A 57,671-nucleotide genomic window follows, 5' to 3' on the forward strand; every position below is an offset into this window, starting at 1 on the left:
ATCGGGGAGAACTCGGGTCCCGGCGCCGGGAGCGAAGCGAGCGGGCCGAATCGACCCGGCGCCGGGAGCGAAGCGAGCGGGCCGAATCTAACCGGTCACTGCCCGTAGGGCTGCCTCGCCGTCTCCGGGCTGCCGTAGGTGATGGCGCGCTCCCGCCGAGTGTCGGTGAGCAGCGTTGCGCCCCACGTCATGACGGTCCCCATCCGGTTGCGGACACCCGCCAGGAAGGCGATGTGGATGACGCCCCAGGCCACCCAGCCGAGGAACCCCGACAGCTGGAGCGGGCCGGACTGGACGATCGCGTGGCGGCGGGCGATGTAGGCCGCGGTACCCAGATCGCGGTATCTGAACGGACTTCTTTCCTGTTGCCCTGCAACGGTTTCCGCGATCACCGCCCCGGCGTGCCGGCCGCCCTGCATCGCCACCTCGGCGACCCCGGGCAGGTCTCGGTAGGAACTCATGTCGCCGCAGACGAAGATGTCGGGATGGCCCGGGACCGAGAGATCGTCCTCGACCGGTATCCGCCCGCCGTGGTCCTGTTCGACACCCAGCGACCGGGCGAGTGTGGTGGCGAAGGGGACGGCCTCGACGCCCGTCGTCCACAGCGTCGTGCGCGCCGGGTAGACGTTCTTGGTCCCGTCGGCCTTGCGGGTCGTCTCGACGTGGTCCTCTCCGACCCCGGTGACGTGCACGCCGAGGTGGGTCTCGACGCCGAGGTTGTCGAGCGTGCGCTGGGCGCTGGCCGAGAGCCGCGTCGAGAACGACGGCAGCACGCGGTCGCCGCCGTGGAGCAGCAGCACCCGCGCCTGCGCCGGATCGATCGCGTCGAACTCGCGCTCGAGCGCCAGGGTCGCGACCTCCCGGATCTGTCCGGCGAGCTCGACGCCGGTCGGGCCGCCGCCCGCCACCGCGAAGGTGAGCCACGACCGCTGCTCCTCCGGGTCGGTGATCGTCTCGGCCATCTCGAACGCGGCCATGATCTTGCGGCGGATCGACAGCGCGTCATCGAGCGTCTTCATCCCGGGCGCGAACTCCGCGAACGTCTCGTTGCCGCGGTAGGCGGTGCGCATGCCGGCGCCGACCACGAGGTAGTCGTAGCCGAGACGGAACGACGACCCGTCGATGCGGTCGACCGTCAGCTCGTGACCCTCGACGTCGATGGCCGACGCCTCGCCGAGGACGACGTCGAGGTTCTTGTGCCGACGGGTCAGATGCCGAACCGGGCTGGAGATCGCGCCCTCGGACAACAGACCGGTGGCGCACTGGTACAGCAGCGGCTGGAACAGATGGCTGGTCCCGCGGTCGACGATGGTGACGTCGACCGGCTCGTTCTTGAGCCTGCGGGCGCAGTGCATACCCGCGAATCCGGCACCGATCACAACAACTCTGGGTCTCGAGGGGGCCATTCGACCGATTGTTCCAGACATTTCGCGGTTCTCGGCGGGTGTTTACCGCCTCTACGGACGGGTATGCCTCGCGACGTGGAAGCCAAAGTCTCCTTGACCGTGAACGGTGCCGAACACGACGTCGTCGTGGACACGCGAACAACACTGCTCGACGGTCTGCGTGACCGGCTGGGCATCTTCTCGCCCAAGAAGGGATGCGATCACGGCCAGTGCGGTTCGTGCACCGTGCTGGTCGACGGCAGGCGCATCGTCAGTTGCCTGTCCTTCGCCGTCTCCTACGAGGGCAGCGACATCGTCACCGCCGAGGGCCTGGGCGACGGTGACGAGCTACACGACATGCAGCAGGCGTTCATCGACGAGGACGCCTTCCAGTGCGGCTACTGCACCCCCGGCCAGTTGTGCTCGGCCATCGGGATGCTCGACGAGGCGAAACAGGGGTATCCCAGCCACGTCACCGAGGACCTCGACCCGTCGTCGAGCGGCGACGCGAGTCCGCTGGCCGACGACGAGATCCGGGAACGGATGAGCGGCAACCTCTGCCGATGCGCGGCGTACCCGAACATCCTCGCGGCGATCCGACAGGCGGCCGATCGATGATCCCGTTCACCTACGAGCGTGCGACCGACGTCCTCGCCGCCGTGGACTTCCTGCGGGATCACGACGGCGCGAAGCTGATCGCCGGCGGCACCAACCTGGTCGACCACATGAAGCTGGGCGTCGCCGACCCGCCGGCACTGCTCGACATCTCCCGCCTGCCGCTCGACGACATCACCGAACGCCCCGACGGCTCGCTCCGGCTCGGCGCCACCGCCCGCAACGCCGACACCGCCGCCCATCCCCTTGTCCGGCGCCGCTACCCCGTCCTGGCCCGCGCCCTGCTCTCGGGCGCCTCGCCGCAGTTGCGCAACCTCGCGACCAATGCGGGAAACCTGTTGCAGCGCACCAGATGCGTCTACTTCCAGGACGTCACGACCCCGTGCAACAAGCGGACGCCGGGCTCGGGCTGCTCGGCCGTCGGCGGATACACGCGGTATCACGCCATCCTGGGTGCATCCGAGACCTGCGTCGCGACCCACCCCTCCGACATGGCGGTGGCCCTCACCGCCCTCGACGCGCGCATCGTCGTGCAAGGCCCCGACGGCGAGCGCGTGGTGGACATCGGTGACTTCTACCGGCTCCCGGGTGAGCATCCCGAGCGCGACACGGTGCTCGAGCCGCACGATGTCATCGTGGCCATCGACGTGCCACCGCCCCTGCCGGACTCGTCGTCGACCTACCGCAAGGTGCGCGACCGTGCGTCGTACGCCTTCGCGCTCGTGTCCGTCGGGGCCGAGGTGAGCATGGACGGTGACGCCATCGGCGCAACGCGGATCGCGTTCGGCGGTGTCGCGCACAAGCCCTGGCGGGCCGCGCGGGCCGAAGAGGTGCTGCGTGGTCAGCGACCGTCGACCGAATTGTTCGCCGCGGCAGCCGATGCCGAACTCGGCGAGGCCCGTGCACTCGAGGGCAACGAGTTCAAGGTGCACCTCGCCCGCCGCACCCTGATCGCCACCCTGCGGGAGCTGAGCACTCGATGACCGCGATCGGTACCTCCCACGCCCGCATCGACGGCGCCGACAAGGTGCGCGGCACCGCGCCGTATGCCTACGAGCACCTCACCGAGGCCGCGTACCTGTGGCCGATCACCGCGACCATCGCGCGCGGACGCATCGCCGGATTTGACACGGCCGCAGCCGAATCGACGCCCGGTGTGCTGTACGTACTCACACCCGAGAATGCACCGGAACTGGCCGACACCTCGAGCGGCGACCTCACGATCCTGCAGTCGCCCGAAATCGCCTACCGCGGGCAGCTGATCGGCGCCGTCGTCGCGGAGAGTCCCGAGACGGCACGCGAAGCCGCCTCGGCGGTGACCGTCACCTACGACGAGGACGCCCACGACACCGAGTTCCGCGTCGATCACCCCGACAGCTACCGGCCCGAACAGGTCAACGGCGGGTTCGAGCCCACCTCACAGGACGGCGACCCCGATCGAATCCTGGACGAGGCGGCCAGTACCACCGGCGGGGACACGGTCACGGTCGACCAGTGGTACTCCACCCCGGAGGAGCACAACAACCCGATGGAGCCGCACACCGTGGTGGCCACCTGGGATGCGGATGCCGCTGTCCTCACGCTCTACGATTCGACCCAGTCGACTCAGGGCGTGGTGTCCTCGCTGGCGCCGGTGCTGGGTCTCGAACCCGAGCAGATGAGGGTGATGGCGCCGCACGTCGGCGGTGGATTCGGGTCGAAGGGCTCGCCGCACTCGCACGACGTGCTCGCGGCCATGGCGGCCATGCGCCTGCCCGGTCGTCCGGTGAAGTTCGCGGTGACCCGGCAGCACATGTTCGTCTTCGTCGGACACCGCGCGCCCACCCGATCCCGTCTGCGGCTGGCCGCCGATCGGGACGGCCACATCACCGCGATGGTGCACGAGGCATTCACCCACAGCGCACATGCCGGGGAGTTCGCCGAGCAGGCCGCGGTCACCTCACGATCGATGTACTCGGCCGACCATCGGCGGACCGATCACCACGTCGTCCCCCTCGATGTCCCGGTCCCGTTCTGGATGCGTGCGCCCGGCGAGGCTCCGGGGATGTTCGCCGGCGAGGTCGCCATGGACGAACTGGCACATGCCCTCGACCTCGATCCGATCGAGTTGCGAGTGCGCAACGAACCGCCCGAGGACCCCGAGACGGGCAACCCGTGGTCGTCGCGGCGGCTACTCGACTGTTTCCGCGAGGGAGCCCGACGATTCGGCTGGGAGCGGCGTGTGGCGGAGCCGGCGGCCCGCCGGAACGGTCGGCAGCTGGTCGGCCTGGGGGTCGCGTCGTCGACCTATCCCCACATGGTGCAGCCGGGCAACGCGGCGTCGATCACCCATCGCGACGGGCGGTACACGGTCCGGATCGCCGCCACCGACATCGGCACCGGTGCGTGGACGACCCTGAAGATCATCGCCGCCGACGCGCTCGACGTACCCACCGACGTCGTCGACATCGAGATCGGCGACAGCGCGCTGCCCAGCGCGACCGTCGCCGGCGGTTCGTCGGGCACCTCGTCCTGGGGATCGGCCATCGTCACCGCCGCGCATCAGTTCCGTGCACGTTTCGGCGACGATCCGCCTCCGGACGCCGAACTCAGCGCGGAGGCGGCGGACAACCCCGATCTCGAGAAGTTCACCGTGGCCTCGTTCGGCGCGCACTTCGTCGAGGTCGGCGTCGACATCGACACCGGGGAGATCCGCATCCCGCGCATGCTCGGGGTGTTCTCCATCGGCCGCGCCATCAACCCGCGCACCGTCCGTTCGCAACTCATCGGCGGCATGACCTTCGGTATCTCGATGGCGTTGCATGAGGAGAGCGTCCGCGATCACCGGTTCGGACACGTGGTCACGCAGGATCTCGCCGAGTACCACATTCCCGTGCACGCCGACATCGCCGACGTCGACGCGATCTGCCTCGACGACCGCGACGAGCACGCCACCCCGATGGGTTCGCGCGGTGCGGGCGAGATCGGGATCGTCGGCAGTGCCGCCGCGGTGGTCAACGCGATCTACAACGCCACCGGGGTACGGGTCCGGGACCTGCCGGCGCACCTCGACGATCTGCTCGGCGGACTGCCTTACCAGTAGTCGCTGCCCTGCGGTGCGGAGTCAGGCCGCGCCCGGATAGCTCGACCACCCCGGTACCGGCTGCTGGGCCGGCCACGGCTCGGTGTCGGCCATCGGCAGCCACTGCGGCATACCGTCCGGAGTCATTGCGGCGCACGCCTTCTGATCCGGGGTCGGCGTCGGATACAGGGCCGCGAAGTCGTAGCGGGAGGTGTACCAGCCGCCGAACACGTCGGCGCCGGGGGTCCGCTCGCCCCCGCGTGGTGCGGCCGCGGGATCGGTTCCCACGCGGCGGATGTCGATCTCAACCGGCCGCGGGGTGTCGTATCCGACGGTCCACTCGCCGTTCTGCTGCACCGACCGATACCCGTGACGGCACATCACGATTCGCGCCCAGCCGTTGTCGTCGACGCGGCGCAACCCCTGATAGAAGGCGGTGCCGACCTCGCGGCCCGAGGTCGACTGGATCGGGGGGTACGCCGTCACCATCTGGTCGATGTTCGACGGCGCGGCGTCGGCGAAACCGGGGTAGCCCCACCGCGCCGACCGTCCGGCGTTGGCGAGTTCGAAGGACTCGGTGAAGGCTCGGACGAAGGTGCCCTCGGCGGACTGTGGATCGAGGACACCGGTCGCGGTCCAGCGGAAGGTGGTGTCGAATCCGGGCGGCAGATGCGCGTCCTGCGCGGCGTGGGCCGGCGGTGTCCGCTCCGGTCCGTCGGGCCCGGTGGCGCATGCCGCGAGGCCGGCTCCCACGACGAGCGCGGCGAGAATCGCGGTGAGGCGTCGACGACGATCGTGCGCCACGGTGATCACCCGCTTCGACGAATAGCGCTCCGTTACCCGGCTATGTCTGCACCCTAGACATGGACGTCGTCCCACGTGGGATCACCGTGCACCGGAACGGCGACGAGAAGGTCTCGAAATGGGCACGCTGATCCCCGGTCAGGGCCGCTCGTCGATGTCCACGCCGGGCGCCAGATCCCCGCACTCGACGCGGGTCACCGCCCGGGACCGGAGATACACCTGAGCACCCACGTCACCATCGACCACACGCAGAGCCGGTCCGAAATGGTCGGCACCGATGTACACCGGGTGCCCCGGACTGCCGTCGAAGACCGCTCGCGCGAGAAGTGCGCGGTCACCCGATGCCGCGCCCAGAACGCGGGCTACGACGTCGGCGCCCGTGGCCGGGGTGTCGACCACGTGCACCGTCAGCCCCGCCGCGTCCGGTCGTGCCATCGCCCACCGCAGGGCCGCCGCCACCGTGGCGCCGACGCCGTCGGCCCAGTCCTCGACGATCAGCGTCTCGGCACCGGCCGGTGGTTCGACGACCGCGGCGCCCATGGCGACCGTCACCTCGGAACAACCGCCGTCGCGCAACGCCGCGACCGCCCGCTCGAGCCACTGGCCGTCGTGCGCGAGGATCTTCGGCATCCCGTACCTGGTCCCGGCTCCGGCGGCGAGTACCACACCGAGCACCCGTCCCGCGGGGTCGTCCGGGGGCGCTGTCCCGGTGACGTCGTCCATCGCCCCATCTTCCACGCGCCGTCAGCGACCACGCCTCCTAGGCTGGTCATCATGCGGCTCAACGAGATGGACGACGACGAAGCCCGTGCAGCACTGCGCAGCTGTTGCGCATCGACGGCCTGGGTCGAGCGCATGATGCTCGCGCGGCCCTTCGGCGATGTACCCGCTGTGCTCGATGCCGCCGATCGAGCACTGGCCGAGATCAGCGAGGACGACCTCGACGAGGCGCTCGCCGGGCATCCGCGGATCGGCGACCGGCCCGACAACGCCTCGTCGGCGCGCGAACAGTCCGGGGTGGCGGGCTCGTCGGCCTCGGTGCTCGCCGAGCTGAGAGACGCCAATGTCGCCTACGAGGCGCGGTTCGGGCACGTCTACCTGGTCTTCGCGAACGAGCGGCCCGCCGACGAGCTGCTCGCCATCCTCCGGACACGGATGACCAACGACGCCTCCACCGAACGCCGGGTACTGCGTGCGGAACTGGCGAAGATCAACCGCGCCCGCCTGCTCCGTATGCTGTCGACCGAGCACGCCGCCGACGAAGGGATTTCGAGATGACCGGTCTGTCCACGCACGTCCTCGACGCGGTGTCGGGTTCACCCGCCGTCGGCCTCGAGGTGTCCCTGCAGGATGCGTCGGGGACCGAATTGTCCAGCGGCAGCACTGATTCGGACGGTCGCATCACCGCAGTGAACACCGAGGCGCTCGTCCCCGGGATCTACCACCTCGTCTTCGACACCGGTAACTGGTTTGCCGACAACGACATCAAGGGTTTCTATCCCGAGATCGACGTCTGTTTCGAGATCGACGATCCCGGGCGACATCACCACGTACCGATCCTGTTGAGCCCCTTCGCCTACTCGACGTACCGGGGTAGCTGAACCGGCGGCGGGGCCAGGCGCCCCGCCGCCGATCTGCTCAGCGGATCTCGATCAGCAGATCCCCCGGCGCGACCTGCGTCACCTGTCCGATGGCGAGTCGGGTCACGGTGCCCGCGACCGGGGCGGTGATCGCCGCCTCCATCTTCATCGCCTCGATGGTGCCGATCGTCGCGCCGACGGCGACCTCGTCGCCGACGTCGACCGACAGCGACACGACGCCCGCGAACGGGGCACCGATGTGGTGCGGGTTGGAGCGGTCCGCCTTCTCCGCCGACGCGACAGCCGAGTCGACGGAGTGGTCGCGCACCGCGATCGGGCGCAGCTGACCGTTCAGGACGCACATGACGGTCCGCATGCCCTGCTCGTCCGGTTCGCTGACCGCCTCCAGCCCGATGAGCAGATCGACACCGGGTTCGAGTTCGACGCGGTGTTCCTCGCCGTAGCGCAGTCCGTAGAAGAACTGGTTGGCCGAGAGCCTCGACGTGTCACCGTAGGCCTCGTAGTGCTCCTCGAATTCCTTTGCCGGACCGGGGAAGAGCAGGTGGTTGAGCCGGACCTGACGGTCACGACCCGGCTTGTCGAGGATGGCCTCGTCGTCGGCGGACAGTGGGGTGACCTCGGGGGCCGGCGCGCGGCCCTGCAGCGCGAGGGTGCGCAGCGGTTCGGGCCAGCCACCGGGTGGGTCGCCCAGCTCGCCGCGCAGGAAGCCGATCACCGAGTCCGGGATGTCGTAGGACGCCGGGTCGGCCGCGAAGTCCGAGGCGGTGATGCCGCGGCCGACCAGCGCGAGCGCGAGGTCGCCGACGACCTTCGACGACGGGGTCACCTTGACCAGTCGGCCGAGCATCGAATCAGCGGCGGCGTACGCCTGCTCGACGGCCTCGAACCGGTTGCCCAGCCCGAGGGAGATGGCCTGCTGCCGCAGGTTCGACAGCTGCCCGCCCGGGATCTCGTGCGAGTAGACCCGCCCGGTCGGCGCCGGGAGACCGGACTCGAACGGCGAGTACACCTTTCGCAGCGCCTCCCAGTACGGCTCGAGGTCACACACCCGCGCGAGGTCGATGCCGCTGTCCCGCTCGGTGTGGGCGGTCGCGGCGACGATCGCCGACAGCGGCGGCTGGCTCGTGGTGCCCGCCAGCGCGGCACTGGCGCCGTCGACCGCGTCGGCCCCCGCCTGCCACGCGGCCATGTAGGTCGCCAGCTGTCCGCCCGGGGTGTCGTGGGTGTGCACGTGGATCGGCAGATCGAACTCACGCCGCAGCGCCGACACCAGGGTGGTCGCCGCGGGAGCGCGCAGCAGACCCGCCATGTCCTTGATCGCCAGGACGTGCGCGCCCGCCTCCACGATCTGTTCGGCCAGCCGCAGGTAGTAGTCGAGCGTGTAGAGGTCCTCGCCCGGGTCGGACAGATCGCCGGTGTAGCTCATCGCCACCTCGGCCACCGCCGTGCCGGTCTCGCGGACCGCGTCGATCGCGGGTCGCATCGCGTCGATGTTGTTGAGGGCGTCGAAGATCCGGAAGATGTCGATGCCGACGTCGGTCGCCTCGGACACGAACGCGGTCGTCACCTTGGTGGGATACGGCGTGTAGCCGACCGTGTTGGCGCCGCGCAACAGCATCTGCAGACAGATGTTGGGGATCGCCTCCCGCAACTGCGCCAGCCGATCCCACGGGTCTTCTTTCAGGAAGCGAAGCGCCACATCGTAGGTCGCCCCGCCCCAGCACTCGACGGACAGCAGTTCGGGGGTCAGCGCGGCCACGTACGGCGCCACGTTGAGCAGCCCGTTGGTGCGCACGCGAGTCGCGAGCAGCGATTGGTGCGCATCGCGGAACGTCGTGTCGGTGATGCCCAGCCGCGGGTTCTCGCGCAGGTCGCGCGCGAACCCCTCGGGTCCGAGCTCCAGCAGACGCTGCCGCGAGCCGTTCGGCGGCGAGGCGAGCACCGAACGCTCGACGGTCGGCAGCTTGTCGCGCGGGTACACCGTGGTGGGCCGCTCACCGTGCGGCTTGTTCACGGTGACGTCGGCCAGGTACGACAGGATCTTGGTACCGCGGTCGGCTGACGAACGCGAGGTCAGCAGACCGGGACGCTCGTCGATGAACGAGGTCGTGACGCGCCCGGCGCGGAAATCCGGATCGTCGAGCACCGCCTGCAGGAACGGGATGTTGGTCGCGACGCCACGGATTCGGAACTCGGCCACGGCGCGGCGCGCACGCCGCACCGCGGTCGGGAAATCCCGTCCGCGACAAGTCAGTTTGACGAGCATCGAGTCGAAGTGGCCACTCACCTCGGCGCCGAGGTTCGCACCGCCGTCGAGCCGGACGCCGGCACCGCCGGGGCTACGGTAGGCGGTGATGCGCCCGACATCGGGCCGGAAGCCGTTGGCGGGGTCCTCGGTGGTGATCCGGCACTGCAGCGCGGCACCGCGGATGCGGATCGTGTCCTGGGTCAGTCCGAGATCCGCCAGCGACTCCCCCGATGCGATGCGCAGCTGCGCGCTGACGAGGTCGACGTCGGTGATCTCCTCGGTCACCGTGTGCTCGACCTGGATACGCGGGTTCATCTCGATGAACACGTGGCGACCCTGTTCGTCGAGCAGGAACTCCACCGTGCCCGCGCACGAGTAGCCGATCGATCGCGCGAAAGCCACTGCGTCCGAGCAGATCTGCTCGCGCAACTCGTCGGAGAGGTTCGGTGCGGGCGCGAGCTCGATCACCTTCTGATGGCGGCGCTGCAGGCTGCAGTCGCGCTCGTAGAGGTGGATGACGTTGCCGTAGGTGTCGGCGAGGATCTGCACCTCGATGTGCCGCGGGTTGACCACGGCCTGCTCCAGGAACACCGTCGCGTCGCCGAACGCGGCCTCGGCCTCGCGCGACGCGGCCGCGATGGCCTCGGCGAGGTCGGCACGCTCGTCGACGCGGCGCATCCCCCGCCCGCCGCCACCCGCGACCGCCTTGACGAAGACCGGGAACTGCATGTCCTCCGCCGCGGCGAGCAACTCGTCGAGATCCGACGACGGCTCCGAGCTCGCGAGCACGGGGATCCCAGCCGCCTTCGCCGCGGCCACCGCGGTCGCCTTGTTGCCGGTCATCTCCAGGATCTCGGCGCTCGGGCCCACGAAGGTGATGCCCGCCTCCGCGCACGCGGCGGCGAGACCCTGGTTCTCCGACAGGAATCCGTAACCGGGGTAGATAGCATCGGCGCCACACCGGACCGCCGCGCTGACGACCTCGTCGACCGACAGGTAGGCCCGAACCGGATGTCCCGGCACCCCGATCTGGTAGGACTCGTCGGCCTTCAGCCGGTGCACCGAGTTGCGATCCTCGTACGGGAAGATCGCGACCGTGCGCGCGCCCAGTTCGTAGGCGGCGCGGAATGCGCGGATGGCGATCTCGCCGCGGTTGGCGACCAGAACCTTGTCGAACATCGTGGTGTTCTCTTTCTCTCACGCCTGCGCCGGTCCGGCGCGTGCTCAGCGACTCGCACAATCGCGGTGGAGATCGCGCGAACAAACTCCCGGCGGGCACGGATCGACGCGAATGTCCCGACGACGCCGACCCGTTTCCACGGGCAGTTCACGTCGTGATCCTACTCACCGAGACCGGCCGTTCGGCCACCCCCTCACACCGCCTTCGACCCCCTCGGAAACCGTGCTCCCCGACGCCGTCCACCGCGTCGGAAAGGCGGCGGCACGGCACTGTGACGCCTCGGGAAAGGTGATCGAAAACAATTGCCGCGCAATGTACGTGGCACTCATTGCCGCAGTGTTGAGAAATACTCTCCAGCAGGATTCGACAATGAGAGATCCGCAGCGTCGGGAATTCGCGAATGCCGATCGATCGCTCCGTCGGAATGCCGACCGATCGCTCTGTCACGGGCTCGCTTTGTCGGCCGACGGCGCACGGGATTAGCGTCGTCGGAACCACTCCGATCCGACCGGAAGGCGTTGCCGTGGGCTTCACCCGTTACGTCGCCTTGGGCGACTCGTTCACCGAGGGAGTCGGCGATCCGGACCCGGCCCGACCCAACGGGGTACGCGGGTGGGCCGACCGTGTCGCCGAACAACTCGCCGCCGCGGCGTCCGCCGAGGGCGGGGCGGGCTTCGGCTATGCGAACCTGGCCATCCGCGGCCGGTTGCTCGACGAGGTGCTCGCCCAGCAGATCGGTCCGGCGATCGCCCTGGAGCCCGACCTGGTCACCATCTACGCCGGCGGCAACGATCTCATGCGCCCGTCCCTCGACCTCGACGCGATGATCGCGCGGTACGACGAGGCCCTGCGCGACCTGACCGCGACGGGCGCCACCGTCGTCGTCTTCACCGCCTACGACACCGGATGGGCTCCGGTGTTCCGGATGCTGCGTGGACGGGTCGCCATCTACAACGAACTCGTCCGGGCGGTCGCCGAGAAGCACGGTGCACTGATCTGCGACTTCTGGCGGATGGCCGGTTATGACGACTACCGCATGTGGGACGCCGATCGCCTGCACATGTCGCCGCTCGGTCACGCACAGATGGCCGGCCGGGTCCTCGACCTGCTCGGCGTCGACCACCACATCACGCCCGAGACGATGGCCGCCGCCGCGGTCGCCACCCGGCGGGAGCAGCGGCGTCAGAACGCGGAGTGGGCGCGGACCTTTCTCGGCCCCTGGGTGGTGCGCCGCATCCGCGGCGTCTCGTCGGGCGACGGACTCACCCCGCGCTGGCCCCGTCCCGTCGGCCTGGCAGACCTCGCGTAGCCCGGACGCCGAGGCTTCCCGCCGGGTGCGAACGTCTGCACCCGCGGCCCGCCGGATATCCTGGTCGTTCGGAGGTGTGCACAATCGATGAGCGGAACCAGCGGGATGACGGCGTGACCAGCCGCACCGACGCCGACGGAACGACGGACAGCACTCCGGACCTCCCGCCCCCCGATCCCACCGCCGAGAAGCCCCACCCGCGGCTCGCGGTGGCCGTGCTCTGCCTCGCCGGCATCGTTGTCGCATTGATGCAGACGATCATCGTGCCGCTCATCCCTCAGCTCCCCGCGCTGCTGCACGCCGATGCCTCCGACACCACGTGGGCGATCACGATCACGCTGCTGCTCGGCGCGGTCGCCACCCCCATCGGCGGGCGGATCGGCGACATGTACGGCAAACGCCTCGCCATCCTGGTCAGTCTCGGCTTCGTCGCAGCGGGTTCCGTGGCCTGCGCGGTCGCGACGTCGCTCCCGCTGTTCATCATCGGCCGCGGTCTCCAGGGGCTGGGTTTCGGCATCGTCGCGCTCGGCATCAGCGTCATGCGCGACATCGTCCCGCCCCGCCACCTCGGCTCGTCGGTGGGAACGATGAGCGCCTCACTCGGCATCGGCGGTGCGCTCGGGCTCCCCGTCGCCGCCCTCATCGCCCAACACGTGAGCTGGCACGCCCTGTTCTGGTCGTGTGCGGGTGCCGCGACGCTGGCCGGTGTCGGCGTGGCCCTCACGGTCCGCTCCACCGCCAAGCCCTCCGGCGGCCGGTTCGACGCGCTCGGCGCCCTCGGTCTGACGGTGCTCCTCGTCTGTCTGCTGCTGCCGTTGTCCAAGGGCGCCGAGTGGGGATGGTCCGCTCCGCTGACGCTCGGCCTGTTCGCCGGCTTCCTCGTGTCGCTGGGCGTGTGGGTCCTCGTCGAACTCCGTCGCGACAGTCCGTTGATCGATCTCCGCATCCTGGGCAAGCGCCCGCTGCTGTTGACGAATCTGGCGTCGATCGCGACCGGTTTCGCCTTCTACGCGATGCAACTCATCCCGATCCAGTTGCTGATGGCCCCGACGAACAGCCCGGACGGCTTCGGGTACGACATGGTGCACGCGAGTCTCATCCTCGCGCCCAGCGGTCTGGTCATGTTCGTGTTCTCACACATCAGCGGTCGCATCAACGCCGTCTTCGGCGCCCGCATCTCCCTCGCCCTGGGCGCGGTCATCATCGGCATCGGCTACGTGATCTTCATCGTCGGGATCGCCGGCCCGTGGGACCTCACCTGGATCCACATGATGGTCATCGCCTGCTGCATCGGCGCCGGTCTCGGCATCGCCTACTCCGCGATGCCGGCGCTCATCATGCAGTCGGTCAGCGTCGAGCAGACCGGCGAGTCCAACGGCGTCAACGCCCTCATGCGGATCATCGGCACCTCGACGGCCGCCGCCGCGGTCGGCATGCTGCTGACGTGGTCGATGATCTCGGTTCCCGTCGCCGACGGCACCGCGATCGAGGTGCCGACCGCCGAGGGCTACCTGTGGGCGTCGGCCATCGCCCTCGTCATGAGTGCGATCGCCGCCGTGGTCGCCTTCGCGATTCCCGCGCACGGCCGCAGCACCGAGACCCCGGTCTGACGACCCGGTCACCTGTGGGCCGGGTCGCCGGCCCACGAGATGCGGACCGCACCGGATGCACGTAGCGTGACGCCGTGCTTCTCTCGACGTCGACTTCCGCGATCCGCTCCGACGGGCGCATCGGCCTCGTACGGTGGGAGCCACCCACCGCCGCATCCCGCCTCCTCGACAAGGCACGCTGATGGACCTCACCGCCGTCTCCCACTACCGGTTCGCGCGCACGCGGGATGAGGCGTTCCCCGCGCCCGGCGAACAGATCGTCGCCGGTGGCACCTGGGTGTTCTCCGAGCCGCAGCCGGCGACCACGGGACTAGTCGACCTGAGCGAGATGGGTTGGGCACCTGTCGAAGACCTGCCGGGAGGTGGTCTCCGGATCGCGGCCACCTGCACGATCGCCGAACTCGTCGCACTCCCCCCGCGCTCCGGCTTCGTGGCCCACCCGATGTTCGCGCAGTGCGCGAACGCACTGCTGGCGTCGTTCAAGATCTGGAACATGGCGACCGTCGGCGGCAACATCTGCCGGTCGTACGCGGCGGCGTCGATGGTCTCGCTGGCGGTCGGGCTCGACGCGACCGCCCACGTGTGGAGTCCCGATGGCACCGACCGCGATCTACCCGTCGCCGAGCTGGTCATCGGCAACGGCATCAACCTCCTGGCACCGGGAGAAGTCCTGCGCGCCATCGACTTCCCCGCCCACGCGTTACGCGCCCGCACCTCCGTGCGCAAGATCGCCCTCGCCGAGCTCGGTCGCTCGGGGGCCGTGGTGACCGGCCGGGTCGACGACGACGGCGCCGCCACCTTCGGGATCACCGCGGCCACCGAATGGCCGACCGTTCTGCGCTACACCGGGTTACCGACCCGCGACGCGCTGCACGACGACATCGTCTCGGCAAGTGGCTATTACACCGACGCGCTGGGTTCGGCCGACTGGCGCCGCGGCGTCTCGGCGGTGCTGGGCGAGGAGATCCGCACGGAGTTGTCGTCGGCGACGAACGGAATCAAGGACATGGGATTCGGAGCCGGCGCATGAGATTCGAGGTCAACGGAGAGTCGCTCGACGCCGAACCCGCTGCGGGACAGTGCCTTCGGATGCTGCTCCGCGAACACGCACACTACGAGGTCAAGAAGGGCTGCGACGCCGGCGACTGCGGGGCGTGTTCGGTGCTCGTCGACGGACAGCCCGTGCACTCCTGCATCTATCCCGCTCACCGCGCCGCCGGGAAGTCGGTGACGACGGTGGCCGGGCTCGGCACCCCCGACGACCTGCACCCCGTCCAGCAGTCCTTCGTCGACAACTTCGGATTCCAGTGCGGTTTCTGCACCGCCGGAATGATCGTGACCGCCTCCACCGTCACCGCCGAGCATCTCCCCGACCTGCCGCGGCGGATGAAGGGAAACCTCTGCCGCTGCACCGGTTACCGCTCCATCCGGGACGCGATCACCGCGGCCGCCACGGGCACCGCATCCCCCGCTGCGCCCGCGGAGCCCGCGCAACGGCCATTCGTGGGCGAGTCGGTCGCTCCGCTCGCCGCCCGGCGCGTGGTGACCGGAACCGAGCCGTACACCTTCGACGTCCCCACGCCCGGGACGTTGCACATCCACGTACTCGGTTCGCCGCACGCGCACGCACGGATCACCGCCATCGACACCACCGACGCCGCCGCGCTACCCGGCGTCGAGCTGATCTTCACCCACGAAAACGTCTCCACTCCGCGGTTTTCCACGGGACGCCACGAGAGCCGCCTCGAGGATCCCGACGACACACTCGTCTTCGACCCGGTGGTGCGATTCGTCGGTCAGCGGGTCGCCGCGGTGGTCGCGTCGTCCCCGGCCGTCGCCGACCAGGCCCTGGCGCTCATCGACGTCACCTACGAAGTTCTGCCCGCGGTCTTCGACCCGGAAGCGGCCAGAAGCCCCGGAGCCCCACTGCTGCACCCCGATCGCACTCCCGCCGACCGGGTCGCCGAGGCCCATCGCAACGTCATCGCCACCTTTCACGAGGGGTTCGGCGGCGACGTCGAGGCCGCACTCGCCGCATCGTCGGCGACTGTGCACGGCACCTGGTCCAGCGGGCGGGTCTCCCACGCCCAGTTGGAAACCCACGGGTCGATCGGGTGGTTCGACGAACACGGGCGCCTCGTCATCCGGACCAGCACCCAGGTCCCGTTCCTGGTCCGCAACGAGCTCGCGCTCCTCTTCGATCTGCCGCCGGAGCGTATCCGGGTCTTCAGCGCCCGGGTGGGCGGTGGGTTCGGCGGCAAGCAGGAGATGCTGACCGAGGACCTCGTCGCCCTGGCCGTACTCCGCACCGGCAAACCCTGCGCCTACGAGATGAGCCGCACCGACGAACTGACCCGGACCACGTACCGGCACCCGATGCGGGTCACCGTCGATGTCGGAGCCGACGCGGACGGCAGGCTCACCGGCCTGCGCGTGAACCTGTTGTCGGACACCGGCGCCTACGGCAACCACGCGATCGGCGTGATGTTCCACGCGTGCGCGGAATCGGTGTCGGTGTACAACTGCCCGATGAAGCGCCTCGACGCGGAGGTCGTCTACACCAACAACCCGCCGTCCGGCGCGTTCCGGGGTTACGGCCTCGGCCAGGTGGTCTTCGCCGTGGAGAGCGCGATGGACGAACTCGCGATCGAACTCGGCATCGACCCGTTCGAGTTCCGACGCCGCAACGCCGTCGCCGACGGCGATCCCCTCCTCATCGCACGCGCCGAACCCGAGGTCGACCTGGTCTACGGCAGCTATGGACTCGACCAGTGTCTCGATCTGGCCGAGCGTGCATTGCACGCCGGCAACGGGGTCGAGGCACCGTCGGGGGACCGCTGGCGCGTCGGCGAGGGCATGGCCATCGCCGCGATCGCCACCATGGCCCCCCGCGGGCACTTCGCCGACGTCACCGTCGCGGTCGACGCCGCCGGCACGTACCACGTGGGCGTGGGCACCGCCGAGTTCGGCAACGGCACGACCACGGTCCACGCCCAGATCGTCGCCACCGCGCTGTCGACCGGACTCGACCGGGTCTCGCTGTGGCACGGCGACACCGATGCCGTCGTGCACGACACCGGGGCGTTCGCCTCGGCGGGCACGACCGTGGCCGGGAAGGCGCTGCACTCAGCATGTCTCGCGTTGCGTGACACCCTTGTCGACGCCGCGGCGCAGCTCACCGGAGCGGACCCGGCACAGGTCGGCCTCGGCGTGGAGGGCGCGCTCGTCGACGGCCGGATCGTCGGGTTCGCCGATCTCATCGGCGCTGTCGACCCGTCGAACCGGGTCGAGCACCCCGCGGGACCGCGCGCCGTCGCCGCGGGCGCCGAACGCGGGGAGATGCGGTCCATCGCGTTCAACGTGCAGGCCTTCCGCGTCGCGGTCGACACCGAGACCGGCACCGTCCGCATCCTGCAATCGGTGCACGCGGCCGACGCGGGCACCGTGATGAACCCCGAGCAATGTCGCGGCCAGGTGGAAGGTGGTGTCGCGCAAGGCATCGGCACCGCGCTCTACGAGGAGATCATGATCGACGAGGCCGGACGGCCGATCACGAACGTCTTCCGGGTGTACCGCGTCCCGCAGATGGCCGACATCCCCGTCACGGAGGTCTACTTCGCCGACACCAGCGACGAACTCGGCCCGTTCGGCGCCAAATCGATGAGCGAGTCACCGTACAACCCGGTCGCGCCGGCGCTCGCGAACGCCATCCGTCGCGCACTCGGGAGCCGGCCCGGTGAGACGCCGATGTCACGCGACCGCATCTGGCGACTCGCTCGGCAAGAGACCTGACCCCTTTTCGTTAGCAATGCGCATCGGTTTGCGCGGCAACGGCATCGAGTTCCGGCCCATGGTCACAATTCTGGGCCCGCTCTCGCCGAAACGGTTGCGGGGCGGCATGACTCGGAGGACACTCCCCCTGTACGTGTAGTCCACAGTCAAGGTTGTCCAGAGAAGGGCGTCGTCATGACTCACACCGCACCCACCCACGAGAACAACCGTCCATCCACCTCACAGAACATCGCCGCGGGGACCTCCATCGGCGCCGCGATCATCCTCATCGTCCTCGGTGTCATCCAACTCTTCCAGGGCATCGCCGCGGTCGCCGAGGACGAGGTCTTCGTCCGCGGCGTCGAGTATGTCTACAAGCTCGACTTCACCACATGGGGCTGGATTCACATCGCCCTCGGGGTCGTGATGGCCGGCGTCGGCATCGCACTCGTCACCGGCGCGACCTGGGCACGGTTCACCGCGATCGTGATCGCCGGTCTGTCGATCATCGCCAACTTCCTGTGGTTGCCCTACTACCCCTGGTGGTCGATCCTCATCATCGCTCTCGACATCGTGGTCATCTGGGCCGTCTCGACCTGGCAGCCGAAGGCCGAATACCGCTAGATCCCGACCCACGCTCCACCGTCGAGGCACCCCTCGGCGGTGGAGCGCGTTCTGTCAGCACCGGAACCCCAGACGATCAGCGGCCGGAAGGGCGGCGTCGAGATGACCACGGACACCAACGGACAGAGCGCGGAGCCGAGCGTCGGCATCACCGACTCCGAGCGCGCCGAACTCGAACGACTACGAGCCGAGGTCGCGCGCCTGCGCGACGCGGCCGGCACCGGGCCGGCCACCAAGACCCCCGACCCGACCCGGCGGAACCGGTGGCGCTGGTTCGCCGTCGCGGTCCTGTGCATCCTCGTCGCCGTACTCGCCATCACCTCGGTGACTTCGCGGTTCGTCCGTGGCGAGATCCTCGACACCGACCGCTACGTCAGCACCGTCGCTCCGCTCGCCTCGGATCCCGCAGTGCAAGCCGAGATCTCGAACACGATCACCGATGAGATCTTCAGTCGCATCGACGTCGAGGGACTCACCGCGGCGGCGCTGACGACCCTGACCGACGCGGTTCCGGCCACCGAGAACGCACCACGCGTCGATCGGGCGGTCGAGGGTCTCGCTCCCGTCCTGGCCGGCCAGGCCCGCGGCTTCGTGCAACAGACCGTGTCGTCGTTCGTCGCCAGCGATCAGTTCGAATCCCTGTGGCTGCAGGCGAATCGGGCCGCACACACCGCCCTTGTCGCGGTCGTGACCGGTGACGTCGGACCGTCGTCGGTGACCGTGGACGACTCCGGCACCGTCAGCATCTCGCTCGGTACCGTGATCGACAACGTCAAGGCACGCCTCCTCGACCGCGGCTTCACCTTCGCCGAGAAGATCCCCGCCGTCGACAAGCAGTTCGTCCTGTTCCGCTCACCCGAACTGGTCCGCGCCCAGCGTGCCGTCTCGGCACTCGACACCGCCGCCGACGTCCTGCCCTGGCTGACGATCGCGCTCGCCTTCGCCGCCGTGGCCGTCGCACCCCGCGGTCGGCGTCTGCGGGCCCTCTCGCTCGCCGGACTGTCACTCGTCCTCGCCATGCTCGTCCTCGCCATCGCGTTGCTGATCGGCCGAGCGCTCTATCTCGACGCGATGCCGCCCGACATCCTCGCCCCGGATGCCGCGGCCGCCACCATCGACACGGTGCTCGATCCGCTGCGGTTGGCGCTGCGTGCCGTGGCGGTCCTCGGGCTCGTGGTCGCCGTCGGGGCCTACCTGCTGGGCGGGTCCGCCTCGGCCACGGCCGTCCGGCGCGGATTCGGCCACGGACTCGACTCGGTGCAGCGGATACGACGCTCGCGGCCGCCGAATGCCTTCGAGGAGAGCCTGTTCCGCGCGCGAATCGCGTTGCGCAGCGCGATCATCGGCATCGCGGCGCTGCTGCTCGTCTTCTGGAGCTATCCGACCGGTCTGGTGGTCCTCCTCATCGCCGTCTTCGGACTCCTCGCACTCCTGATCCTCGAACTCGTGATCAGGCCGGCGAAGGACTGGGCCGCCAAGGATCGGAACGAGGAGTCCGATCCACCGGATCAGGAGACGCCCGGCGCGGCGACGCCGGCCGTCGAGACGGTATGAGTCAGGCGTCGGTCGCCGCCGAGGTCGCGCCGCCCACGACACGCAGATGGTGGGCGCGCGCGGCCATGGCGCTGGCCGTCGCCGCGATCCTGCTGCCGGTGGCCGCCGCCGGCCTCCTCCGCCTGCTGGGCCTCCTGGCGATCTGTGGTGTCTGTGCCGTCGTCATCGTCGCCGCGGTGTACTGGTTCCTCATCAGCCGTGGTGTCCTCCGCATCGTCTCGGCCGCTCTCGCGGTCCTGCCGGTGGCGGTTCTCGTGGTGTTCCTCCTTCGCGAGCGACAGCTCTGGGTCGTGATCGCCGCCGCGCTGCTGGCGGCCGCCGCGGTCGGATGCGGTCGGCGCGCGCTGCGGCCGTCGCGCATCGACTCCCTGATGCCCGAACACCCGGCGCCGGACGTCCACCGCCCGTTCATCATCATGAACCCGCGTTCGGGTGGCGGGAAGGTCGTCCGATTCGATCTGCAGCGCAAGGCCGAATCCCTCGGCGCCGAAGTCGTATTGCTGGACGGGCCGGTGGAGATCGACGTGGAGCAATTGGCACGGGACGCGGTGGCGCGCGGGGCCGACCTGCTCGGTGTCGCGGGAGGTGACGGCACCCAGGCCCTCGTCGCCGGAGTCGCGGCCGAGGCGGGCGTACCCTTCCTGGTCATCAGTGCCGGCACCCGAAACCATTTCGCTCTCGATCTCGGGCTCGACCGTCAGGACCCCGCCCGGTGTCTCGACGCGCTGCGCGACGGCGTCGAGTTCCATGTCGACCTCTGTCACATCAACGGTCGGCCGTTCGTCAACAACGCGTCGTTCGGCATCTACGCCGAGGTGGTCCAGAGTCCGCAGTATCGAGATGACAAGACGCGCACGGTGTTACGCATGCTCCCCGACCTCCTGGGCAGAGGGACGAGGTCGGGTCTGCGGGCCCTCATCGGCAACGAGACCGTCGCCGATCCCCAGGCCGTCCTCGTCAGCAACGGTCCTTATGCCACCAACGACGTGGCTGGGCTCGGTCGCCGCACCCGCATCGACGAGGGACGGCTCGGGGTCGTCACCGTCTCGGTGTCCGACACCCGGCAGGCTGTCGGCCTCCTGCGGCGCACCCACGACCGCGGACTCGTCCAGCGCATCGCCACCGAGGTGACCGTCGACGCCGACGCCGAGGTCATCCCGGTCGGGGTCGACGGCGAATCGTTGCAGCTCACGACGCCGGTGCGGTGCACCATCACGCCCGGCGCGCTCCGCGTACGGGTTCCCCGGCACCGGCCCGAGACCCGGGTCGCGCCACCACAACTGGACTGGCTGCAGTTGTGGTACCTGGCGTGGAACCCACACCGGGCCTCGTAGCCGCCCGTTCGGTCAGCGAAGCGCTCGCCGGGGTGCCACCGCCTCCACGGCCGAGATCGCGGACACCGCCGGACTCCGGCGACGTCGCACCCACTTCTCCGCCTCCACCACGACGGGGATGATCAGCGACCATCCGATGCAGGCGAGCCACTGGCCGCCGGTCAGCGAGGTCGTCTGCAGCAGGTCTTGCAGAAATCCGAGCTCCACCGCGAGCACGGTGACGATGATCGGGATCGACAGGATCTTCACGGCGTTGACGATCGGCGGTGTGAGGCCCGACTCCGGATCGCGCCGCATCACCAACCCGGCGAACACCGAACCCAGGGACAGCACCACGAAGCCCATGGTCATCGGGACGTTCGGTTCGGTCGGGCTCATCGGACCGGGCGCCACCATCATCGCGACGAAGGTCACCGCGAACTGCAGGACCCCGTAGGCGAACCACTGCACGAACGACGCGCGATTCGTGATCGGCTGTTTCGGGTCCCGTGGTGGTTTGGCCATCAGATCCGGTGCCGGCGGGTCCTGCATGATCACGATCACCGGGAACAGGGTGATGAAAAAGTGCTGGAAGACCACCATCAGCGGCGCCAGCGCGACGCCCTCGTTGATGTCGAAGATGCTCGCGACCAGGAACAGGAGCACCAGTGAGAACAGCTTGGACATCTGGTAGCGGATGTAGGCGACGATCTTGTCGTAGACGCTGCGCCCCAACCGGATCGCGGTGATCAACGTCCCGAAGTTGTCGTCGGTGAGGATCAGCTTGCCGGCCTGCTTGGTGACCTCGCTGCCCGAGCCCATCGCCACCCCGATGTCGGCCTTCTTCAGCGCGGCCGCGTCGTTGACCGCGTCGCCGGTCATCGCGACGACCGCGCCCTGGCGCTGCATCACGTCGGCGAGCCGGAGTTTGTCCGACGGCGTGACACGCCCGAACACATGCAACCGCGGAAGCGCCTCGGCGAGTTCCTCATCGGACATCGCGGCGAGTTCGGTACCGCTGATGGCCCCGGGACCGAGTCCCAGCTGCGCACCGATCGCCGACGCGGTTCCCGTGTGGTCCCCCGTGATCATCCGCACATCGATCCCCGCGGCGTGCGCCGTGCGGACGGCGTCGACGGCCTCGGCACGCAACGGGTCGATGATCCCGACCATCCCGACGAAGACGAGATCGTCCACGAACGCCATCGGGTCGGCGGTCACCTCGTCCTCCCGGCCGTCGAGCACGCGCGCGGCGAAGGCCAGCACACGTAGGCCCTCGGCCGACATCTGCTCGTTGGCCGCCTCGATCTCGGCCCGGACCTCCGCCAGCTCCACCCTCTCCCGTCCGGGGCGGAACGCCCAGCGGCAGCGGTTCAGCACGACATCCGGACCGCCCTTGACCATCTCGACGAAACGGACGGTGCCGTCCACCGGCAGCCGGTGGAACGTCGCCATGAACTTGTAGGCCGAGTCGAATGGAACCTCGGCGAGACGGGGATAGGTCTGGCGGGTGAGTGGCGCGTCGACCCCCATCTTGGCTGCCAGCACGATCAGCGCCGCCTCGGTCGGATCGCCGATGACGGCGCCGGCGTCCGACACGGTGGCGTCGCTGTCGAGGCACAGTCCGTACGCGAGCATGGTGAAATCGGGAACCGGCTCGCCCGCCGCCTGGGTGATGCTCCCGGTCTTGCCGTAGCCCTCACCGTCGACGGCGAACCACTGACCGTGGAAGTACAACGAGCGCACCATCATCTGGTTCATGGTGAGTGTCCCGGTCTTGTCCGAGTTGATCAGACTCGTCGCGCCGAGCGTCTCCACGTCGGTGAGGTTCTTGACGACCGCCTTGGCATCCGCGAGCTGCCGGGCCCCGAAGGCGAGCATCGCCTGGACGAAAGTGGGCAGACCGGAGGGTATCGCCGAGATGCCCATCGAGATACCGAGCAGCATCACCGTCGCCAGGTCTTGTCCGCGCACCAGCCCGATCACCACGATGATCGCCACGGCGGTCCAGGCGATCACGCCCAGGATCTTGGTGAGTGAATCCAGCTCGCGCTGCAGGGGTGACCGCTGTGGAGCGATCGCCGACAGCATCGACGCGATCTGTCCCATCTGCGTCCGCATCCCGGTCTCGGTGACGACCATCGTCGCCGTGCCGCGGGTGACCGAGGTGTTCTGGAAGAGCATGTTGCTGCGGTCACCCAGGGCCAGCTCGACATCGGTGAGCGCGGCGGGGTCCTTCGGGATCGGCGCGCTCTCGCCGGTCAGCGCGGCCTCCTGCGTCTCCAGCGTGGCGGCCCGCACCAGACGTCCGTCGGCCGGCACCAAGTCGCCGGCTTCGAGCTGCACGATGTCCCCGGGAACGAGTTGCGCCGCGGGAACTTTCACCAGGACTCCACCCCGGACCACGCGGGCCTGCGGAACCTGAATCCGCGCCAGGGCGTCCACGCTGGCCCGGGCCTTCAGCTCCTGCCGAGTGCCCAGCACCAGGTTGAGCACCACCAGGGCGGCGACCACCAGCGCGGTCGAGACCTCCGCGATCACCAGGCTGACGATCACCACGGCGATCAGCATCAGGTTCATCGGATCCTTGAGCTGCAGCAGCACCAGTGCAGCCACCGACGGGGCCGGTTCCGCGGCGATCACGTTGTCGCCGAACCGCGTCCGTCGGTCGTCGATCTCGGCCGACGACAGTCCACCGGTGCTGTCGGACTCGAGCGCCGACACGACGGATTCGACGTCCTGGACGTGCCAGGCCGGTGCGGGGGCGTCGTCCTCCCGACGTTCCGGTGACGACGGCGGGCGTGCGATGGCCATACAACTCTCCTGCCTCGGGCTCGGGCGGTGTCGTGACTACTCGACTGCGGTTCGGTTTCGGGTCGTCAATACGGGGTCGGGATCCAGTGCAGGGCCTGCTCGGGTGGCCGATAGTCCTTGGCCTTCTGCCGCTTCGGCAGTTCGATCCGGGGACGTTCGAGCGGCGTGTAGGGAACCTGACCGAGAAGGTGCTCGATCACATTCAACCGACCCCGTTTCTTGTCGTCGGTGGAGACGACATACCAGGGCGCCCAGCCCGTGTCGGTGAACCGGAACATCTCGTCGCGGGCCCGCGAATAGTCGTACCAGCGGCTGTAGGACGCGAGGTCCATGTCGGAGAGCTTCCAGATCTTCCGCGGATCGTCGATCCGGCTCTGCAGGCGAAGGGTCTGCTGTTCCTCGCTGATCTCGAGCCAGTACTTGAGCAGGATGATCCCCGACTCGACCATCGACCGTTCCACCGTGGGCACCTGTTCCAGGAACTGGTGTGCCTGCTTCTCCGTGCAGAATCCGAGCACTCGTTCGATGCCGGCCCGGTTGTACCAACTGCGGTCGAAGATGACGACCTCGCCGGCCGCGGGCAGATGCGGAATGTACCGCTGGAGGTACATCTGCGACTTCTCCCGTTCGGTGGGAGCGGGCAGCGCGACCACGCGGAAGACCCGCGGGCTCACCCTGGCCGTGATCGCCTTGATGACTCCGCCTTTGCCCGCCGTGTCCCGGCCCTCGAAGACGATGCAGACCTTCGCCCCGGTCGCACGGACCCATTCCTGCATGGCGACCAACTCGGCGTGCAGCGGTTCGAGATGCTTGCGGTACTTCTTGCCCGACATCGGGCCCGCCGGGCCGCCGTGATCCGGGCCTCGGAGTTCACCCGAGGACGATGAGTAATCTGGCATGGCCGTACGCTCCCGTGGCTGGACCGAATGACTAACTGGTCATTCTGTGCCACGTCCGAGGCATCCGCGCGGTAACCGACGAAGAGGACGCGCAATTGTCGTGGCAGGTACGGAGCACACCGTCGCATGCTCGATCGTGACCAGTCGTTTCCCCGATGAGCCTGCAGCCGCAAAGGTTTTCCCGCAGAATGTCCCAATGGCTCGGGTTGAGGAGATGCTCGAAGTCGAACAGGTGATTCGTCGCCTGATCGCACGGTTTCCGGTTATGGCTGTCGACGACATCGACGCACGTGTGCACGCCGTCTACGGACGATTCGCCGACTGCAAGGTCAGGATCTTCGTGCCGTTGCTGATCGAGAAGGCGGCTCGACGCGACATAGAGGACTTCCTGGCACAGCCGGACCACCTGACGCTCGTGTCGCCGACGCCCGGCACCACGCCGCAGACGGTCGAGGTCCGGGCCGGCGAGGTCGCCTGAACCCGGCCCGATCGTGTCGGCATGGTCCGACACGACCGGGCCTGTTCGTCAGCCCCGCAGCAGCCCCTTGGCGACGTGGGTCACCTGGATCTCGTTGCTGCCGGCGTAGATCATCAGCGACTTGGCGTCGCGCGCAAGCTGCTCCACGCGATACTCGGCCATGTAACCGTTGCCGCCGAACAACTGCACCGCCTCCATCGCGACGTCGGTGGCCGCCTTCGACGAGTAGAGCTTCATCGCCGACGCCTCGGACAAGCTCAGCGGCTTGCCCGCCTTGCCCCGCTCGAGGGCACTGAAGAGCATGTTCTGGACGTTGATGCGCGCGACCTCCATCTCGGCCAGCTTGAGCTGGATGAGCTGGAACTGTGCGATCTCCTGGCCCCACAGCTTGCGGTTCTTCGCGTAGTCGATCGAAAGATGTTGCGCCTCGTTGATGATGCCCAGCGACAGGGCCGCGATCCCGACCCGCTCCGCGGTGAAACCGGCCTTGGCGCCTTCGGATCCGCGCGCGTCCGAACCGGTGTCCTCGGTCTCGCCGAGCAGGCGGTCCTTGCCGACGCGCACGTTGTCGAAGAACAGCTCGCCCGTCGGCGAACTCATCATGCCCATCTTCTTGAACGGCTTGCCCTGGGTCAGTCCCGGCATCCCCTTGTCGAGGACGAACGACAGGACCTTACGGTCCCGCATCGGGGTGCCGCTGCCGTCGTCGAGCTTGGCGAACACGACGATGGTGTCGGCGTAGGGGCCATTGGTGATGAAGGTCTTCTGCCCGTTGAGGATGTAGTCGTCACCATCGCGACGGACCGTTGTCTTCATACCGCCCAGCGCGTCCGATCCGGAGTCGGGTTCGGTGATCGCCCAGGCGCCGACCTTCTCCATCGTGACCAGTTCGGGCAGCCACCGCTTCTTCTGGGCGAGCGTGCCCTTGCCGCGGATGGTCGAGGCGGTCAGGCCCATGCTCACGCCCAGGGATGCGACGAGACCGAGACAGACCCCCGCCAGTTCGATGTTGACCATCATGAACATCGAGCCGCCCATACCGCCGCCGTCGCCCGAGGGCTTCTTCTTCTCCCCGTTGGCCTCGGCCTCGAGTTCCTTCTCGAGAGCGTCCTTGGCCATCGCGTCGACACCGAAGCTCGACAGCAGTTTGCGAGTGATGTCGTAGGGCGGCAGCGTGCCGGATTCGAGTTCGTCGAGATGTGGCCGGATCTCCTTGTCGATGAACGCCCGCAGGGCGTCCCGAACCATCAGATCTTCTTCGGACCACTCGAACATCGTCACACTCCCAGACCGGTGTCCGCGCAGGGGCGAACACGTTTCAGTTTTGTCGTCCCCAACTGTGTCAGGAGTCACTGCCGATGTCTAGGTACGTCGTCGCAGATCTGTTCCTACCGAGCATCGGTGCAGGTGTAGAGGGTGGCCGGACGCACCTCCCGCGCGAAGAACCCGTCCGCATCGACGCACAGCAGGGCCTGCGCCACCGGCATCGCGACCACCACGTAGCCATCGCCGTGCTCGGCCTGCCCGGCACGCCAGGCATGGACTCGGTCGACGAACTGCGCGACACTCTCACCCCCGTGCGGGCGGGCCTCCGGGTCGGTGAACCACCCGCCGAGGTCGACGGGGTCGATCTCCTCCGGGGACAGGCCCGACCACGCACCGACATCGAGCGTCCGCAGCGCGTCGTCGACGATGAGGCCGCCTGTCGCGCCGAGTATCTCGGCGGTGGCGCGGGTCGCCGCCTCCGGGCCGCAGATGTCGATCGGGCGGGTGAGCGACGCGCTCAGAGCGAGCACGTCGCGTCGACCACGCTGATCGAGAACCGGGTCACCGCCGAACCGCACCGACCGGTTGGGGCCGGTGCGACCGGCGGTGATGATCTGCATTCCGGGCAGTGATCGCCTCAGTTCGGCACGGAGACCGCGCGAGCGCGGTCAGTCGCCTGCGACCGGGCCATCGCCCCCACGATCAGAGCGAACGAGACGGTGAGAACCGTCCACAGAATGACCTGGTTGGCGATCGCATACACCCGGAAATCCCCGATCACGTCACCGGGAAAGCCCGGGAACACGATCTGTCCGGCGTCGTCGCGGACCGGGCCGGGGACCTCGCTGAACGACGGCAGGAAGGCGAGCACGATCGCGATGCCGGCCAGATAGGCGACCGTGGCCGCGACCGCCGAGACCAACCCACCGATGCGCGGGCGCAACCACGACGCCAGGACCACCGCCGCGATGGCGAGGATCACCGACGACACGGTGATGGTGAGGAAGGCACCGGTTCGTTCGCCGATGGTGTCGTCGTCGCCGACGGCGGGTGGGTTCGCCGGGTAGGCGAAGAACGGGACGGCGAAGACGGCGACGAAACCGATGCCGCCGAGCACGCCCGCGACCGCACGGGGATCCGTGGCCGGATGACGGCTGCCGACGTGGCTCCACAAGACCGTGAACGCCACCGCGAAGAACGCGCCCATGCACACCGCGAACACGACGTTGCCGATCCCCGCGCCGAGGTTCTCCTGCATCGCGCGGGTGAACAACTCTCCGCCCTCACCATGGGTGTGACCACCCGGTTCGGCGGCATGGGCCAGGGCCTCCTCGGCCGCCGAGCGGGCGCTCTCGTAGTCGATGGCCTTGCCCACGACGGGTTCGAGGTAGAACCGCGCGAACACGAACGAGACGATGCCGGCGATCAGACCTGCGAGCAGGCCGGCGCCGATGAACTTCTTCTCCATGTCGACTCAGTGGCAGGGGAAGCCGAGGAAATGGCGGGCGTCGTGCACGAACTCGTGCACGTGGGTGTCGGAGCCGAAGACCGACACGACCCCCTGGTCGTAACCGAGGAAGTAGTACGCCAGCCCGGCGAGCAGCACGGTCAGGCTGAGCCAGAGCGCCGCGCTCGCGACGGAGATGTTCGGTACGGGCAGGGCACGGGCCGGGGCGACCGGTGATGCCGCCTCGGTACGGGGAGCTGTCATGGTGGGTCCTTTCGCCGATCTCGCGTCGGAGAGTTCACGGGTGGTGCACGCCGGCACGGCATCCTGACTCACGCATGCCCCGTCACGTCGACCGTGTCGATCTGGGCTGCGTTCACAGTGGCGCGACCGTTCCGGACTCTCACCGGATTCCCCGTACAGGCGTGAGGAGACTGTATACCGCGTTCTGTCGTACGAGTGCGACATAGTGGAGAGATGCCCCGCCCCTCGGTGCTCGACCGCTTCACCGCCCCCACCCGGCGGTGGTTCTCGGGTGCGTTCACCGCGCCCACCGCTGCGCAGAAGGGCGCCTGGACCTCCATCGCCGACGGCGCGAACACCTTGGTCATCGCACCGACCGGGTCCGGGAAGACCCTGGCCGCGTTCCTCTGGGCTCTCGATCGGCTCGCCGCCGACGCCGGCAATCGTCCCGCGGGCACCAAGGTCGTCTACATCTCGCCGTTGAAGGCGCTGGCAGTCGACGTCGAGCGCAACCTGCGCGCACCGCTGACCGGCATCACCCGGGCGGCCCAGGAGCTGAACCTTCCGGAGCCCAACATCACCGTGGGCGTGCGGTCGGGCGACACCTCCGCCGCCGATCGGCGTGCGCTGGTCAAAACCCCACCCGACATCCTCATCACCACCCCCGAGTCGCTGTACCTGATGCTCACCTCGGCCGCGCGGGAGAGTCTCACCGGCGTGGAGGCGATCATCGTCGACGAGGTCCACGCGGTCGCCGCGACCAAACGAGGTACCCATCTCGCGCTGACCCTCGAGCGCCTCGACGAACTGCTGGACAAACCCGCCCAGCGGATCGGCCTCTCGGCGACGGTCCGCCCGCCCGAGGTGGTCGCGGGGTTCCTGTCCGGCGCCGCGCCGTGCCAGGTGGTCAAACCGAAGGCCGACAAGACATTCGACCTGCGCGTCGACGTCCCCGTCGAGGACATGGCCAACATCCCGCCGCCGGTGTCCGATGCCGACCCCGCGGCGCTGGACGACGCGTTCTCGCCGACTGCCGGCTCGTTGTGGCCGTACGTCGAGGCCTCGATCGTCGACCAGATCGAGGCGAACCGCGCCACGATCGTCTTCGCCAACTCCCGACGCCTCGCCGAGAAGCTCACCGCTCGGCTCAACGAGATCCACGCCGAGCGCCACGGCGAGCCTGCCGAACCGACCGGCAATCCGTCGGTCGCGGGCGGCGCCCCGGCGTTCGTGATGGGCAGCGGCGCGAGCTCCGGCGCCGAGCCGGTTCTCGCCCGCGCCCATCACGGCTCGGTCAGCAAGGAGCAGCGCGCCCAGATCGAGGACGACCTGAAGGCCGGCCGCCTCTCGTGTGTGGTGGCCACCAGCTCACTCGAACTCGGCATCGACATGGGTGCGGTCGATCTCGTCATCCAGGTGGAGTCCCCGCCGTCGGTGGCGAGTGGACTGCAGCGGATCGGCCGCGCCGGGCACCAGGTCGGCGAGATCAGCCAGGGCATCCTCTACCCCAAGCACCGCACCGATCTGCTGCACTGCACGGTGACGGTGGGCCGGATGCTCGACGGCGCGATCGAGGAGATCAAGGTCCCGCAGAATCCGCTCGACATCCTCGCCCAGCAGACCATCGCGGCGGCCGCGGTCGACGACCTCGAGGTCGATCACTGGTACGAGGTCGTCCGGCGCGCGGCGCCCTACCGCGAACTGGGCCGGGGCGTCTTCGACGCGACCCTCGACCTGATCGCGGGCCGCTTCCCGTCCGACGAGTTCGCCGAACTGCGCCCCCGGGTGAACTGGGACCGCGACGCCGGAGTCATCACCGGCCGGCGCGGCGCCCAGCGGCTCGCCGTCACCTCGGGCGGTTCCATACCCGACCGCGGACTCTTCGGCGTGTTCATGGTCGGCGAGAAGGCCACTCGCGTAGGCGAACTCGACGAGGAGATGGTCTATGAGTCCCGAGTCGGCGATGTGTTCGCGCTGGGCGCCACCAGTTGGCGGATCGAGGACATCACCCACGACCGCGTACTCGTCTCCCCCGCGTTCGGTCAACCGGGCCGGTTGCCGTTCTGGATCGGTGACGCGATCGGACGCCCCGCCGAACTGGGCGCCGCGATCGGTGCCTTCACCCAGTCGGTCGCCGATCCCGGGAAGCTCGACGACCAGGCAGACCGGCTCGGGCTCACCGAGAACGCCCGCAGCAACCTCGCGACACTCATCGCCGAGCAGCGCGAGGCGACCGGACACCTGCCCACCGATCGCACGCTGGTCGTCGAGAGGTTCCGCGACGAACTCGGCGACTGGCGGGTGATCCTGCACTCCCCCTACGGCTTACGTGTACACGCCCCCTGGGCCAGTGCCATCTCGCAGCGCCTGCTGGAGACCCTCGGCATCGAGGGCGCCACCACCGCCTCCGACGACGGCATCATCCTGCGGATGCCCGACACCGACGACGCCCCTCCCGGAGCCGATGTGTTCCTCCTCGACCCCGACGAGGTCGAGCAACTCGTGACCGACGGTCTGGCCGACTCGTCGATGTTCGCGTCCCGTTTCCGCGAATGCGCCGCCCGCGCCCTGCTCCTGCCGCGCCGGGATCCGGGCCGGCGCGCCCCGCTGTGGCAACAGCGCCAGCGCAGCGCCCAACTGCTCTCTGTCGCATCCAAATTCCCCGACTTCCCGATCGTGCTCGAAGCCGTCCGCGAATGCCTGCAGGACGTCTACGACCTCCCCGCCCTGCTCGATCTGCTGAACCGCATCCGCACGCGCCGGATCCGGGTGGTGGAGACCGAGACCCAAAGCCCCTCTCCCTTCGCCGCGTCGCTGCTGTTCGGGTACGTGGGTGCGTTCATGTACGCCGACGACGCGCCGCTCGCCGAGCGCCGCGCGGCCGCCCTCTCCCTCGACACCAGCCTGCTGGCCCAGTTGCTCGGGCGCGTCGACCTGCGCGAGCTCCTCGATCCGGCGGTCATCGCCGACGTGATCGCCCGGCTCCAACGCCTGTCCCCCGAGCGTCAGGCGCGCGACGCCGAGGACATCGTCGACCTGCTGCGATGGCTGGGCCCGCTCACCACCGAGGAGGTCGCGGCCCGGTATCGCGGCGACGAGCCGGCCGCCGACCTGCTCACCGAGCTGCACCGGGTCGGGCAGATCATCTCGGTCAACCACAACGCACGTGCGCTGTGGGCGGCCATCGACGACACCGCCCGCCTCCGTGACGCTCTCGGGGTGCCCGCACCTCTCGGCATCCCGGCGGCCTATCTCGAGGAGGTGCCCGACCCAGTCGGAGACCTCATCGGCCGGTACGCCCGCACCCATGGCCCGTTCACCGTGCCCGAGGCCTCCGCTGCTCTGGGTATCGCGACCGGGGTCGTGCGCGACACCCTCAACCGTCTCGCATCGGAGCGACGCGTCGTCGAGGGTGACTTCCTGCCCGACGCCGGTATCGGCCCCCGGGACGGGCAATGGTGTCACGCCGACGTGCTGGGTCAGATCCGACGCGGTTCCCTGGCGGCGAGCCGCGCCGAGGTGGCTCCCGTCGGTACCGACGTCCTCACCCGGTTCCTCCTCGACTGGCAGCACGCGTCGTCGGGCACCCAGCTCCGGGGTGTCGACGGGGTGGCGACGGTCATCGACCAGCTGGCCGGGTTCCCGCTGCCGGCGTCCGCGTGGGAGTCCCTCGTACTGCCGGCCCGGGTGTCCGATTACGCAGCGCCGATGCTCGACGAACTGCTCAGCGCCGGTGAGGTCATCTGGTCCGGACACGGCCGCATCGGGAACTCCGACGGCTGGGTGGCGCTGCATCCCGCGGACGTCGCCGTCCTGACGCTGCCCGACGCCGACGAGATCGACACCACCCCGGTCCACGACGGGGTCACCGCCGCACTCGAACCCGGTGGTGCCCTGCGGTTCCCACAGATCGCCGCCGACATCAGCACCGGCACCACCACGCCGGCCGCCGACATCGAGAGTGCCCTGTGGGACCTCGTGTGGGCGGGCCGGGTCAGCAACGACAGCTTCGCGCCCGTCCGCGCCCTGCTGCAACCGCGGCGCAGCCCGTCCGCACCGCGCTCGGCGCCCGCGCATCGGGCACGCGGGCGCGCACCCCGGCTCCGGGCCGGCCTGTCGGCCCGGTACCTCACCGAACACTCCGTCGCTCCCCCGGTGTCGCCGACGGCGAGTGGCCGCTGGTTCGCCCTCGACCACCCGTCCACCGAGCCGACCATCGCCACGCAGGGCCTCTGCGATCAGTTGCTGACCCGATACGGCGTGATCACGCGCGGGAGCGTGGTCTCGGAGGAGGTGACCGGCGGCTTCGCGCGGGTCTACAAGGCGCTCACCGTGTTCGAGGACAACGGACATGTTCGTCGCGGCTACTACGTCGACGGCCTCGGCGGGGCGCAGTTCGCCTCGCCGGCCACGGTCGACGAATTGCGCCGGCATGCGCTGCCCGATCGCAAAGCGCCCCGCGAGGCAACCGTGCTGGCCGCGACGGACCCGGCCAATCCCTACGGGGCGGCGCTCGAGTGGCCGGCGTCTCGCGACGCCGAGGCCGGTCACCGCCCGGGCCGCAAACCGGGGGCGCTCGTGGTGATCGTCGACGGTGACGTGGTGTGTTTCGTCGAACGCGGCGGCAAGACGCTGCTGACGTTCAGCGACTCGATCCCGCGGCTGGAGTCGGCCGCAGGCGCGCTGGTCGCACTGGTCCGGCGGGGCCGGATCGCGCGTCTGACGATCGACCACATCGACTCGGAACCCGTGCGCGCCACCGACTTCGGCAAGGTGCTCGTCGAAGCGGGATTCTCGACGACCCCGCGCGGCATCCGGCTGCGTTTCGGTGATCATGCCTGAGGTGGACCATGCCTGAGGGCGACACCGTCTACGCGGCCGCCGCACGACTGCGGGCGGGGCTCGCGGGACGGGTGCTCGAGTCGTCGGACTTCCGCATCCCGTCGCTGGCCACCGCGGACCTCTCCGGACGCGAGGTCCTCGCGGTGCGATCGGTGGGCAAGCACCTGCTGATCGACGTCGCCGAGAGCGGTCCGGGTGTCGGCGACACCCTCAGCATCCACTCGCATCTGAAGATGGAGGGGGCCTGGCACGTTCATCCTCGCGGGCAACGGTGGCGGCGGCCCGCCTATCAAGCGCGTGCGGTCCTGCGAACTGCCGACCACGAGGCCGTGGGTTTCGACCTGGGGGTCCTTGAACTCCTCGCCGACCCGGACGCGGCGCTCGCCTACCTCGGTCCCGACCTGCTCGCCGACGACTTCGATCGTGAAGAGGCGATCCGGCGACTCGCCGCGCACCCCGACGAGACCATCGGGTCGGCACTCCTCGATCAACGCCTCATCGCGGGGATCGGCAACGTCTTCCGCAGTGAGATCTGCTTCCTCCGCCGTGTCCTCCCCACCCGGCCGGTGGGCGAGGTGGATCTCGGCCCGGTGGTCGATCTCAGCCGGCGTCTCCTGTGGGCCAACCGGATGCGCTCGGCGCGCACCACCACGGGCAACACCTCACCCAACGCGCGGATGTGGGTGTACGGCCGTCACGGTCGGTTGTGCCGGCGCTGTGCGACCCCGGTGAAGCGCGGCGAACTCGAATCCCCCGGCGGGGAGCGCTCGGTCTACTGGTGTCCCCGGTGTCAGATCTGAGGCGGCCGAGGCCCCCTCACACGGGGTAGCGCTCGGGCTCGGGCCCGAACTCGAAGCGGCGGGCGGTGATCGAGTCGACCGCGATCTCCACGTAGTTGTACTTCATCGTGGCGATCCACGGGCGCAGCGGCAGCTGGTCGGCCGCCTCGATCTCGTGGAGCGACACCAGTATGCGTGCCGTCCCCTTGGCGACCACACTCCACCCGTCGGTCTCGGTATGTCCGTCGGCTTCGAACGCCACTCGCGAATTCACCGCCAGCTCCGACAGTTTCGTGCCCTCGCCGGACCGCAGCATGATGCGGCCGTCGGTCGCGTGGAAGTTCACCGGGAAGATGTCGGGCTGGCCGTCGACGCTCAGTGCAATCCGACCGAGCTGCGCTCCTCCCAACAGGTCCCAGGCCTGGTCGGGGGTGAGCACCCGAACCGATTCGTCGACCATGATCTCGTCTCCTTCTCCCCACACCGATCGTCCCGCGCGACCAGGGAACGGCGACAGAGCCCAACGTCCCGACTTGACCGGAGCCACCGTCACTTCGGAACGGGCACCGGTTCGAGGATCTCGGCCCGGGCCTCGGGGGCCGCGGCGCGCAGGGCGTCGGCGGAGTCGTCGTCGGGTTGCTGCTGCGAGGCCACCTCGGCCTCCACGCGCGCGACGTAGGTCGCCACCTCGAAGTCGCGTTGCTCGGTGGTCCAGCCGAGGAGGGGCGCCAGCAGGTCGGCGACCTCGTCGGCGCAGTCGACGCCACGATGGGAGTACTCGATGGCGATGCGGGTCCGCCGGGCGAGGACGTCCTCGAGGTGCAGCGCCGCCTCGTCGACCGCGGCGTACACCACCTCCACGCGCAGATACTGCGGCGCCGCGGCCAGCGGTTGCAGCAGGCTCTTGTCGCCGTCGGCGTAGTACAGCACGTCGTCGATCAGCGAGCCGTAGCGGTTCAGCAACCGGCGAATCCGGTACGGGTGCAACCCGAATCGGCGTCCGAGGTGCTCGCACTGGTTGATGAGCGCGAAGTAACCGTCCGCCCCGAGCAGCGGGACGCGTTCGGTGATCGACGGCGCCACCCGGGTGGGGATGAAGTCGTCGCACGCGTCGACGGCGTCGGCGGCCATCACACGGTAGGTGGTGTACTTGCCGCCGGCGATCGACACGAGTCCGGGCGCGACGGTCGCGACCGCGTGTTCCCGGGACAGCTTCGAGGTCTCGTCGTCCTCCCCGGCCAACAGCGGCCGGAGGCCGGCGTAGACGCCTTCGATGTCGTCGTGGTTGAGCTTGGTGACCAGGACCTCGTTGACGCGTTCGAGGATGTAGTCGATGTCGGCGCGGGTGGCGGCCGGATGCGCGAGGTCGAGGTTCCAGTCGGTGTCGGTGGTGCCGATGATCCAGTGCGTCTCCCACGGGATGACGAACAGCACCGAGTTGGCGGTGCGCAGGATGATCGCGGTCTCGCTGACGATCCGGTCGCGCGGCACCACGATGTGCACGCCCTTGGAGGCCCGGACCTTGAAGTGCCCGCGCTGCTTGGACAGTGCCTGCACCTCGTCGGTCCACACGCCCGCGGCGTTGATCACGCAGTGGGCACGGATCTCGGTCACATCGCCGTTCTCGGTGTCGCGCACCCGGACTCCGAGCACCCGGTCGGATTCGCGCAGAAATCCGGTGACCTGGGTCGAGGTCCGGATGACCGCACCGTAATTGGCCGCTGTGCGGGCGACCGTGAGGCTGTGCCGCGCGTCGTCGACGACGGTGTCGTAGTACCGGATCCCGCCGATGAGCGAGCTGCGCTTGAGTGCCGGGGCCACGCGCAGGGCACCCGATCGGGTGACATGACGCTGTCCGGGAACGGACTTGGCGCCGCCCATCCGGTCGTAGAGGAAGATGCCGGCTCCGACATACGGCCGCTCCCACACCCGTTGCGTGAGCGGATACAGGAACGGCAACGGCTTGACCAGATGTGGCGCGAGGAACCGGAGCGACAACTCGCGTTCGCGTAGAGCCTCACGCACGAGGCCGAATTCGAGCTGCTCGAGATAGCGGAGGCCGCCGTGGAACATCTTCGACGACCGGCTCGATGTGCCCGAGGCGATGTCGCGTGCCTCGACCAGCGCGACGCGCAGACCGCGTGTCGCGGCGTCGAGTGCGGCACCGACACCCACCACGCCGCCACCGATGACCACCACGTCGAACTGTTCCTCCCCGAACCTCCGCCACGCCTCGGCGCGGTAGAGGGGCCCCATGTCGGCGGGCCGGTCCGCGTTGAACTCGGTGTTCATGGTTGCTGAGCCTAATTGATCTCTGTGGCCTCGACAGCGTGCGACACTGTCCGGCGTGGGTAGGTCAGGCAAATACGTGGCGGCAATCGACCAGGGCACCACCTCGACCCGGGCGATGATCTTCGATCACGAGGGTCGCGTCGTCGGCGCCGAACAGCTCGAACACGAACAGATCTTCCCGCGCGCGGGCTGGGTGGAACACGACGCCGCCGAGATCTGGCGTAACACCCGCCGCGTCGGCGCCGCTGCCCTCGCGTCGGCCGAACTGACCGCGAAGGACATCGTCGCCTGCGGCCTCACCAATCAGCGCGAGACCACCGTGATCTGGGAGCGCGACACCGGCAAGCCGGTGCACAACGCCATCGTGTGGCAGGACACGCGAACCGATGATCTGTGCACCGAGCTGGCCGGAGATGTCGGCATGGACCGGTTCTGCGATCGCACCGGCCTGCCGTTGTCGACCTACTTCGCCGGCCCCAAGGCCCGCTGGCTCCTCGACTCCGTCGACGGCCTCCGCGAACGCGCCGAGAACGGAGAATTGTGTTTCGGCACCATGGATTCCTGGATGGCCTGGAACATGACCGGCGGGGTGGACGGCGGCCGGCACGTCACGGATGTCACCAACGCATCGCGCACCATGTTGATGGACCTGCGGACCCAGACCTGGGACGCCGACATCTGCGCCGAGATGGGCATCCCGATGGCCATGCTGCCCGAGATCAGGAGCTCCTCGGGCGATTTCGGCGCCCTCCGGGGCAACGGCCCACTCCCCGGGGTACCGCTCGCCGGCATCCTCGGCGACCAGCAGGCCGCGACCTTCGGCCAGGCCTGCCTGGAACCCGGCGAGGCCAAGAACACCTACGGGACCGGCAACTTCCTGCTCCTCAACACCGGCACCGAGCCGGTCTTCAGCGAGCACGGACTGCTCACCACCGTCTGCTACCGCATCGGCGAGCAGCCCGCACGATACGCACTCGAGGGCTCGATCGCGGTGACCGGTTCGCTCATCCAGTGGCTGCGCGACAACCTCGGCCTGATCCCGCAGGCATCTGACGTCGAGAAACTGGCCGGCGGGGTCGACGACAACGGCGGCGTCTACTTCGTCCCGGCGTTCTCCGGACTCTTCGCGCCGCGCTGGCGCCCCGATGCCCGCGGCGTCATCGTGGGTCTCACCCGGTTCGCCGACAAGGGCCACATCGCCCGAGCCGCACTGGAAGCCAGCGCCTTTCAGACGCGTGAGGTCATCGAGGCGATGCAGGCCGACTCCGGGGTCGAACTGTCGACGTTGAAGGTCGACGGCGGAATGGTCGTGAACGAACTGCTCATGCAGTTCCAGGCCGACATCCTCGACGTACCCGTCGTGCGGCCGGTCGTCAACGAGACGACCGCCCTCGGCGCGGCCTACGCGGCCGGCCTGGCCGTCGGTTTCTGGGAGAGCGAGGACGACATCCGCGCCAACTGGGCCGAAGACCGCCGGTGGGAGCCCGGGATGGCCGCCGACGACCGCGACCGCCTCTACGCGGGATGGAACCGAGCCGTCGAGCACAGCTTCGGCCTGACCTGACCGGCGCGACGGTGCCGCCGCCTCACATCACGTGGTCGGCGAGGATGGCGACCACACCGGCCGTGCCGCCCAGTGCCGCGGCGGCCTCGTAGGCTGATTCGCGGAGCGCATCGCGCAGCGACTCACCAGCGGCGGGCGTCGACATCGCGGCCACCAGGCAGTCGACGGCGCGGGCGCGGCGGAAGCTGTCGCGCTGGGCGTCCACGTCGCCACGACGCTGATGCGCGAAGGCGTCGAAGTCGTGCTGTGCCGCGACGAGCCGCAGACGTGCGATGCCGGCCGTCGACGCACCGCCCTGCCGCCGCCACTGGCTGATCGCCTCCCGGATCTCGGGCGTCGAGACCGCCGTGACGTCCAGGACGGTCGCGACGATCAGGTGCAGACACGCCGTGAGGTCCTCGTCGGGCACCGAGTCGACGAGGCGGGCGACGCCGCCCGGTAACCGGTCGACACGCTTCAGCCCGGCGTTCACACGGTCTCCGGTCTCGACGTGGCCGAACCGCCCGACGGTGCATCGGTGTCGTCCGAGACCTCCTGCGCCGCACCGTCGACGGGGGTCCGGGAGACGGCGTCGCCGGGTGCCGCGGGCCGCAGGGACAAGGCCTGATCCGGCCCGGCCGGCGCGGCGTCGTCGACCGCCGGGGATGCCTGCCGGATCCAGTCGCCGATGACGGGCGGACCGACGAGCGGCATGTCGCCGACGAGCTGCGCGCCGTGTTCCCGAGTGTGCAGGTACGGCGCTGCCCGGTGGCTGTCGTCGTCGGCGCCGGGCCGCCGTCCGCCGCCCGGGGCCCCGGCGAGCGGCATCCCCGTCGGGCGCTGGGCAACCGGCCCGGCGGTGGCGGGGGTCGCCGGCGTCGGTGAGCCGCCGGCGACCGGGGTCGGCGTCGGCGCCGACGCGGGTGGGAGCAAGCCGGGAGCGGGCATCGCGACCGGGACCCCGGCGCCTCCACTCGCCGGCGCACCGCCACCGGAACCGGATCCGCTGTTCTCGCCGATCCCGTCGGCGCCTCCCGACCGGTGCGTTTCGGGAGCCGCGGCGCCGCGGGTCGTCGACTCGGGCGTCGCCCGACCACCACGCACCAACCCGTCGGGGCCGTCGGTGTTGCCACGACCGGATGGTCCGCCGCCCGGACCCGCAGGCCCTGGCGGCGTCGACGACGCACCGGGTCCGCCGCCACCGGGTGGTGGACCGCCCGCAGCGACCGGCACCGGCCCGGCAGTCGGAGTGGCACGCCCGAAGTCGCCGGCGTCGACGGTGTTGGCGGCCTGACCGCGGGGAGCGTCCGGCCCGGACCCCGCGGCGCCGGAACCGCCGGCGGTCGGCCCGAAGCCGAGTCCTGCGGTCACCCCGTTCGCCCCGGTCGGGTCGTTCGGCAGGGAGCGCTGCAGCCCGATCATCGGCGAGGAGTAGGCGCCCGTCATCGCCCGGTCGACCTCATGCCGGACAGCCGGCGCGTCCTCGGGATTGTCACGGATGTGCTGCTGCAGCTCACGCAACCGCCCCTCCTGACCGCGAGCCGATCCGAGGATGCCTGTCGCGCCGGCCAGCGCATCCCCGATCTGGCCGGCGGTCTCCGAGGTCGTCGCCAGATCGGCCGACAGCGACCGGCCCGCCTCCAGCGCCGCGTCGGAAGCCTGACCGAGCATGCCGTCGCCGAACATCGCGTGCATCCGTTCGGCCGCGCGGCGGACGGACTCGATCGCCTGCAGGATCGTGTTGACGTCACCGCCGGCACGACCGGGTTCCATCGTGCTCAGGACGTTGAGGATCTCGTCGATGCTCATGCCCGCCCACTGCGTGCGACCGCGAGCGAACGCGCGGTCGTTGCGACTGCCGTAGGTGTTGTAGGACTGCTGCGGCGAGCTCACGACACCCCCTTGGTCGCCGGCCGGGACGAACGAATTCGTCCGACCCTACCGTGACGACGCACCCGGCGGCGCACACCGGCACCGGCTGTGCACAGTGGGCGGGCGGCGCTCAGTCCAGGTCGTCGTGCCGAACCAGCTGCCGCGCCGCCTCGGTGATGGACCCGGTCAGCGACGGGTACACCGAGAACGTCTGGGCCAGGTCGCCGACGGTGAGCTTGTTCTGCACCGCGAGGGCGATGGGCAGGATCAGTTCGGAGGCGTTCGGTGCGACCACGACGCCGCCGATGACCACACCGGTGGCCGGCCGGCAGAAGATCTTCACGAAGCCCCGGCGCAGACCGCTCATCTTGGCGCGCGGGTTGGTGGCCAACGGCAGCATCACGGTGCGCGCCGGGTACTCACCGGTGTCGATGGCGTTCTGCGACACCCCCACCGTGGCGATCTCCGGACGCGTGAAGATGGCGGACGCAACGGTTTTCAGCTTGATCGGGCTCACGCCCTCGCCGAGTGCGTGGTACATCGCGATGCGGCCCTGCATGGCGGCCACCGATGCCAGCGGGAACAGCCCGGTGCAGTCGCCGGCCGCATAGATCCCCGCGACCGACGTGCGGGACACCCGGTCGACCTCGATGTAACCGCCCTTGCCGACCGCGACCCCGGCACGATCGAGTCCGAGATCGGTGGTGTTGGGGACCGAACCGACGGTCATCAGCACGTGGCTGCCGGTCACGGTCGAGCCGTCGGCCAGATGCGCGGTGACCGAATCGCCGTGCCGCTCGACCTTGTCGGCGCGGGCGTGCTTGACCAGTTCGACGCCGCGTTCGGCGAGTGCGTCCTCGAGCACCAGCGCGGCGTCCTCGTCCTCGTGCGGGAGGACCCGGTCGCGGCTCGACACGAGCGTCACCTTGACGCCCAGTTCGGTGTAGGCGTGGACGAACTCGGCGCCGGTGACGCCGGAACCGATGACGACGAGGTGTTCGGGCAGCTCCTCGAGGTCGTAGAGCTGACGCCAGGTGAGGATGCGCTCGCCGTCGGGTTCGGCGTCGGGCAGCACGCGGGGCGAGGCGCCGGTCGCCAGCAGGACCACATCGCCGTCGTAGCGTTCGGTGGTTCCGTCGGCGAGGGTCGCGACGACGGTGTGCGTCGAGACGCCGACCTGCCGCTCGTCGAGAACCGCGGTACCGGAGACGAGTGTCACGCCTTCGCTGATGAGTCGTGAGCGGATGTCCGCGGACTGGGCGAACGCGAGGTCGCGGACCCGCTGGTGGATCTGCGGCAATGTGACGGAGGTGTCGTCGGTCTTGATGTTGATACCCAGATCGACGGCGCGACGGACCTCGGTGCGGATGCCGGTGGACGCGATGAACGTCTTTGACGGGACGCAGTCCCACAACACGCAGGCACCGCCGATCCCGTCCGAATCGATCACCGTGATGTCGGCCCCGTAGGCGGCCGCCGCGAGCGCCGCCTCGTAACCCGCGGGTCCGCCGCCGATGATGACGATCCTGGTCACTGTGACTCCTGTTCTCCACGCCGGCTCGCCGCGTCCTTCGTGGGGAAGCTGCGCCCGGCTGTGTGTCGTGGCTCGACGGGAACGCGGGGTGACACGCTCCTCGGGTCGCGCGAGACGGTCGACCCCGTTCGCGCCGCCTACCAAACTAGTCGGGCGGGTCCGTCGTTGTGAACGTGGTCGCACACCGGGGCCGGGCCACGGTGTCGCCTTCCGGACTCGGCGGAGACCATCTAGGCTCCATCCGTGCCCATCTATGCCGCCTATGGATCCAACATGCATCCCGAGCAGATGGCCGAGCGCGCGCCGCACTCCCCGATGTCGGGCACCGGATGGCTCCGCGGCTGGCGTCTGACGTTCGGCGGCGGCGACATCGGGTGGGAGGGGTCCCTGGCCACGGTCACCGAGGACCGCGACGACCCCGACGCCCGGGTGTTCGTCGTTCTCTACGACGTCACCACCGAGGACGAGGATCTGCTCGACCGGTGGGAGGGTTCCGAGCTCGGCATCCACCGCAAGATCCGCGCCCGCGTCGACACCGCCGACGGCCCGGTGCTGGCCTGGTTGTACGTCCTCGACGCCTTCGAGGGCGGGTTGCCCTCGGCGCGCTATCTCGGCGTCATGGCCGAGGCCGCGGAGATCGCCGGCGCACCCGCGGAGTATGTGCAGGACCTCCGGTTGCGCGAGTCGCGCAATGTCGGACCCGGGCCGGGGCCCGCGGAATAGACCGAGTGTCCTAGCCGGCGGCGCTGGTCGCGTTCAGCACGATCCCGGCGAGCGCGCGCACACCGATCGCGAGGGCACGTTCGTCGAGATCGAAGTTGGGCGCGTGCAGATCGACCTGCGGTCCGAATCCGTCCCACACGCCGAGGCGGGCCATCGCTCCCGGGACGTGTTCGAGATACCAGGAGAAGTCCTCGCCGCCGGGTGACTGCGGGGTGTCCGCGATCGCCTTGGACCCGATTGCGGCGACGGACCGTTCGAACATCCCGACCGCGACCTCGTCGTTGACGACCGGCGGCACCCCGCGGAAGTACGAGAGGTCGTACCGGACGCCGAGCGGTGCCAGCAGCTCGCCGACGACGCTGCGGACCAGCGGCTCGAGCTGGGCCCAGGTGGCGTGATCGCCGGTGCGGACCGTGCCGCGCATGCGACCTTCCTGCGGGATGGCGTTGGCGGCGCTGCCGGCGTTCGCCGCGCCCCACACCATCACCGTGCCCGAACGCGGGTCGATCCGTCGCGACAGCACCCCGGGCAGGCCGGTGATCACCGTGCCCATCGCGTAGATGAGATCCCCGGTGAGGTGCGGCCGCGACGTGTGCCCGCCGGCCGAGTGCAGTTGCAGATCGATGTGGTCGGCCGCGGACGTCAACGGGCCGGACCGCAGGCCGACCGTGCCGACCGGCAGGCGAGGGTCGCAGTGCAAGGCGAAGATGCGGCCGAGACCGGTGGTGACGCCCGCCTCGATGGCGTCGAGGGCTCCGCCGGGCATGACCTCCTCGGCGGCCTGGAAGATCAGACGCACGCCGACCGGAAGTGGTTCGGCCGCGGCGAGGAGCTTCGCGACGCCGATCAGGATGGCCGTGTGCGCGTCGTGACCGCACGAGTGCGACGCGCCCTCCACCGCCGAGGTGAACGGCAGGCCGGTGTGTTCGGTCACCGGCAGGGCATCCATGTCCGCGCGCAGCGCGATGCGGGGCTCACCGGCAGGACCGAGGTCGCACACCACTCCGGTGCCCAGCGGCAGCCGGCGCGGGGTGAGTCCGGCGGCGGTGAGCTCGCTCATCACCAGCTCGGTGGTGCGGACCTCTTGCCGGGACAGTTCCGGATGCGCATGGATCTGCCGGCGCCACGCGATGAGATCGCCGCCGTGCTCGGCGAGCCAGGCGTCGATGGGATCGTCCGCCGCGGCGAAGTCCGCTCCCGCGGCCGACATCAGAAGACTCCGGGCGGGGTCTGACGTGCGAGGTCGTCGAGCAGGGGGCCACGGAGTCCGCGCTTGATCAGCGCCAGGTTGGGTCCGGCGGTCGCGGAGCGGGCGGCCGCGATCTCGGTGGCCCGCTTCACGAGGAGCTCGGCGTCCACGGCCTCGTCGACGATTCCCGCACGCACCGCGTCGTCGGCGCCGTACCGCCGGCTGGTGTACATCGCCTCGGTGGCGGTGCGATCGGTCAGTCGGGTGCGCAGCAACGTCGCCATCCCACGGGTGAACGGCATGGTGAGAGCGGCCTCGGGCAGCGACCAGAAACCGCGTTCGGTGCGCATCAGGACGTGGTCGGTACACAACGCGAGCATCGCTCCGGCGCCGAAGGCGTGTCCGTTGACGGCGCTGACCGTCGGAACGGGCAGGGTGAGCACCTTCGCGTACAGGGCGTGCACGCGGTCGAGGTAACCGGGCAGCTGGTCGGGAGCGGCGAAGATGTGGTCGGTGTCCAGGCCGTTGGAGAAGAACTTCCCGGTGGCGGTGATCACCAGCGGTCGTGGCGGGTCGGCGACCACCTGGTCCAGCAGTGCATCGACCTCGTCCAACCAGTGGGTCCGGAAGCGGTTCTCCGGATTGGACTCGCTGATCTCCTCACCGCGCGCTCCGAGATGGAGCTCGACGACCTCCCCGTCACCGTTCAGAAATGGCATGTCCCGACCTTATCGCTCCCGGTCTCGTCGCCACCGACCCGATCGGTCGGCGCGCTGCGACGCGCGGCCGTGTGGGCCTGGGAACGGTTTAGGGTTGGCGCATGGAGCCCACCGCCGACCCCGATGCCGCGGCCATCGTCGCCGCGGCCACGATCGCTGCCGAGACCGACGCCGCTACACACGATGTGGCCGTCATCCTCGGGTCGGGATGGTCACCCGCCGCCGACGCCTTCGGGCGGCCCATCCGCTCGTTGCCGATGGCGTCGATCCCGGGATTCGTCCCACCCAAGGCCGCCGGCCACGGCGGCGTGGTCCACTCCGTCCGGATCGGTGATCGACGAGTCCTGTTGATGCTGGGACGTATTCACGCCTACGAGGGCCACGACCTCGCTCGCGTGGTCCACCCGGTCCGCACCGCAGCCGCGGCCGGTGTCCACACCGTCGTGCTCACCAACGCGGCGGGCGGTCTGCGCGAGGACATGTCGGTCGGGCAACCCGTGCTCATCACGGATCATCTGAACCTCACGGCCCGCTCCCCGTTGGTCGGTGCCCAGTTCGTCGACCTTGTCGATGCCTATTCACCGCGGCTGCGACAGATCGCGCGCGGCATCGACCCGGGCCTCGCCGAGGGGGTCTACGCCGGGCTCCCCGGCCCGCACTACGAGACCCCCGCCGAGATCCGGATGCTGCGGACGATGGGTGCGGACCTGGTCGGGATGTCGACCGTGCACGAGACCATCGCGGCGCGCGCCGCCGGACTCAACGTGCTCGGCATATCCCTGGTTACCAACCTCGCGGCCGGCATGACCGGCGAACACCTGAGCCACGCAGAGGTCCTGGAGGTCGGCCGCGCGTCGGCAACCAGGATGGGCGAGTTGTTGGCCCGGATCATCGGCGAACTGTAGGACCGAACGGAACCGGCGGCCGGCCGAACCGAAGGAGCGAGATGACCTATCCACCGAGCGGTCCAGGCGGCCATCCCCAGGGTGGCTATCCGTCGGGCGGTTACCCGCAGGGCCCGGTGCCACCTGGCCCGCCGCGGTCCCCGTGGTCGTCGCCGGCGGTGCTGGTGGCGATCGGCGCGGGCGTGCTGCTGGTGGTGGTGGGCGTCCTCGCGGCGCTGCTCCTGATCCCCGCGGACGACGAGTCCGCGGACCGCGACAGCGCGGACGGCGGACAACCGTCGGCGTCGACCTTCACGAGTACCGTCACCCGCCCCGCGGAGACGACGACCCCCACCACCGCGACCACCACCACGACGACGCCGCCCCCGGTTCGGCCGACCCCCACCGTCGCCGGCGCGGACTGGCAGGGATTCACCAGCGGTCCCCGCTGCAACGCCGCCGACGACCCCGCCGTGGCCGTCGGACAGACCGCCCGGTCGCGCGTGGTGATCTGCCAGGTGGGCACCCAGACGGGCCGCTTGTACTACAAGGGCGCCGCACCCGAGGGCGGGATCGAACTCCAGTTCCCGACCCGCACCGGAGACACCTTCGAGGCGCGCAACGGCTCGGTGCGTTACCTCGTCTCGCCGACAAGTCTCACCATCGTCGACGGCGGCGCCGTGCTCACCGAGGAGCCGATGCTCGCGTACTGGTCGCTGCCCGGCTGAGACCCGCCGCACCTCCCTGACCGCGGTTCGGCTCAGCCCGGTCACCGAAATGCGAAGCGTGCGTGACGGGATGACCGTTGCGTCCGACGTCGCCGCCCGCCGCTCGGGCCGTCGCCAATTGGCTTGGAACACAGACGACGCCGATATCGAGATCACCCGGTGGAATGCGCTGACACAAAGCCGGACGCTCGCTCAGCGCTCAACAGTTCCCATCCACTGCGTCGAGACGGGCCGGTCTCGTACGGGGGGCGGTTGCCTCTGGGGTGACACTGTGGAGTTGTCAAAGGACGGATGCGGTCCCGGGTATGGCCCGGGTGCGGAAGGTGCTACGCGAAAGTGGTTGTCGGACGGCCGGTCAGGCGGCCTCGTCGAGGCGCATGGTGCGCCGGTTGTAGGCGGGTAGCGGTCGGCGTTGCGGGTCGATACTGGCGGGTGGGACGAGCCAGGGATGGCGGTCGAATCCCATCACGATGTCCCAGCCGTGGTGGTGGACCTGCGTATGGCAGCGCTGACACAGCAAACAGCCGTTGTCGAGGTCGGTGGGTCCACCGTCGGCCCACGACTTGATATGGTGAACCTGGGTATGTGACGGTGGTGCACCGCATTTGACGCAACACGCGTCGCGGACGATCACCGCCTTACGTAGGTGCGCCGGATACAACCGACGGGTGTGACCCATCTGCAGCGGTACGCCCTCACTGTCGAGGACGATCTCGGTCAGGGATCCGTCGCAGGAGACCTGTTTCGCGGTGGCATGGCTGACCGTCCCGGTCCACGGCAGCGTTGCGAGTTCTCCGGTGGCGGGGATGGTCAGCATCAGTTGCGTGCGTGGACTTCCGACGGTATCGATGGTCGCGCCGATCGCGGCTTGGTCGAGGATCAACTCGAAAGCGTCGGCGCGACGCTGCTCGGCGGTGCGACGATCCTCGGCGCCGTCGGGTTCGGGCCGTGGACAGGACCGTTCGTCGATCATCGCCAGGAACTTCTCGCCGACCAACTGGGTGAGGTCAGCGCGGACCTCGACGCGCCCGTCGTCGGTGGTGTGCACGTTGACCGCGTTCAGCGATGGGTCGTCGGTGGCCGGTACACCGGTGTCAGAGTCGTCGCAGAGTGTGTTGCTGATGGCTCGAGCGTGCTTGAGTACTTCAGTCGGTGTCGCGCCCGACAGCGCCTGGGCGACGAGCTCGCTCTCATACCGGGAGCGATCGTCGTCGGAAAGCGCCTCACCACATCGTTTCTCGATCTCGTTCATGCCGCGGACGATGGCATCGACGATCTCGCCGGACAGCCGCCCATCGGCGGCATGACGCGCCAAAGCGGGCAGGTTGGGCAGCGCGTCGACACTCCGCATGGTGCGGAGGGCGGAGGCCGGCGCATGTCCTGACTCGATCAGCAGCTTCTTGGTGGTGCTACCGGCTTTCTGCGCGACCCCGAGAGCATCGAGTTGCGCTGCGTTCGTGGCGATTTGATGATCGGCAAGGTTGCGGATCAGGCGCCACGTGTCGAGGGCGTCGAATGTCGCTCTGCCGGTTGGGTCGTTGGTGGGCGGGGTGGTTCCGATGAGTTGATCGAGGAGAGTGGCTAGCTCTGACATGACTCCAAGGTACAGGAACATGCGTTCGACCACGAAGAGTTTCCACAGGCCCAGAAATAGCGAAACTATCCACTGTGCAGCGTTTTTCGTCGACTGTGCGCTGATTCTCGTTGACTGGCGTAGATCGTTGACAGCGGTGAACTTCAGTCACACCCGTTTCAGATTTCATTCTGTAAGCGAATAATTCGTCACGATCCAGCGCTTCTATGTCGCCGCCCCGGCCCCCGCGATCGCTCACGACAAGTGGCGCTCCCAGGTCGGCGGACCCTGTCACTGATCGTCGTCGAGCCAGGCTCATGAGGCCCCTCGCTACTGCGACCGTGATCATTGCGTGGATGTCGATGACCATGGCTTGGCTGTGTTTGCAACGTGTGTGGCGTGAGACAGAGGAGGCGGGGTTCGGCGCAAACGCGCGGCCGCACCGGCGCGGCACTGGGCGCCCACCGAGATGCAGACACCCGGATGCCCCGCCGCGCCTGGGTGTCCGGCCACTGGCGAGTCGAGTTCAATGACCCGAATCGGTCAGCGGAATCGACGGCTGGATATGCGGTTTCAGCGATCCCCTGCGTTCAAGCCAACGGTCAGAAGCGGCGCGACGAGCTCGCTCGGGTGGTCCCGACCCTCACAAATACCTCGGACCGAACTGCCGGTCGCCCGCGTCACCGAGACCGGGCACGATGTAGTTGACCTCGTTGAGACCGTCGTCCACGGCAGCCACGACGAGCCGGCACGGGTGTCCCGAATTCTCCAGCGCCGCAACCCCTTCAGGTGCGGCGACGACACATACGGCGGTGATGTCGGTGGCGTTGCGGGCGACCAGCAACTCGATGGTGTGGAGCATGGAGCCGCCGGTGGCGAGCATGGGGTCGAGGACGAACACCGGCCGTCCCGACAGGTCCTCCGGCAGCGACTCCAGGTACGGCACGGGTTGTGCGGTCTCCTCGTCGCGGGCGAGGCCCACGAAACCGACATGCGCCTCGGGCACCATCGCGTGCGCCTGCTCGACCATGCCGAGTCCGGCCCGCAGGACCGGGACCAGGAGAGGCGGGGATGCCAGCCTCGATCCCGTGTGCGCGGTCATCGGCGTGTTGATCGCGACGTCGGCGCGCGGCGCACCGGCAAGCGCCTCGTAGATCAGCATCTGGGTGAGGTCAGACAGCGCAGCCCGGAATCCGGCGTTGTCGGTGGTCTCGTCGCGCATCGTGGTCAGACGCGCGGCTGCGAGGGGATGGTCGACGATCAGGGACTCCATGCCGACACCCTATTTCCTCCCCGGCGCTCGCGTGCCGCTTGGGCGAGCTCCACCACGCCGGTCTGGGTCGCCGCGAGAATTTGATGGAACCCAACGGGGCCGCGCCGCGTCGAAAACCCATGAGCCCGTCCTCCCCCCATCCCTATCCCGCACCCACCCGGCCAGGCCCGGACACAGGTGGCCGACTGTTCGCCGATTCGTCTGCGCTGCACGAGTTCTCCGGCGCACACCGCACGAACGCCCAGATGCTCGAGGGCGGGACCGGCAGCGACGACGCCGCCGTGGTCGAACTCGCCATCACCTTCGGTCTCATCGGCATCGAGTTCCTCACCGCCGTCGTCGAGTTCCTCGACCTGCACCGTCGCACCATCGAGGCCGCGACGGCGCGCGAGGAACGCGTCGGACTCACGACGAGCTCGGCCGCAACGTCCTACGCCGACTGCGACTGCGCCGCCGCCGACCGGATCGCGACGGCCGGTGAGCTGACGCTGTGATCCCCGTCGAACTCCTCATCGAGCCACTGCGGCAACTGATCGCCGCGCTGGGGACCGGGATCCTGGCACCGGGCAACCCCGCCGAGCAGGTCCGGACCGTAGCGGGCACCGTCGAGTCGGTGCGCCAGCGGTCGACGTCGGCCGCCGAGTCCGTCCTCACGCGGTGGGACGGAGCCGGGGCCGCCGGAGCCGCAGCCGCGACCGCGGCGAACCAGCGCCGACTCACCGAACTCACCGAATGCGCCGCCGAGTTCGGCCGGCTCGTCGAGAGCGCCGGCCGTACCGTCCACATGGCGTCGACCGCGCTGAACGGCCTCGTGGACTCCCTGGAACGGCATGTCCGTGGCCTCGCCGGCGGATTGGCCACTCCGGCAGTCCTTCTCGCGGTCCTGCCGATCGCCGTCGAGCATCTGAGCCGCGGCGTGGAGATCATCGGTCGTGCTCGCGCCGAGCTCGGCTCCGACACCGAGGCGATGGCCGCCCTGGCCCGCCGCACGGCGCCGGCCGAGATGGTCGGAGTCGCAGGCGGCGACGCCGCCAGACTGTCGCCCGTCCCCACGCCCGGCGGCGTCCCCATCACGCTGCCCGACGGCTCGGTCGCCCACGCTCCGAACGAACGCGCGGCGACCGCGGTGCGGGCCGCGCTGAGTCAACGCGGGGTGCCCTATGTCTGGGGCGGGACGACGCCCGACGGATTCGACTGCAGCGGCTTCACACAGTGGGCTTACCGGCAGGCCGGGCTCGAACTCCCCCGCCTCGCCCAGGAGCAGGACACCGCCGGGTATCAGGTGTCCCAGGCGCAGCTGCAGCCCGGAGACCTCGCGGTGTGGTCCGGCCACGTGGCGATGTACATCGGCAATGGTCAAATGATCGAAGCCGGTGACCCCGTGGGCGTCTCGCCGGTACGCACCTCGAACCTCGACCAGGCATTCGAAGGATTCTTCCGTCCACGATGAGAGCCGCGCCGATGGTCGCACCCGCGGGCGGGTCAGGAGTTCATCGAAAAGTCGTCGGCACACCACCGACCGTCTGTGGGGGCACTACTGGATCCGCCGCCGACAATCGCTAGGCTGTGTCCCCATGGCCGGAGACATCGTCCCGATTGAGCTCGGACTCACCGACGGAAACAGCTTCACCCTGTGGGCACCCCGCTGGCGTGAGGGCGACGATGAATGGGAGGCCTTCCTCGGACTGGACGAGGACCTGTACGTCCTGCCCTCTGTCGCCGAGCTCGCCGCGTTCATCCGCACCAACGAGGACAACGATCTCGTCGAGCACCCGGCGTGGTCGACCGTGGTCGGCCTGCAGGCCGATGAACTGGTCCCCGACGGGCGCCACAGCTACGACCTCGTCGGCGTACCCGAGCTCGCCGCGGAGGACCCCACCGCCGAGGTCATCGCCGAACTCGAAGACGCACTCGAGATCGTCCGCATCCTCGGTGAGGTCTGCGAATTGACACCGGTCACCAAGTTCTTCAACGGCAACCCGATCCTGGGCGCCGTCACCACCGGCACACGCAACTTCGACGGCCGCGAGGGCACCGACCTCTGGGTGCGCATCGGCCGGCTCATCGCCAAGCACTGGGATGACGTGCTCGATGCCATCGACGGTGTCATCAGCACACCGAAGGTGGACGCCAAGGCCGTCGAGACCGCCGAGGCCGAACTCGAGGCCGCCGCGTCCGCCGAGGACGAGGACGAGCCGACCGACGATGACATCGAGATCGTCGGTGCCCCCGACTCCGAGTCCTCGGACGCCGCCGACGACGATGACCTCGAAGAGGACACGGACGAGGAGGACGAGGACGACTACGACGACGACGATTTCTGGGCGTCGGTCGGCATCGACCCGATCAAGATCGTCACCAGCGCGAACGAGTACCTGACACTGCGGTGTTACCTCGGAGACGACCCGGTGTTCCTCGGCACCAAGGGCAAGATCTTCGTGTTCACCTCGGCGCGCTCGCTCTCGCGGTTCCTCGCCGACGACAACACGCACGACCTCGCCGACCTGTCCACGTTCGACGAGGTCCGCACCGAGGCGACCAACGGATCCCTCGAGTTCGACGTCATCGACGACAACGTCTACGTCCTGCCGGGTCTCGCCGACGACATCGCCGACGGCCCCCGCCGAATGGATCGCGACCAGCTCGACCTCGCCGTCGAACTCTTCACCGACGCAGCCGACTACGCCGGTGACAACACGGTCTCCGAGGCCCTCGGCACCACCACCCCGCTGGGATGGTTCGTCGACTACACCGTCAACCCCGACCCCAAGCGCATGGCGCCCAGCGGTCCGTTCGACAACGAGGCCGAGGCGTGGCGCGCGCTCGAGCACGACTTCGAGGCCCGGCTCACCAAGAAGGGCTGACGGGCGCAGTCCTCTCCGCCCATAACCGGCCGCGACGGTGCTGCTCAGCCGAGCAGCACCGCGTAGCCGGGCTTGATCACGTCGTCGATGAACGCCAGCCGCTCGTCGAAGTGGATGAACGCCGACTTCATCGCGTTCACCGTGAACCGTTCGAAATCCGCCCAGCCGTAGCCGAACCGATCGGCGAGCAGGCCGAATTCCTTGCTCATGGTGGTGTCGGACATCAGTCGGTTGTCGGTGTTCACCGTCACCCGGAACCGTAGGCGCGCCAACACGTTGAACGGATGCTCGGCGAGTGAACCGACCGCCCCGGTCTGCACATTCGAACTCGGGCACAGCTCCAGCGGAATCCGCTTGTCCCGCACGATGTTCGCCACCTGACCCAGCCGCGCACCCGCGAACGAGTGCGCCGCGAGATCGACCCCCTCCGGGAGTTCGATGTCGTCGAAGACGCGGACGCCGTGACCCAACCGGTCCGTCCCGCAGAAGCCGATGGCCTCGTGGATCGACGGCAGCCCGAATGCCTCGCCGGCGTGGATGGTGAAGGGCGCACAGTTGGCCCGCATGTATTCGAAGGCGTCGAGATGGCGGGTCGGCGGATGCCCCGCCTCGGCGCCGGCGATGTCGAAACCGACGACACCCCGGTCCCGGTAGCGGACCGCGAGTTCGGCGATCTCGCGTGACCGGGCGGCGTGGCGCATCGCGGTGACCAGGCACCGCACGGTGATCGTCCGGCCCCGCTCGGCCGCGACCGCCTCGCCCTCGGCGAAGCCCCGCAGCACCGCCTCGACGACCTCGTCGAGGGTCAGCCCACCTTCGAGATGCTGTTCGGGCGCATAACGCACCTCGGCGTACACGACCCCGTCGGCGGCGAGGTCCTCCACGCACTCGCGCGCGACGCGTTCCAACCCGCCGACGGTCTGCATCACCGCGACCGTATGCGAGAAGGTCTCGAGATAGCGCTCGAGCGAGCCGCTGTCGGCCGCACGTCGGAACCACTGCCCGAGCGTCTCGGCGTCATCGATCTGCCTGCCGTTCTCATCCGCCGGGAGGCCGTCGTATCCCACCTCGTGGGCCAACTCGAGGACCGTCGCGGGCCGGAGTCCGCCGTCGAGGTGGTCGTGGAGGAGCACCTTCGGGGCGAGGGAGATGTTCGCCGGGGTCAGCGTCGTCATGATGGAAACCTAACGCGGTCGATGATCAGTGGACGGGTGCGCGCGCCGCCCGCGTGTTCGGCGGAGTCGGGCCCCACGGTCGTCGCCCCGGCCAGGCAGGAGCGGGCGCCGGGGATCCGGTCCTCATCCTGCGTGTGCAGGGTGAACAACGGTTGACCGGCTCGGACACGATCACCGGGCTTCGCATGGATGGTCACTCCCGCCTCTGCCGCGACCGCCTCCCCCGGCTTCGATCGGCCGCCGCCGAGGCGCCACGCGGCGTCGCCGACCGCGCGCGCGTCCATCTCGGTGACGATGCCGTCGCCCGACGCGGTCACGGTGTCGTGGTGGCGCGCCGTCGGCAGGGGCGCATCGGGGTCGCCACCTTGCGCCGCGATCATCGCCCGCCACGTGTCCATCGCCCGGCCGTCGGCGAGATGGGTTGCGGGGTCGGCGTCGACGAGCCCAGCGGCGTCGAGCATCTCCCGGGCGAGGGCCAGGGTCAGTTCGACGACGTCGGCGGGTCCGCCGCCGGCGAGTACCTCCACCGACTCGGCCACCTCAACGGCGTTGCCGATCGCGAGTCCGAGCGGTGTGCCCATGTCGGTGATGACCGCACGGGTGTCGACACCGGCGTCGTGACCGAGTTCGACCATGGTCGACGCCAGTTCGCGCGCGTCGTCCTCGTCGGGCAGGAAGGCACCCGACCCGGTCTTGACGTCGAGGACCAGCGCACCGGTGCCCTCGGCGATCTTCTTGCTCATGATCGACGACGCCAGCAGCGGAATGGACTCGACCGTGCCCGTGACATCGCGCAGGGCGTAGAGCTTGCGATCGGCGGGTGCCAGGTCGGCGCCTGCGGCACAGATGACCGCGCCGACCCGCTCGAGCTGGTCGAGCATGTCAGACGTGCTCACCTCGGCCCGCCACCCCGGGATGGACTCCAGCTTGTCGAGCGTCCCACCGGTGTGACCGAGCCCCCGACCGGACAGCTGCGGCACCGCGACACCGAACGACGCGACGAGCGGCGTGAGCGGGAGGGTGATCTTGTCCCCGACGCCGCCGGTGGAGTGTTTGTCCACGGTGGCCAGCGGCCGCCCGTCCCGCTGCAGACCGGACAGGTCCATCCGGCGCCCGCTGTCGATCATCGCGTGCGTCCAGGACGCGATCTCACGGCGATTCATCCCGCGCAGATATATGGCCATCAGCAATGCCGACATCTGTTCCGCCGCCACCTCGCCGCGGGTGTAGCCGTCGACCATCCACGCGATCTGTGCGTCGGCGAGTTCGTGTCCGCCCCGCTTGGTGGCGATCACCGACACCGCGTGGATGATCTCCCGGGCGTCGACCGTCATGAACGGACCGCCTCGAGATCGTCGGGTCCGAAGGCATCGGGAAGCAGCTCGGCGAGCATCCGGGGACCACCGGGGTGGTCGACGAGGAGCTCGCGCCCGCCGTGTTCGAGCAGGACCTGTCGGCACCGTCCGCACGGCATCAGAACCGCCCCGCGGGCGTCGCAGACGCTGACCGCCCGCAGCGCTCCGCCTCCGTCGTTCACCAGGGCCGCGACCAGTGCGACCTCGGCGCAGATACCCAGGCCATATGAGACATTTTCCACATTGCAACCGGCGACGACACCGCCCTCGGCTGTGATCCCGGCGGCGCCCACCGGGTACCGGGAGTAGGGTGCGTAAGCACGACCGATCATCGATCTGGCCTTGTCCCGCAACACATCCCAATCGATTTCTGTAACCACGTGGATCTCCTGTCGCCCGGCGTCATCGGCCGTTCATCCGGATTTCATCACCGCAAAGCTTGGGTAAGGCAAACCTAAGTCGTAATGTCTTGTCGCCCAGATCGGTTCGGGCAATTTACCACCGGAATGTGCATGGGTTTAGAGTCTCTTCGTATGGGTCCATGGTCGAGTCGGAGCATGCCGATTCGACGCGTCCATCGACGATGTTGGAGGCCACTTTCCCGATGAGCACCTCGACCGAAGTCGCACCCGACCCGGTGCGCAGACGATCTCTTTATCGCGGCGATCCCGGCATGTGGTCGTGGGTCCTGCACCGCATCACCGGCGTCACGATCTTCTTCTTCCTCTTCGTACACGTGCTCGACACCGCGGTCATCCGAGTCGACCCCAATCAGTACGACGAGATCATCGAGACCTACAAGACGCCGATCATCGGTCTCATGGAGATTGCCCTGGTCGCGTGCGTCCTGTTCCACGCCTTCAACGGTGTGCGCCTGATCCTCGTGGACTTCTGGTCCAAGGGACCCAAGTACCAGCGACAGATGCTGTGGGTGGCCATGACCCTGTTCGTCATCGTCTTCGGTGCCGGCACGGTCCGCCTGCTGCAGATCATGTTCAGCCACCTGTAGGAGACACCAGAGATGACCACCTCGGAAGCCACCGGTGTCGCCAAGACCCTCGGTACTCAGCACGACCGTCCCGCGAGCCTGGACAACCCGCGCTCGCCCCGCAAGCCCAAGGGCGGCAACTTCGAGAAGAACGCATGGCTGTTCATGCGGTTCTCCGGGCTGCTGCTCGTCGTCCTGACGATCGGCCACATGTTCATCATGCTGGCCTGGGACGGCGGCGTGCACCGCATCGACTCCTCGTTCGTCGCCGCGCGGTGGAGCTCACCCTTCTGGCAGATCTGGGACCTCACCATGCTGTGGCTGGCCCAACTGCACGGCGGCAACGGTGTGCGCACCGTCATCGCCGACTACTCCCGCAAGGACTCGACCCGTTTCTGGCTGAACGTGCTGCTCGCCGTGTCGATGATCCTCGTCCTCACGATGGGCACCTACGCCCTCCTGACCTTCGACGTCAACAGCGTCGGCTAGAGGAGACCCACAACAATGCAGGAACATCGCTACGACGTCGTCATCGTGGGCGCCGGCGGCGCAGGCATGCGCGCGGCGATCGAAGCCGCCCCTCGTGCTCGCACCGCGGTGCTGACCAAGCTGTACCCGACCCGCAGCCACACCGGCGCGGCCCAGGGCGGCATGTGTGCGGCACTCGCCAACGTCGAGGAAGACAACTGGGAGTGGCACACCTTCGACACCGTCAAGGGTGGTGACTACCTCGCCGATCAGGATGCCGTCGAGATCATGGCCAAGGAGGCCATCGACGCGGTGCTCGATCTCGAGAAGATGGGCCTGCCCTTCAACCGGACACCCGAGGGCAAGATCGATCAGCGACGCTTCGGCGGCCACACCCGCGATCACGGCAAGTCCCCGGTCCGGCGGGCCTGCTACGCCGCCGACCGCACCGGCCACATGATCCTGCAGACGCTCTACCAGAACTGCGTCAAGCACGACGTCGAGTTCTTCAACGAGTTCTACGCCCTCGACATCTGCCTCACGGAGAACGAGAAGGGCGAGCAGGTCGCGACCGGTGTCGTCGCCTACGAGCTCGCGACCGGCGAGATCCACGTCTTCCACGCCAAGTCGATCGTGTTCGCCACCGGCGGCTCGGGCCGTATGTACAAGACGACCTCGAACGCGCACACGCTGACCGGCGACGGCATGGGCATCATCTTCCGCAAGGGCCTGCCCCTCGAGGACATGGAGTTCCACCAGTTCCATCCGACGGGTCTCGCGGGGCTCGGCATCCTCATCTCGGAGGCGGTCCGCGGTGAGGGCGGCATCCTGCGCAACGCCGACGGCGAGCGTTTCATGGAGCGCTACGCCCCCACCATCAAGGACCTCGCGCCGCGCGACATCGTGGCCCGGTCGATGGTGCTCGAGGTGCTCGAAGGTCGCGGTGCCGGCCCGAACAAGGACTACGTCTACATCGACGTGACCCACCTCGGCGAGGACGTCCTCAACGAGAAGCTCCCCGACATCACCGAGTTCGCCCGTACCTACCTCGGCGTCGACCCGGTCACCGAGTACGTGCCGGTGTTCCCCACCTGTCACTACGTCATGGGCGGCATCCCGACCAACATCAACGGTCAGGTGCTGCGCAACAACGACGAGGTCGTCCACGGCCTGTACGCCGCCGGCGAGTGTGCGTGCGTGTCGGTCCACGGAGCCAACCGGCTGGGCACCAACTCGCTGCTCGACATCAACGTCTTCGGACGACGCGCGGGAATCGCGGCCGCGGACTACGCGAACTCGGCCGAGTTCGCCGAGCTCCCCGAGACGCCCACCGAGATGGTCGACTCGTGGCTCGAGCTGCTGCTCAGCGACCACGGACACGAGCGCGTCGCCGACATCCGTACCGAGCTGCAGGCCTCGATGGACGCGAACGCCTCGGTGTTCCGCACCGAGGAGACCCTCAAGCAGGCCCTGACCGACATCCACCGGTTCAAGGAGCGCTACGCCCACATCCGAGTCCATGACAAGGGCAAGCGCTTCAACAGCGATCTCCTCGAGGCCATCGAACTCGGCTTCCTGCTGGAGATGGCGGAGGTGACGGTGGCCGGAGCCCTGAACCGCAAGGAGTCGCGCGGCGGTCACGCACGCGAGGACTACCCGGATCGTGACGACGTCAACTACAAGCGGCACACCATGGCCTACAAAAAGGGCACGGACCTCCTTTCAGACATCGAGTTGGAGTACAAGCCGGTCGTGGAAACCCGCTACGAGCCGATGGAGCGTAAGTACTGATGACATCTGTTCTGGACAAGCCCGCACCGTCTTCCGACGATCCGCCGTTGCCTCCGGTGCCCGACGAGGCCACCATGGTGACGCTCAAGATCTTCCGCTTCAACCCGGAGAATCCCGACGCCCAGGGTTTCGAGAGCTTCCGCGTCCCGGCGCTGCCGACCGACCGCCTGCTCAACCTGCTCCTGTACGTGAAGGGCTACCTCGATGGAACACTCACGTTCCGTCGTAGTTGTGCCCACGGCGTGTGCGGGTCGGACGCGATGCGGATCAACGGCGTCAACCGCCTCGCCTGCAAGCTCCTGATGAAGGACATGCTCCCCAAGGACAAGTCCAAAGAGATCACCATCACCATCGAGCCGATCCGCGGCCTGCCGGTGGAGAAGGATCTCGTCGTCGACATGGAACCGTTCTTCGACGCGTTCCGCGCGATCAAGCCGTTCCTGATCACCTCGGGCAACGAGCCGACCCGCGAACGCATCCAGAGCCAGGCTGACCGCGCCCGGTTCGACGACACCACCAAGTGCATCCTGTGCGCCTGCTGTACGACGAGCTGCCCGGTCTTCTGGACCGAGGGTTCGTACTTCGGTCCCGCCGCGATCGTCAACGCGCACCGGTTCATCTTCGACAGCCGCGACGAGGGGGCCGTCGAGCGACTCGACATCCTCAACGACGTCGACGGTGTGTGGCGTTGCCGCACCACGTTCAACTGCACCGACGCGTGCCCGCGTGGCATCCAGGTCACCCAGGCGATCTCGGAGGTCAAGCGCGCACTCATGTTCTCGCGCTAGCCGATTCGAACTTTCTCTGCAGCCCGGCAACGGCCCGCACCCTCAGGGGTGCGGGCCGTCGTCGTCGGT

The 57,671-nt window shown here is 68.9% G+C and carries 49 protein-coding genes and 1 riboswitch (1 of these 50 running past the window's edge); of the genes, 26 read left to right on the forward strand and 23 right to left on the reverse strand.

Going from position 1 to position 57,671, the window contains the following annotated elements; all coding sequences use genetic code 11:
- Nucleotides 1-95 precede the first annotated feature (95 nt).
- Nucleotides 96-1,406, reverse strand: coding sequence for an NAD(P)/FAD-dependent oxidoreductase (locus JW364_RS01595; RefSeq protein WP_055475086.1), 1,311 nt, complete (start codon nt 1,404-1,406; stop codon nt 96-98).
- Between the two features lie 75 nt (nt 1,407-1,481).
- On the opposite strand from JW364_RS01595, the gene JW364_RS01600 reads away from it, so the two are divergent.
- Genes JW364_RS01600 through JW364_RS01610 form a run of 3 tightly spaced genes read left to right on the forward strand, consistent with a single transcriptional unit; the run spans nt 1,482 to nt 5,082 of the window.
- The gene (locus tag JW364_RS01600; RefSeq protein WP_055475121.1) at nt 1,482-2,003 is read left to right on the forward strand and encodes a 2Fe-2S iron-sulfur cluster-binding protein; all 522 of its coding nucleotides are present in this window, start codon (nt 1,482-1,484) and stop codon (nt 2,001-2,003) included.
- Nucleotides 2,000-2,983, forward strand: coding sequence for a xanthine dehydrogenase family protein subunit M (locus JW364_RS01605; protein WP_055475087.1), 984 nt, complete (start codon nt 2,000-2,002; stop codon nt 2,981-2,983). The genes JW364_RS01600 and JW364_RS01605 overlap by 4 nt, the downstream gene beginning before the upstream one ends.
- Entirely contained in the window at nt 2,980-5,082 is a 2,103-nt protein-coding gene (locus tag JW364_RS01610) for a xanthine dehydrogenase family protein molybdopterin-binding subunit (protein WP_055475088.1), read from the forward strand. Before JW364_RS01605 ends, JW364_RS01610 begins: the two co-directional genes overlap by 4 nt.
- A 21-nt stretch (nt 5,083-5,103) precedes the next feature.
- Here the strand turns inward: JW364_RS01610 and JW364_RS01615 are convergent, their stop codons facing one another.
- Together JW364_RS01615 and JW364_RS01620 are read right to left on the reverse strand one after the other, a co-directional pair.
- The gene (locus JW364_RS01615) at nt 5,104-5,874 is read right to left on the reverse strand and encodes a hypothetical protein (RefSeq protein WP_055475089.1); all 771 of its coding nucleotides are present in this window, start codon (nt 5,872-5,874) and stop codon (nt 5,104-5,106) included.
- A 129-nt stretch (nt 5,875-6,003) separates the two neighbouring features.
- The gene (locus tag JW364_RS01620) at nt 6,004-6,588 is read right to left on the reverse strand and encodes an NTP transferase domain-containing protein (protein WP_055475090.1); all 585 of its coding nucleotides are present in this window, start codon (nt 6,586-6,588) and stop codon (nt 6,004-6,006) included.
- A gap of 51 nt (nt 6,589-6,639) precedes the next feature.
- Between JW364_RS01620 and uraD the strand changes: the two genes are divergently transcribed.
- Both uraD and uraH read left to right on the forward strand, forming a co-directional pair.
- The gene (uraD, locus tag JW364_RS01625) at nt 6,640-7,143 is read left to right on the forward strand and encodes a 2-oxo-4-hydroxy-4-carboxy-5-ureidoimidazoline decarboxylase (protein ID WP_055475091.1); all 504 of its coding nucleotides are present in this window, start codon (nt 6,640-6,642) and stop codon (nt 7,141-7,143) included.
- Nucleotides 7,140-7,466, forward strand: coding sequence for a hydroxyisourate hydrolase (gene uraH / locus JW364_RS01630; protein ID WP_055475092.1), 327 nt, complete (start codon nt 7,140-7,142; stop codon nt 7,464-7,466). Before uraD ends, uraH begins: the two co-directional genes overlap by 4 nt.
- Nucleotides 7,467-7,503: 37 nt before the next feature.
- Here uraH and JW364_RS01635 read toward each other — a convergent pair whose 3' ends face one another.
- Entirely contained in the window at nt 7,504-10,893 is a 3,390-nt protein-coding gene (locus tag JW364_RS01635; protein ID WP_055475093.1) for a pyruvate carboxylase, read from the reverse strand.
- Nucleotides 10,894-11,417: 524 nt separating this feature from the next.
- Between JW364_RS01635 and JW364_RS01640 the strand changes: the two genes are divergently transcribed.
- From JW364_RS01640 to JW364_RS01670, 7 genes are all read left to right on the forward strand, one after another.
- Entirely contained in the window at nt 11,418-12,203 is a 786-nt protein-coding gene (locus JW364_RS01640) for an SGNH/GDSL hydrolase family protein (RefSeq protein WP_055475094.1), read from the forward strand.
- A 113-nt stretch (nt 12,204-12,316) separates the two neighbouring features.
- Complete coding sequence (locus tag JW364_RS01645) at nt 12,317-13,813, forward strand: MFS transporter (RefSeq protein WP_055475095.1); 1,497 nt, start codon at nt 12,317-12,319, stop codon at nt 13,811-13,813.
- Nucleotides 13,814-13,994: 181 nt separating this feature from the next.
- Nucleotides 13,995-14,843: a xanthine dehydrogenase family protein subunit M gene (locus tag JW364_RS01650; protein WP_055475096.1), complete on the forward strand. Its 849-nt coding sequence runs from the start codon at nt 13,995-13,997 to the stop codon at nt 14,841-14,843.
- Nucleotides 14,840-17,605, forward strand: a complete 2,766-nt coding sequence (locus JW364_RS01655; RefSeq protein ID WP_068970317.1) for a molybdopterin cofactor-binding domain-containing protein — start codon at nt 14,840-14,842, stop codon at nt 17,603-17,605. Before JW364_RS01650 ends, JW364_RS01655 begins: the two co-directional genes overlap by 4 nt.
- Nucleotides 17,606-17,779: 174 nt before the next feature.
- Nucleotides 17,780-18,208 carry a hypothetical protein gene (locus JW364_RS01660; RefSeq protein WP_055475098.1) on the forward strand — a complete coding sequence of 143 codons (429 nt, stop codon included), beginning with the start codon at nt 17,780-17,782 and terminating at the stop codon, nt 18,206-18,208.
- 102 nt (nt 18,209-18,310) lie between these two features.
- Complete coding sequence (locus JW364_RS01665) at nt 18,311-19,762, forward strand: hypothetical protein (RefSeq protein WP_068970326.1); 1,452 nt, start codon at nt 18,311-18,313, stop codon at nt 19,760-19,762.
- Nucleotides 19,759-21,096, forward strand: coding sequence for a diacylglycerol kinase family protein (locus JW364_RS01670; protein ID WP_068970318.1), 1,338 nt, complete (start codon nt 19,759-19,761; stop codon nt 21,094-21,096). Before JW364_RS01665 ends, JW364_RS01670 begins: the two co-directional genes overlap by 4 nt.
- A gap of 12 nt (nt 21,097-21,108) precedes the next feature.
- On the opposite strand, the gene JW364_RS01675 is transcribed toward JW364_RS01670, so the two are convergent.
- Entirely contained in the window at nt 21,109-23,889 is a 2,781-nt protein-coding gene (locus tag JW364_RS01675) for a cation-transporting P-type ATPase (RefSeq protein WP_068970319.1), read from the reverse strand.
- A 65-nt stretch (nt 23,890-23,954) separates the two neighbouring features.
- Nucleotides 23,955-24,788: a polyphosphate kinase 2 gene (ppk2, locus tag JW364_RS01680; protein ID WP_058250637.1), complete on the reverse strand. Its 834-nt coding sequence runs from the start codon at nt 24,786-24,788 to the stop codon at nt 23,955-23,957.
- A gap of 100 nt (nt 24,789-24,888) precedes the next feature.
- On the opposite strand from ppk2, the gene JW364_RS01685 reads away from it, so the two are divergent.
- Nucleotides 24,889-25,266 (forward strand): three-helix bundle dimerization domain-containing protein, encoded by a 378-nt coding sequence (locus JW364_RS01685; protein ID WP_189340040.1) that lies wholly within the window; start codon nt 24,889-24,891, stop codon nt 25,264-25,266.
- A gap of 48 nt (nt 25,267-25,314) precedes the next feature.
- Here the strand turns inward: JW364_RS01685 and JW364_RS01690 are convergent, their stop codons facing one another.
- From JW364_RS01690 to JW364_RS01705, 4 genes are all read right to left on the reverse strand, one after another.
- Nucleotides 25,315-26,541: an acyl-CoA dehydrogenase family protein gene (locus JW364_RS01690; RefSeq protein WP_068970321.1), complete on the reverse strand. Its 1,227-nt coding sequence runs from the start codon at nt 26,539-26,541 to the stop codon at nt 25,315-25,317.
- A 113-nt stretch (nt 26,542-26,654) separates the two neighbouring features.
- A complete protein-coding gene (locus JW364_RS01695; RefSeq protein WP_068970322.1) occupies nt 26,655-27,152 on the reverse strand; it encodes a histidine phosphatase family protein in 498 nt (165 codons plus the stop codon).
- A gap of 17 nt (nt 27,153-27,169) precedes the next feature.
- Nucleotides 27,170-28,000: a CbtA family protein gene (locus JW364_RS01700; protein WP_068970323.1), complete on the reverse strand. Its 831-nt coding sequence runs from the start codon at nt 27,998-28,000 to the stop codon at nt 27,170-27,172.
- Nucleotides 28,001-28,006: 6 nt separating this feature from the next.
- A complete protein-coding gene (locus JW364_RS01705) occupies nt 28,007-28,243 on the reverse strand; it encodes a CbtB-domain containing protein (protein WP_058250870.1) in 237 nt (78 codons plus the stop codon).
- A gap of 35 nt (nt 28,244-28,278) precedes the next feature.
- A riboswitch (cobalamin riboswitch) is annotated at nt 28,279-28,439 on the reverse strand.
- A 17-nt stretch (nt 28,440-28,456) separates the two neighbouring features.
- Between JW364_RS01705 and JW364_RS01710 the strand changes: the two genes are divergently transcribed.
- Together JW364_RS01710 and JW364_RS01715 are read left to right on the forward strand one after the other, a co-directional pair.
- Complete coding sequence (locus tag JW364_RS01710; RefSeq protein WP_165630256.1) at nt 28,457-33,064, forward strand: ATP-dependent helicase; 4,608 nt, start codon at nt 28,457-28,459, stop codon at nt 33,062-33,064.
- Nucleotides 33,065-33,072: 8 nt separating this feature from the next.
- A complete protein-coding gene (locus tag JW364_RS01715; protein ID WP_068970324.1) occupies nt 33,073-33,864 on the forward strand; it encodes a DNA-formamidopyrimidine glycosylase family protein in 792 nt (263 codons plus the stop codon).
- A gap of 16 nt (nt 33,865-33,880) precedes the next feature.
- Here JW364_RS01715 and JW364_RS01720 read toward each other — a convergent pair whose 3' ends face one another.
- Both JW364_RS01720 and glpD read right to left on the reverse strand, forming a co-directional pair.
- Nucleotides 33,881-34,303: a pyridoxamine 5'-phosphate oxidase family protein gene (locus JW364_RS01720; RefSeq protein WP_068970327.1), complete on the reverse strand. Its 423-nt coding sequence runs from the start codon at nt 34,301-34,303 to the stop codon at nt 33,881-33,883.
- An 89-nt stretch (nt 34,304-34,392) separates the two neighbouring features.
- Nucleotides 34,393-36,135 (reverse strand): glycerol-3-phosphate dehydrogenase, encoded by a 1,743-nt coding sequence (gene glpD / locus JW364_RS01725; protein ID WP_065630729.1) that lies wholly within the window; start codon nt 36,133-36,135, stop codon nt 34,393-34,395.
- Between the two features lie 76 nt (nt 36,136-36,211).
- Between glpD and glpK the strand changes: the two genes are divergently transcribed.
- The gene (gene glpK, locus JW364_RS01730) at nt 36,212-37,699 is read left to right on the forward strand and encodes a glycerol kinase GlpK (RefSeq protein WP_065630728.1); all 1,488 of its coding nucleotides are present in this window, start codon (nt 36,212-36,214) and stop codon (nt 37,697-37,699) included.
- Between the two features lie 22 nt (nt 37,700-37,721).
- Here glpK and JW364_RS01735 read toward each other — a convergent pair whose 3' ends face one another.
- The 3 genes from JW364_RS01735 to JW364_RS01745 form a co-directional block, all read right to left on the reverse strand.
- A complete protein-coding gene (locus JW364_RS01735; protein ID WP_223258846.1) occupies nt 37,722-38,171 on the reverse strand; it encodes a hypothetical protein in 450 nt (149 codons plus the stop codon).
- A complete protein-coding gene (locus JW364_RS01740) occupies nt 38,168-39,571 on the reverse strand; it encodes a hypothetical protein (protein ID WP_065630727.1) in 1,404 nt (467 codons plus the stop codon). The genes JW364_RS01735 and JW364_RS01740 overlap by 4 nt, the downstream gene beginning before the upstream one ends.
- 109 nt (nt 39,572-39,680) lie before the next feature.
- Entirely contained in the window at nt 39,681-41,084 is a 1,404-nt protein-coding gene (locus tag JW364_RS01745) for an NAD(P)H-quinone dehydrogenase (RefSeq protein WP_065630726.1), read from the reverse strand.
- A gap of 243 nt (nt 41,085-41,327) precedes the next feature.
- On the opposite strand from JW364_RS01745, the gene JW364_RS01750 reads away from it, so the two are divergent.
- Nucleotides 41,328-41,807, forward strand: coding sequence for a gamma-glutamylcyclotransferase (locus JW364_RS01750; RefSeq protein WP_004021668.1), 480 nt, complete (start codon nt 41,328-41,330; stop codon nt 41,805-41,807).
- 10 nt (nt 41,808-41,817) lie between these two features.
- Here JW364_RS01750 and JW364_RS01755 read toward each other — a convergent pair whose 3' ends face one another.
- Together JW364_RS01755 and JW364_RS01760 are read right to left on the reverse strand one after the other, a co-directional pair.
- A complete protein-coding gene (locus tag JW364_RS01755; protein ID WP_068971766.1) occupies nt 41,818-43,017 on the reverse strand; it encodes an amidohydrolase in 1,200 nt (399 codons plus the stop codon).
- A complete protein-coding gene (locus tag JW364_RS01760; protein WP_068971765.1) occupies nt 43,017-43,715 on the reverse strand; it encodes an enoyl-CoA hydratase/isomerase family protein in 699 nt (232 codons plus the stop codon). The genes JW364_RS01755 and JW364_RS01760 overlap by 1 nt, the downstream gene beginning before the upstream one ends.
- A gap of 101 nt (nt 43,716-43,816) precedes the next feature.
- On the opposite strand from JW364_RS01760, the gene JW364_RS01765 reads away from it, so the two are divergent.
- Nucleotides 43,817-44,620, forward strand: coding sequence for a purine-nucleoside phosphorylase (locus JW364_RS01765; protein ID WP_068971764.1), 804 nt, complete (start codon nt 43,817-43,819; stop codon nt 44,618-44,620).
- A 41-nt stretch (nt 44,621-44,661) separates the two neighbouring features.
- On the forward strand, nt 44,662-45,327 hold the full coding sequence (locus JW364_RS01770; protein ID WP_068971763.1) for a hypothetical protein: 666 nt from the start codon (nt 44,662-44,664) through the stop codon (nt 45,325-45,327).
- Between the two features lie 355 nt (nt 45,328-45,682).
- On the opposite strand, the gene JW364_RS01780 is transcribed toward JW364_RS01770, so the two are convergent.
- Together JW364_RS01780 and upp are read right to left on the reverse strand one after the other, a co-directional pair.
- Nucleotides 45,683-46,942 (reverse strand): HNH endonuclease signature motif containing protein, encoded by a 1,260-nt coding sequence (locus JW364_RS01780; RefSeq protein WP_068971762.1) that lies wholly within the window; start codon nt 46,940-46,942, stop codon nt 45,683-45,685.
- Nucleotides 46,943-47,543: 601 nt separating this feature from the next.
- Complete coding sequence (upp, locus tag JW364_RS01785) at nt 47,544-48,173, reverse strand: uracil phosphoribosyltransferase (RefSeq protein ID WP_068971761.1); 630 nt, start codon at nt 48,171-48,173, stop codon at nt 47,544-47,546.
- Nucleotides 48,174-48,292: 119 nt separating this feature from the next.
- On the opposite strand from upp, the gene JW364_RS01790 reads away from it, so the two are divergent.
- The 3 genes from JW364_RS01790 (at nt 48,293) to JW364_RS01800 (ending at nt 51,037) form a co-directional block, all read left to right on the forward strand.
- Nucleotides 48,293-48,667 carry a type VII secretion target gene (locus JW364_RS01790; RefSeq protein ID WP_068971760.1) on the forward strand — a complete coding sequence of 125 codons (375 nt, stop codon included), beginning with the start codon at nt 48,293-48,295 and terminating at the stop codon, nt 48,665-48,667.
- Nucleotides 48,664-49,623 carry a C40 family peptidase gene (locus JW364_RS01795; RefSeq protein ID WP_068971759.1) on the forward strand — a complete coding sequence of 320 codons (960 nt, stop codon included), beginning with the start codon at nt 48,664-48,666 and terminating at the stop codon, nt 49,621-49,623. Before JW364_RS01790 ends, JW364_RS01795 begins: the two co-directional genes overlap by 4 nt.
- 124 nt (nt 49,624-49,747) lie before the next feature.
- Nucleotides 49,748-51,037, forward strand: coding sequence for a primosomal protein (locus tag JW364_RS01800; RefSeq protein WP_065630717.1), 1,290 nt, complete (start codon nt 49,748-49,750; stop codon nt 51,035-51,037).
- A 44-nt stretch (nt 51,038-51,081) separates the two neighbouring features.
- Here the strand turns inward: JW364_RS01800 and JW364_RS01805 are convergent, their stop codons facing one another.
- Genes JW364_RS01805 through JW364_RS01815 form a run of 3 tightly spaced genes read right to left on the reverse strand, consistent with a single transcriptional unit; the run spans nt 51,082 to nt 53,947 of the window.
- A complete protein-coding gene (locus JW364_RS01805; RefSeq protein ID WP_068971758.1) occupies nt 51,082-52,212 on the reverse strand; it encodes an adenosine deaminase in 1,131 nt (376 codons plus the stop codon).
- Nucleotides 52,209-53,546 carry a thymidine phosphorylase gene (locus tag JW364_RS01810; RefSeq protein WP_068971757.1) on the reverse strand — a complete coding sequence of 446 codons (1,338 nt, stop codon included), beginning with the start codon at nt 53,544-53,546 and terminating at the stop codon, nt 52,209-52,211. The genes JW364_RS01805 and JW364_RS01810 overlap by 4 nt, the downstream gene beginning before the upstream one ends.
- Nucleotides 53,543-53,947, reverse strand: a complete 405-nt coding sequence (locus JW364_RS01815; protein ID WP_058250658.1) for a cytidine deaminase — start codon at nt 53,945-53,947, stop codon at nt 53,543-53,545. The genes JW364_RS01810 and JW364_RS01815 overlap by 4 nt, the downstream gene beginning before the upstream one ends.
- Before the next feature lie 224 nt (nt 53,948-54,171).
- Between JW364_RS01815 and sdhC the strand changes: the two genes are divergently transcribed.
- From sdhC to JW364_RS01835, 4 genes are read left to right on the forward strand one after another with little or no spacing between them, the layout of a single operon-like run.
- The gene (gene sdhC / locus JW364_RS01820) at nt 54,172-54,576 is read left to right on the forward strand and encodes a succinate dehydrogenase, cytochrome b556 subunit (RefSeq protein WP_058250873.1); all 405 of its coding nucleotides are present in this window, start codon (nt 54,172-54,174) and stop codon (nt 54,574-54,576) included.
- Between the two features lie 12 nt (nt 54,577-54,588).
- Nucleotides 54,589-55,044, forward strand: coding sequence for a succinate dehydrogenase hydrophobic membrane anchor subunit (locus JW364_RS01825; protein ID WP_058250659.1), 456 nt, complete (start codon nt 54,589-54,591; stop codon nt 55,042-55,044).
- A gap of 15 nt (nt 55,045-55,059) precedes the next feature.
- Nucleotides 55,060-56,814 (forward strand): succinate dehydrogenase flavoprotein subunit, encoded by a 1,755-nt coding sequence (gene sdhA, locus JW364_RS01830; protein WP_058250660.1) that lies wholly within the window; start codon nt 55,060-55,062, stop codon nt 56,812-56,814.
- Nucleotides 56,814-57,602 (forward strand): succinate dehydrogenase iron-sulfur subunit, encoded by a 789-nt coding sequence (locus tag JW364_RS01835; RefSeq protein WP_058250661.1) that lies wholly within the window; start codon nt 56,814-56,816, stop codon nt 57,600-57,602. Before sdhA ends, JW364_RS01835 begins: the two co-directional genes overlap by 1 nt.
- 42 nt (nt 57,603-57,644) lie before the next feature.
- Here JW364_RS01835 and JW364_RS01840 read toward each other — a convergent pair whose 3' ends face one another.
- A protein-coding gene (locus JW364_RS01840; RefSeq protein ID WP_058250662.1) for a TetR/AcrR family transcriptional regulator crosses the window boundary here: on the reverse strand, nt 57,645-57,671 show its end. The gene runs 552 nt beyond the window's last position; only the last 27 of its 579 coding nucleotides appear in the window; its start codon lies beyond the right edge, outside the window; the stop codon is at nt 57,645-57,647.

Origin of the sequence: Gordonia sp. BP-119 (assembly GCF_016924115.1) — a bacterium.
GTDB classification, from domain to species: domain Bacteria; phylum Actinomycetota; class Actinomycetes; order Mycobacteriales; family Mycobacteriaceae; genus Gordonia; species Gordonia hongkongensis.

What these genes read in the sequence shown, in the direction of transcription:
- JW364_RS01595 (WP_055475086.1), bottom strand. Translation starts at nt 1,406, where the DNA reads ATGGCCCCCTCGAGACCCAGAGTTGTTGTGATCGGTGCCGGATTCGCG.
- JW364_RS01605 (WP_055475087.1), top strand. Translation starts at nt 2,000, where the DNA reads ATGATCCCGTTCACCTACGAGCGTGCGACCGACGTCCTCGCCGCCGTG.
- JW364_RS01610 (WP_055475088.1), top strand. Translation starts at nt 2,980, where the DNA reads ATGACCGCGATCGGTACCTCCCACGCCCGCATCGACGGCGCCGACAAG.
- JW364_RS01620 (WP_055475090.1), bottom strand. Translation starts at nt 6,588, where the DNA reads ATGGACGACGTCACCGGGACAGCGCCCCCGGACGACCCCGCGGGACGG.
- uraD (WP_055475091.1), top strand. Translation starts at nt 6,640, where the DNA reads ATGCGGCTCAACGAGATGGACGACGACGAAGCCCGTGCAGCACTGCGC.
- uraH (WP_055475092.1), top strand. Translation starts at nt 7,140, where the DNA reads ATGACCGGTCTGTCCACGCACGTCCTCGACGCGGTGTCGGGTTCACCC.
- JW364_RS01635 (WP_055475093.1), bottom strand. Translation starts at nt 10,893, where the DNA reads ATGTTCGACAAGGTTCTGGTCGCCAACCGCGGCGAGATCGCCATCCGC.
- JW364_RS01650 (WP_055475096.1), top strand. Translation starts at nt 13,995, where the DNA reads ATGGACCTCACCGCCGTCTCCCACTACCGGTTCGCGCGCACGCGGGAT.
- JW364_RS01655 (WP_068970317.1), top strand. Translation starts at nt 14,840, where the DNA reads ATGAGATTCGAGGTCAACGGAGAGTCGCTCGACGCCGAACCCGCTGCG.
- JW364_RS01660 (WP_055475098.1), top strand. Translation starts at nt 17,780, where the DNA reads ATGACTCACACCGCACCCACCCACGAGAACAACCGTCCATCCACCTCA.
- JW364_RS01665 (WP_068970326.1), top strand. Translation starts at nt 18,311, where the DNA reads ATGACCACGGACACCAACGGACAGAGCGCGGAGCCGAGCGTCGGCATC.
- JW364_RS01670 (WP_068970318.1), top strand. Translation starts at nt 19,759, where the DNA reads ATGAGTCAGGCGTCGGTCGCCGCCGAGGTCGCGCCGCCCACGACACGC.
- JW364_RS01675 (WP_068970319.1), bottom strand. Translation starts at nt 23,889, where the DNA reads ATGGCCATCGCACGCCCGCCGTCGTCACCGGAACGTCGGGAGGACGAC.
- ppk2 (WP_058250637.1), bottom strand. Translation starts at nt 24,788, where the DNA reads ATGCCAGATTACTCATCGTCCTCGGGTGAACTCCGAGGCCCGGATCAC.
- JW364_RS01690 (WP_068970321.1), bottom strand. Translation starts at nt 26,541, where the DNA reads ATGTTCGAGTGGTCCGAAGAAGATCTGATGGTTCGGGACGCCCTGCGG.
- JW364_RS01695 (WP_068970322.1), bottom strand. Translation starts at nt 27,152, where the DNA reads ATGCAGATCATCACCGCCGGTCGCACCGGCCCCAACCGGTCGGTGCGG.
- JW364_RS01700 (WP_068970323.1), bottom strand. Translation starts at nt 28,000, where the DNA reads ATGGAGAAGAAGTTCATCGGCGCCGGCCTGCTCGCAGGTCTGATCGCC.
- JW364_RS01705 (WP_058250870.1), bottom strand. Translation starts at nt 28,243, where the DNA reads ATGACAGCTCCCCGTACCGAGGCGGCATCACCGGTCGCCCCGGCCCGT.
- JW364_RS01710 (WP_165630256.1), top strand. Translation starts at nt 28,457, where the DNA reads ATGCCCCGCCCCTCGGTGCTCGACCGCTTCACCGCCCCCACCCGGCGG.
- JW364_RS01715 (WP_068970324.1), top strand. Translation starts at nt 33,073, where the DNA reads ATGCCTGAGGGCGACACCGTCTACGCGGCCGCCGCACGACTGCGGGCG.
- JW364_RS01720 (WP_068970327.1), bottom strand. Translation starts at nt 34,303, where the DNA reads ATGGTCGACGAATCGGTTCGGGTGCTCACCCCCGACCAGGCCTGGGAC.
- glpD (WP_065630729.1), bottom strand. Translation starts at nt 36,135, where the DNA reads ATGAACACCGAGTTCAACGCGGACCGGCCCGCCGACATGGGGCCCCTC.
- JW364_RS01755 (WP_068971766.1), bottom strand. Translation starts at nt 43,017, where the DNA reads ATGTCGGCCGCGGGAGCGGACTTCGCCGCGGCGGACGATCCCATCGAC.
- JW364_RS01760 (WP_068971765.1), bottom strand. Translation starts at nt 43,715, where the DNA reads ATGCCATTTCTGAACGGTGACGGGGAGGTCGTCGAGCTCCATCTCGGA.
- JW364_RS01765 (WP_068971764.1), top strand. Translation starts at nt 43,817, where the DNA reads ATGGAGCCCACCGCCGACCCCGATGCCGCGGCCATCGTCGCCGCGGCC.
- JW364_RS01770 (WP_068971763.1), top strand. Translation starts at nt 44,662, where the DNA reads ATGACCTATCCACCGAGCGGTCCAGGCGGCCATCCCCAGGGTGGCTAT.
- JW364_RS01780 (WP_068971762.1), bottom strand. Translation starts at nt 46,942, where the DNA reads ATGTTCCTGTACCTTGGAGTCATGTCAGAGCTAGCCACTCTCCTCGAT.
- upp (WP_068971761.1), bottom strand. Translation starts at nt 48,173, where the DNA reads ATGGAGTCCCTGATCGTCGACCATCCCCTCGCAGCCGCGCGTCTGACC.
- JW364_RS01790 (WP_068971760.1), top strand. Translation starts at nt 48,293, where the DNA reads ATGAGCCCGTCCTCCCCCCATCCCTATCCCGCACCCACCCGGCCAGGC.
- JW364_RS01800 (WP_065630717.1), top strand. Translation starts at nt 49,748, where the DNA reads ATGGCCGGAGACATCGTCCCGATTGAGCTCGGACTCACCGACGGAAAC.
- JW364_RS01805 (WP_068971758.1), bottom strand. Translation starts at nt 52,212, where the DNA reads ATGACGACGCTGACCCCGGCGAACATCTCCCTCGCCCCGAAGGTGCTC.
- JW364_RS01810 (WP_068971757.1), bottom strand. Translation starts at nt 53,546, where the DNA reads ATGACGGTCGACGCCCGGGAGATCATCCACGCGGTGTCGGTGATCGCC.
- sdhC (WP_058250873.1), top strand. Translation starts at nt 54,172, where the DNA reads ATGAGCACCTCGACCGAAGTCGCACCCGACCCGGTGCGCAGACGATCT.
- JW364_RS01825 (WP_058250659.1), top strand. Translation starts at nt 54,589, where the DNA reads ATGACCACCTCGGAAGCCACCGGTGTCGCCAAGACCCTCGGTACTCAG.
- sdhA (WP_058250660.1), top strand. Translation starts at nt 55,060, where the DNA reads ATGCAGGAACATCGCTACGACGTCGTCATCGTGGGCGCCGGCGGCGCA.
- JW364_RS01835 (WP_058250661.1), top strand. Translation starts at nt 56,814, where the DNA reads ATGACATCTGTTCTGGACAAGCCCGCACCGTCTTCCGACGATCCGCCG.